51 protein-coding genes, 1 tRNA gene and 1 pseudogene (1 of these 53 running past the window's edge) are annotated in these 57671 nt (G+C 64.3%); 22 read left to right on the forward strand and 31 right to left on the reverse strand.

The genetic code is table 11. The annotated features are described in order from the left end of the window. Positions 1-151: 151 nt before the first annotated feature. Positions 152-2542: a membrane-bound PQQ-dependent dehydrogenase, glucose/quinate/shikimate family gene (locus ACIPPQ_RS18850; RefSeq protein WP_446545595.1), complete on the reverse strand. Its 2391-nt coding sequence runs from the start codon at positions 2540-2542 to the stop codon at positions 152-154. 451 nt (positions 2543-2993) lie between these two features. On the opposite strand from ACIPPQ_RS18850, the gene cyoA reads away from it, so the two are divergent. The 4 genes from cyoA to cyoD are packed head-to-tail and all read left to right on the forward strand — an operon-like array spanning position 2994 to position 7007. After that, positions 2994-3941 (forward strand): ubiquinol oxidase subunit II, encoded by a 948-nt coding sequence (gene cyoA / locus ACIPPQ_RS18855; RefSeq protein ID WP_446545596.1) that lies wholly within the window; start codon positions 2994-2996, stop codon positions 3939-3941. 2 nt (positions 3942-3943) lie between these two features. Beyond that, a complete protein-coding gene (cyoB, locus tag ACIPPQ_RS18860) occupies positions 3944-5950 on the forward strand; it encodes a cytochrome o ubiquinol oxidase subunit I (RefSeq protein ID WP_446545597.1) in 2007 nt (668 codons plus the stop codon). Continuing rightward, the gene (gene cyoC, locus ACIPPQ_RS18865; RefSeq protein ID WP_446545598.1) at positions 5947-6624 is read left to right on the forward strand and encodes a cytochrome o ubiquinol oxidase subunit III; all 678 of its coding nucleotides are present in this window, start codon (positions 5947-5949) and stop codon (positions 6622-6624) included. Before cyoB ends, cyoC begins: the two co-directional genes overlap by 4 nt. Continuing rightward, positions 6621-7007 carry a cytochrome o ubiquinol oxidase subunit IV gene (gene cyoD / locus ACIPPQ_RS18870; protein WP_446545599.1) on the forward strand — a complete coding sequence of 129 codons (387 nt, stop codon included), beginning with the start codon at positions 6621-6623 and terminating at the stop codon, positions 7005-7007. Before cyoC ends, cyoD begins: the two co-directional genes overlap by 4 nt. A gap of 138 nt (positions 7008-7145) precedes the next feature. Here the strand turns inward: cyoD and pqqE are convergent, their stop codons facing one another. From pqqE to ACIPPQ_RS18900, 6 genes are all read right to left on the reverse strand, one after another. Next, positions 7146-8219 carry a pyrroloquinoline quinone biosynthesis protein PqqE gene (gene pqqE / locus ACIPPQ_RS18875; RefSeq protein WP_446545600.1) on the reverse strand — a complete coding sequence of 358 codons (1074 nt, stop codon included), beginning with the start codon at positions 8217-8219 and terminating at the stop codon, positions 7146-7148. Positions 8220-8236: 17 nt separating this feature from the next. Then, complete coding sequence (pqqD, locus tag ACIPPQ_RS18880; protein WP_446545601.1) at positions 8237-8491, reverse strand: pyrroloquinoline quinone biosynthesis peptide chaperone PqqD; 255 nt, start codon at positions 8489-8491, stop codon at positions 8237-8239. 14 nt (positions 8492-8505) lie between these two features. Continuing rightward, complete coding sequence (gene pqqC / locus ACIPPQ_RS18885) at positions 8506-9240, reverse strand: pyrroloquinoline-quinone synthase PqqC (protein ID WP_446545702.1); 735 nt, start codon at positions 9238-9240, stop codon at positions 8506-8508. A 2-nt stretch (positions 9241-9242) separates the two neighbouring features. Then, the gene (pqqB, locus tag ACIPPQ_RS18890) at positions 9243-10145 is read right to left on the reverse strand and encodes a pyrroloquinoline quinone biosynthesis protein PqqB (protein WP_446545602.1); all 903 of its coding nucleotides are present in this window, start codon (positions 10143-10145) and stop codon (positions 9243-9245) included. Positions 10146-10151: 6 nt separating this feature from the next. After that, positions 10152-10235 carry a pyrroloquinoline quinone precursor peptide PqqA gene (gene pqqA / locus ACIPPQ_RS18895; protein ID WP_446545703.1) on the reverse strand — a complete coding sequence of 28 codons (84 nt, stop codon included), beginning with the start codon at positions 10233-10235 and terminating at the stop codon, positions 10152-10154. A gap of 244 nt (positions 10236-10479) precedes the next feature. Then, a complete protein-coding gene (locus tag ACIPPQ_RS18900) occupies positions 10480-10779 on the reverse strand; it encodes an extensin-like domain-containing protein (protein ID WP_446545603.1) in 300 nt (99 codons plus the stop codon). A gap of 345 nt (positions 10780-11124) precedes the next feature. Between ACIPPQ_RS18900 and ACIPPQ_RS18905 the strand changes: the two genes are divergently transcribed. Further along, entirely contained in the window at positions 11125-11436 is a 312-nt protein-coding gene (locus tag ACIPPQ_RS18905; protein WP_446545604.1) for a hypothetical protein, read from the forward strand. A gap of 118 nt (positions 11437-11554) precedes the next feature. On the opposite strand, the gene ACIPPQ_RS18910 is transcribed toward ACIPPQ_RS18905, so the two are convergent. The 3 genes from ACIPPQ_RS18910 to ACIPPQ_RS18920 form a co-directional block, all read right to left on the reverse strand. After that, complete coding sequence (locus tag ACIPPQ_RS18910; protein ID WP_446545605.1) at positions 11555-12559, reverse strand: MlaA family lipoprotein; 1005 nt, start codon at positions 12557-12559, stop codon at positions 11555-11557. A gap of 115 nt (positions 12560-12674) precedes the next feature. Next, the gene (locus tag ACIPPQ_RS18915; RefSeq protein ID WP_446545606.1) at positions 12675-14039 is read right to left on the reverse strand and encodes an EAL domain-containing protein; all 1365 of its coding nucleotides are present in this window, start codon (positions 14037-14039) and stop codon (positions 12675-12677) included. A 295-nt stretch (positions 14040-14334) separates the two neighbouring features. Further along, complete coding sequence (locus ACIPPQ_RS18920; RefSeq protein WP_446545607.1) at positions 14335-15474, reverse strand: EAL domain-containing protein; 1140 nt, start codon at positions 15472-15474, stop codon at positions 14335-14337. Here ACIPPQ_RS18920 and ACIPPQ_RS18925 point away from each other — a divergent pair. Further along, positions 15436-16638, forward strand: coding sequence for a hypothetical protein (locus ACIPPQ_RS18925; RefSeq protein ID WP_446545608.1), 1203 nt, complete (start codon positions 15436-15438; stop codon positions 16636-16638). The two genes, ACIPPQ_RS18920 and ACIPPQ_RS18925, sit on opposite strands and share 39 nt — an antisense overlap. 154 nt (positions 16639-16792) lie before the next feature. Here the strand turns inward: ACIPPQ_RS18925 and ACIPPQ_RS18930 are convergent, their stop codons facing one another. From ACIPPQ_RS18930 to ACIPPQ_RS18940, 3 genes are all read right to left on the reverse strand, one after another. Further along, on the reverse strand, positions 16793-17464 hold the full coding sequence (locus tag ACIPPQ_RS18930; RefSeq protein WP_446545609.1) for a hypothetical protein: 672 nt from the start codon (positions 17462-17464) through the stop codon (positions 16793-16795). A 229-nt stretch (positions 17465-17693) separates the two neighbouring features. Next, positions 17694-18254, reverse strand: a complete 561-nt coding sequence (locus tag ACIPPQ_RS18935; protein ID WP_446545610.1) for a recombinase family protein — start codon at positions 18252-18254, stop codon at positions 17694-17696. Positions 18255-19412: 1158 nt separating this feature from the next. Beyond that, entirely contained in the window at positions 19413-19835 is a 423-nt protein-coding gene (locus ACIPPQ_RS18940) for a DUF2147 domain-containing protein (protein ID WP_446545611.1), read from the reverse strand. A gap of 332 nt (positions 19836-20167) precedes the next feature. Here ACIPPQ_RS18940 and ACIPPQ_RS18945 point away from each other — a divergent pair, with 332 nt between their 5' ends. From ACIPPQ_RS18945 to ACIPPQ_RS18955, 3 genes are all read left to right on the forward strand, one after another. Beyond that, on the forward strand, positions 20168-20443 hold the full coding sequence (locus tag ACIPPQ_RS18945; RefSeq protein WP_446545704.1) for an HU family DNA-binding protein: 276 nt from the start codon (positions 20168-20170) through the stop codon (positions 20441-20443). A gap of 80 nt (positions 20444-20523) precedes the next feature. Then, the gene (locus ACIPPQ_RS18950) at positions 20524-21522 is read left to right on the forward strand and encodes an MBL fold metallo-hydrolase (RefSeq protein WP_446545612.1); all 999 of its coding nucleotides are present in this window, start codon (positions 20524-20526) and stop codon (positions 21520-21522) included. Between the two features lie 319 nt (positions 21523-21841). Beyond that, a complete protein-coding gene (locus tag ACIPPQ_RS18955; RefSeq protein WP_446545613.1) occupies positions 21842-22183 on the forward strand; it encodes a DUF1153 domain-containing protein in 342 nt (113 codons plus the stop codon). A 1402-nt stretch (positions 22184-23585) separates the two neighbouring features. On the opposite strand, the gene ACIPPQ_RS18960 is transcribed toward ACIPPQ_RS18955, so the two are convergent. The 3 genes from ACIPPQ_RS18960 to ACIPPQ_RS18970 form a co-directional block, all read right to left on the reverse strand. Next, positions 23586-24140: a hypothetical protein gene (locus tag ACIPPQ_RS18960; protein WP_446545614.1), complete on the reverse strand. Its 555-nt coding sequence runs from the start codon at positions 24138-24140 to the stop codon at positions 23586-23588. Between the two features lie 32 nt (positions 24141-24172). Next, positions 24173-24463: a hypothetical protein gene (locus ACIPPQ_RS18965; protein ID WP_446545615.1), complete on the reverse strand. Its 291-nt coding sequence runs from the start codon at positions 24461-24463 to the stop codon at positions 24173-24175. Positions 24464-24637: 174 nt separating this feature from the next. Then, positions 24638-27988 (reverse strand): autotransporter outer membrane beta-barrel domain-containing protein, encoded by a 3351-nt coding sequence (locus ACIPPQ_RS18970; protein ID WP_446545616.1) that lies wholly within the window; start codon positions 27986-27988, stop codon positions 24638-24640. Between the two features lie 442 nt (positions 27989-28430). Between ACIPPQ_RS18970 and ACIPPQ_RS18975 the strand changes: the two genes are divergently transcribed. The 4 genes from ACIPPQ_RS18975 to ACIPPQ_RS18990 all read left to right on the forward strand — a co-directional run bounded on the left by ACIPPQ_RS18975 (position 28431) and on the right by ACIPPQ_RS18990 (position 30845). Then, positions 28431-29906, forward strand: coding sequence for a PAS domain S-box protein (locus tag ACIPPQ_RS18975; RefSeq protein ID WP_446545617.1), 1476 nt, complete (start codon positions 28431-28433; stop codon positions 29904-29906). Positions 29907-30034: 128 nt separating this feature from the next. Next, a complete protein-coding gene (locus ACIPPQ_RS18980; protein ID WP_446545618.1) occupies positions 30035-30217 on the forward strand; it encodes a CsbD family protein in 183 nt (60 codons plus the stop codon). A gap of 78 nt (positions 30218-30295) precedes the next feature. Beyond that, complete coding sequence (locus ACIPPQ_RS18985) at positions 30296-30478, forward strand: hypothetical protein (protein ID WP_446545619.1); 183 nt, start codon at positions 30296-30298, stop codon at positions 30476-30478. Between the two features lie 16 nt (positions 30479-30494). Beyond that, a complete protein-coding gene (locus tag ACIPPQ_RS18990) occupies positions 30495-30845 on the forward strand; it encodes a hypothetical protein (protein ID WP_446545620.1) in 351 nt (116 codons plus the stop codon). Positions 30846-30981: 136 nt separating this feature from the next. On the opposite strand, the gene ACIPPQ_RS18995 is transcribed toward ACIPPQ_RS18990, so the two are convergent. Further along, positions 30982-32895 carry a TonB-dependent receptor domain-containing protein gene (locus tag ACIPPQ_RS18995; protein ID WP_446545621.1) on the reverse strand — a complete coding sequence of 638 codons (1914 nt, stop codon included), beginning with the start codon at positions 32893-32895 and terminating at the stop codon, positions 30982-30984. Then, the gene (locus tag ACIPPQ_RS19000; RefSeq protein ID WP_446545622.1) at positions 32892-34982 is read right to left on the reverse strand and encodes a TonB-dependent siderophore receptor; all 2091 of its coding nucleotides are present in this window, start codon (positions 34980-34982) and stop codon (positions 32892-32894) included. The genes ACIPPQ_RS18995 and ACIPPQ_RS19000 overlap by 4 nt, the downstream gene beginning before the upstream one ends. A 180-nt stretch (positions 34983-35162) precedes the next feature. Between ACIPPQ_RS19000 and ACIPPQ_RS19005 the strand changes: the two genes are divergently transcribed. From ACIPPQ_RS19005 to ACIPPQ_RS19035, 7 genes and pseudogenes are all read left to right on the forward strand, one after another. Next, a complete protein-coding gene (locus ACIPPQ_RS19005; protein WP_446545623.1) occupies positions 35163-35903 on the forward strand; it encodes an ABC transporter ATP-binding protein in 741 nt (246 codons plus the stop codon). Further along, on the forward strand, positions 35900-37342 hold the full coding sequence (locus ACIPPQ_RS19010; RefSeq protein WP_446545624.1) for an ABC transporter permease: 1443 nt from the start codon (positions 35900-35902) through the stop codon (positions 37340-37342). Before ACIPPQ_RS19005 ends, ACIPPQ_RS19010 begins: the two co-directional genes overlap by 4 nt. After that, entirely contained in the window at positions 37339-38601 is a 1263-nt protein-coding gene (locus ACIPPQ_RS19015; RefSeq protein ID WP_446545625.1) for a DUF3526 domain-containing protein, read from the forward strand. The genes ACIPPQ_RS19010 and ACIPPQ_RS19015 overlap by 4 nt, the downstream gene beginning before the upstream one ends. Before the next feature lie 315 nt (positions 38602-38916). Beyond that, a complete protein-coding gene (locus tag ACIPPQ_RS19020; RefSeq protein ID WP_446545626.1) occupies positions 38917-39321 on the forward strand; it encodes a MerC domain-containing protein in 405 nt (134 codons plus the stop codon). Positions 39322-40006: 685 nt separating this feature from the next. After that, positions 40007-40573, forward strand: a pseudogene (locus tag ACIPPQ_RS19025) (GTP-binding protein); the annotation flags it as partial. A gap of 113 nt (positions 40574-40686) precedes the next feature. Next, the gene (locus ACIPPQ_RS19030) at positions 40687-41244 is read left to right on the forward strand and encodes a GTP-binding protein (RefSeq protein WP_446545627.1); all 558 of its coding nucleotides are present in this window, start codon (positions 40687-40689) and stop codon (positions 41242-41244) included. Next, a complete protein-coding gene (locus ACIPPQ_RS19035; RefSeq protein WP_446545628.1) occupies positions 41241-41861 on the forward strand; it encodes a DUF1826 domain-containing protein in 621 nt (206 codons plus the stop codon). Before ACIPPQ_RS19030 ends, ACIPPQ_RS19035 begins: the two co-directional genes overlap by 4 nt. Before the next feature lie 4 nt (positions 41862-41865). Here the strand turns inward: ACIPPQ_RS19035 and ACIPPQ_RS19040 are convergent, their stop codons facing one another. From ACIPPQ_RS19040 to ACIPPQ_RS19095, 12 genes are all read right to left on the reverse strand, one after another. Beyond that, positions 41866-43290: a tyrosine-type recombinase/integrase gene (locus ACIPPQ_RS19040; protein WP_446545629.1), complete on the reverse strand. Its 1425-nt coding sequence runs from the start codon at positions 43288-43290 to the stop codon at positions 41866-41868. Positions 43291-43438: 148 nt separating this feature from the next. Beyond that, positions 43439-43515, reverse strand: a tRNA-Met gene (locus ACIPPQ_RS19045). A 62-nt stretch (positions 43516-43577) separates the two neighbouring features. Further along, entirely contained in the window at positions 43578-44063 is a 486-nt protein-coding gene (locus ACIPPQ_RS19050) for a 2'-5' RNA ligase family protein (protein WP_446545705.1), read from the reverse strand. Positions 44064-44294: 231 nt separating this feature from the next. Then, a complete protein-coding gene (locus ACIPPQ_RS19055; RefSeq protein WP_446545630.1) occupies positions 44295-45047 on the reverse strand; it encodes an alpha/beta fold hydrolase in 753 nt (250 codons plus the stop codon). A gap of 5 nt (positions 45048-45052) precedes the next feature. Next, positions 45053-46189 (reverse strand): Kelch repeat-containing protein, encoded by a 1137-nt coding sequence (locus ACIPPQ_RS19060; RefSeq protein ID WP_446545631.1) that lies wholly within the window; start codon positions 46187-46189, stop codon positions 45053-45055. Between the two features lie 32 nt (positions 46190-46221). Further along, positions 46222-47154: an endolytic transglycosylase MltG gene (gene mltG, locus ACIPPQ_RS19065; protein ID WP_446545632.1), complete on the reverse strand. Its 933-nt coding sequence runs from the start codon at positions 47152-47154 to the stop codon at positions 46222-46224. Positions 47155-47158: 4 nt separating this feature from the next. Beyond that, positions 47159-48418 (reverse strand): beta-ketoacyl-ACP synthase II, encoded by a 1260-nt coding sequence (gene fabF / locus ACIPPQ_RS19070; protein ID WP_327452458.1) that lies wholly within the window; start codon positions 48416-48418, stop codon positions 47159-47161. Positions 48419-48588: 170 nt separating this feature from the next. Beyond that, positions 48589-48825 (reverse strand): acyl carrier protein, encoded by a 237-nt coding sequence (locus ACIPPQ_RS19075; RefSeq protein WP_003039428.1) that lies wholly within the window; start codon positions 48823-48825, stop codon positions 48589-48591. A 46-nt stretch (positions 48826-48871) separates the two neighbouring features. Further along, on the reverse strand, positions 48872-50074 hold the full coding sequence (locus ACIPPQ_RS19080; RefSeq protein ID WP_446545633.1) for a serine hydrolase domain-containing protein: 1203 nt from the start codon (positions 50072-50074) through the stop codon (positions 48872-48874). A gap of 64 nt (positions 50075-50138) precedes the next feature. Continuing rightward, positions 50139-51902 carry a tetratricopeptide repeat protein gene (locus tag ACIPPQ_RS19085; RefSeq protein WP_446545634.1) on the reverse strand — a complete coding sequence of 588 codons (1764 nt, stop codon included), beginning with the start codon at positions 51900-51902 and terminating at the stop codon, positions 50139-50141. A gap of 323 nt (positions 51903-52225) precedes the next feature. After that, positions 52226-52903: a hypothetical protein gene (locus ACIPPQ_RS19090; protein WP_446545635.1), complete on the reverse strand. Its 678-nt coding sequence runs from the start codon at positions 52901-52903 to the stop codon at positions 52226-52228. Between the two features lie 168 nt (positions 52904-53071). Further along, positions 53072-53587: a DUF3617 domain-containing protein gene (locus ACIPPQ_RS19095; protein ID WP_446545636.1), complete on the reverse strand. Its 516-nt coding sequence runs from the start codon at positions 53585-53587 to the stop codon at positions 53072-53074. Between the two features lie 87 nt (positions 53588-53674). Between ACIPPQ_RS19095 and uvrB the strand changes: the two genes are divergently transcribed. Beyond that, complete coding sequence (uvrB, locus tag ACIPPQ_RS19100) at positions 53675-55861, forward strand: excinuclease ABC subunit UvrB (protein ID WP_446545637.1); 2187 nt, start codon at positions 53675-53677, stop codon at positions 55859-55861. Between the two features lie 98 nt (positions 55862-55959). After that, positions 55960-57477 (forward strand): S10 family peptidase, encoded by a 1518-nt coding sequence (locus tag ACIPPQ_RS19105; protein ID WP_446545638.1) that lies wholly within the window; start codon positions 55960-55962, stop codon positions 57475-57477. 134 nt (positions 57478-57611) lie between these two features. On the opposite strand, the gene ACIPPQ_RS19110 is transcribed toward ACIPPQ_RS19105, so the two are convergent. Next, on the reverse strand, positions 57612-57671 hold the 3' portion of the coding sequence (locus tag ACIPPQ_RS19110) for a hypothetical protein (RefSeq protein ID WP_446545639.1). Its footprint extends 384 nt past the window's final position; only the last 60 of its 444 coding nucleotides appear in the window; the start codon falls outside the window, past its right edge; it ends in the stop codon at positions 57612-57614.

Raw genomic sequence — 57671 nt, forward strand, 5'->3', positions numbered from 1 at the left:
CGGAAAATAGGGCTGAAGCCGAGCCATCTGCTCGTCCGTCAGCCAATACAAATCACTCATCCTTCAGGCTCCTCACAGCGAGCCTGAATCACAGCCGTCACCGCAAATCAATGGGTCCTGACCCTAAAGGTGCGCGACCCATGGAGGATGCCTATGGAAGCGCATAAGCGACGAGCGCGTCGCTCGCAGGCGTCTTCATGAAGTGATGCCCGCCGGCCATGATCAGCAGATATTCCTTGCCGCCCTGCTCATAGATCATCGGCGTCGCCTGGCCGCCGCCCGGCAGGACATCGCTCCAAACGGTTTGTCCCGTCCGAAGATCAATCGCCCGGATCAGGTCGTCGGTCGCCGCCGCGACGAATATCAGGCCCGATGCCGTCACTACCGACCCGCCATTGTTCGGCGTTCCGATCTCAAAGGGAAGATAGGACGGAATGCCGAACGGACCGTTGCGGCGCGCGGTACCGAGCGGCCGGTCCCAAAGCGTTTTGCCGGTGGCCAGGTCGATGGCCCGGATGCCGCCGTAGGGGGGCTTGGTGCACAGGACGCCTGTCGGCATCTGCCAGCCCGCATTGACCTCGATGCCATAAGGGGTTCCGGCCATGGCGCCATTTCCCTCGGCACCCGACGCGCTGTGAGCAGCGCGCGGGTCCCCGACGGGGAAGAGCCCCTGCTTGTCGGCGGTCGCGCGATCAACGAGATGATTGCTGTTCGAGGTCAGATTATAGTTGGCGATGATGACTCCGCGCCGCGGATCGATCGCGACACTCCCCCAGTCCGAGCCGCCGTTATAGCCAGGCCACTGGATATTCGACCGGCCGAGCTGCGGCGGCGTATAAGGCCCCTCGTAGCGCGCCCGCCGAAACTGGATGCGACAGAGCATCTGATCGATCGGCGACAGGCCCCACATGTCCTTTTCGGTCAGATTCGCCGTACGCAGCGTATGGTAGGTCGAGAAGGGCTGGGTCGGCGAGCGCTGGCCCGGCTCGGCGCCGCCGCCCGGAACCCGGCGTTCATCGACAGCCCGGAGCGGACGCCCGGTGGCCCGGTCGAGCACATAGATGTCGCCCTGCTTGGTCGGCAGGATGAGCGCGGGGACGCGGCCTGCCGGGGTCGGGAAGTCGACGAGACTCGGTTGCGAGCTCAGGTCATAATCCCACACGTCATTGTGAACCGTCTGGAAGGTCCAGCGCGGGCGCCCGGTCTGGACGTCGAGCGCGACGAGCGCCGAACTATGCTTCTTTTCCTCGGCGCCGCGAAGGCTCGAATAATAATCGCCCGCCGAATTCCCCATCGGAACATAGACAAGGCCGAGCGCCTCGTCGCCCGCGGCGGCAGTCCAGCTGTTCGGCGTCCCGAAGGAATAATAATCGCCGGCCTTTGGTTCTCCGGTCAGGTCGGGACGATTCATGTCCCAGGCGAAACGAAGCTTGCCGGTCACCGCATCATAACCGCGAATGACTCCCGAAGCCGCCCAGCGCCGCTGCCCGTCGAGCACCTGATGCCCGGTGACCACGACGCCCTGGACGATCACGGGGGGCGAAGTGATCGCAGCGGTGCCTGGAATGAGCGGCTTCGGCGTCGCGTCGGCGCTTTCTTTCTGGCCGAGCCCGACCCGCAGATCGGCTTCACCGCCGGTCCCGAAGTCGGCACAGGACTTGCCCGTCTTCGCGTCGACCGCGATCAAACGCATGTCGAGCGTTCCCGCGATGATCCGCGCGGCGCATGCGCTGCCCGGCGCCGCGCCCGGAACCGTGTAATAAGCGACGCCGCGGCAGGCGGCGGTATAAGGCACCCACTGCTTGGGCACCTTGGGATCGTGAAGCCAGAGCTGGCGCCCGGTGGCGGCATCGAGCGCGAACAGCTTGTTCATCGGCGTGCAACCGAAGACGCGGTCGCCGATCTTGAGCGGGGTCAGCTCGGCGCCATATTTGTCAGGGATGTCGCCGGTGTTGAAAATCCAGGCGCGCTTGAGCGTGCCGACATTGGCCGGCGTGATCTGGTTGGTATCCGAGTAGCGCTGTGCGCTCGGTCCGCCGCCATAGGCCGTCCAGTCACCGCCGCGGCCGATATTCACCGGATTGTCATAGGGCAAGGCTGCGAGCTGCGGCATGGGCTGGGGAACCGAACCGCCGCTAAGCGCGGCGGCCGCGACAGTAGCGGCGGTGAAGACCCCAACGATCGCCAGGCCGAGATTGCGGAGCAGTGCGGCGCGTTCGACACGCAGCGTCGGCAGCAACAGCAGCGCGCACAGCATCAGGATGAGGGGGCCGGTCAGTCGCGGCGTCAGCGCCCAAGCGTCGAGCCCGGCCTCCCAGAAGGACCAGAATATGGTGAGCAGGAAAGCACCGGCATAAAGATAAAAGCCTTGGACCCTGGCAAGCAGGAAATAGGCGCCGGAGACGAGGATCAGGACACCCACCACCAGATAATACAGGCTGCCACCCAGCGTCGCGAGCCAGATGCCGCCGCCGGCGAGGATCAGGCCGATCAGAAGAAGAACTATGCCGAAGGCGCCCCGCGCCAGATTTGCAAACCGCATGAATCTCCCCTGCTACAGTGGCCGACCGCCGACTCGCGACGCGAAAGTATCGCCTGGGCTGCCTGTCCGAAGCCGCTGCCTTCTCACGAAGGCGGCGCGGGTTCCAGTAAACGGCCGTGAGCGGCGGGCGCTAACCGGTCGCCGCGCGCATGAGGCGGCAAGGCGTATGAGGACAGTCCGGCGCATCCTGCTGCAACGCCAGCGACGTCATCGGCTTTCGAAAATCCGGCTCCAAAGCGTCGGTTCCGCCCCATCCAGCCCCGCGTCACGCAGAAAGCGGCGCCGCCGCTGCAGTGCCTCGCGCATGCGTCCTAACCGTTAGCCACAGCCACTCACTGCCCAAAAGGAGCAGCGCGCCATAGAAAGCTCCGGGAGGCGGGCGCGGCGAGTCCGGCATTCGATTTCCAGACAACCGCCGCAATCGACCATGGCTTATTTGGGGAGAAAGACGATGCCCGTGCTCCAGCCGCCCGGCACCGCCGCGGCGCGCGCTTCTTGGCGGCGTCTTTCGGTTTCCCGAGCGATCAGCGGCGCATGGCTGAGCAAGTCGACGCTATCCCTCTTGCTCGCGTTCTCGCTTGGTGGCTGCGCCGGCGGCGTGCTCGACCCTAAGGGACCCATTGGCAGCGCTCAAAAATCCATCCTTCTGAATTCGCTAGGAATCATGCTCGCGATCGTGATCCCGACGATTATCGCGACGCTCGCGACCGCCTGGTGGTTCCGCGAATCCAACACGCGGGCCGTCTATCGTCCCGATTTCACCTATTCGGGACGGATCGAACTCATTGTCTGGTCGATTCCGATGATAATCATCCTGCTTCTCGGCGGGATCGCCTGGGTCGGCGCCCATGACCTCGATCCCGCGAAGCCGATCGCCTCGCCGGTCGCGCCGGTCCGGGTCGAGGTCGTTTCGCTCGACTGGAAATGGCTCTTTATCTATCCCGACCAGGGCGTCGCCAGCGTCAACCGGCTCGTCGTCCCCGCGGGCACGCCGATCAGCTTCTCGCTCACTTCGTCCGGCGTCATGAACAGCTTCTTCGTGCCCCAGCTCGGCACACAGATCTACACCATGGCGGGGATGGTCACGCGCCTCAATCTGCAGGCGGACGAGCCCGGGACCTATCGCGGCATGTCCTCGCAGTTCAGCGGCGACGGCTTCGCCGACATGCATTTCGAGGTGGTTGCGCTTCCTGAAGGGGAGTTCGGGGCCTGGGCCGCCGCGACGCGGGCGAAGGGCGGCGTTCTCACGCCGGCATCCTACGCCGCGCTTCGCCGTCCGAGCAAGGACGTACCACCTTCTAGCTACGGCTCGGTTTCTCCCAATCTTTTCGATGCTGTCGTCGAGGGGCGCGATGAAGCGCTCGCCGGCGCGCGCAACTGCTCTCCAGACAAGGGTTGATCATGCTTGGCAAGCTTAGCTGGGGCGCCATTCCCCTTCACGAACCCATCCCGCTCATCACCTCGGGGGTCATCCTGCTCGGTGTCATCGGGCTCCTGAGCTGGCTCCTTCTCACGGGGAATTGGCGCTATCTCTGGTCCGAATGGGTCACCTCGGTCGATCACAAGCGCATCGGGGTCATGTATTGCATCCTCGGCCTCATCATGCTGCTGCGCGGCTTCGCCGATGCCGCGATGATGCGCTCGCAGCAGGCTCTGGCGGCGGGCGGGGCGCAAGGCTATCTGCCGCCCGACCATTATGACCAGATTTTCACCGCGCATGGCGCGATCATGATCTTCTTCGTCGCGATGCCGCTGATCGCCGGGCTCATGAACTTCGTGGTGCCGCTGCAGCTCGGCGTGCGCGACGTCGCCTTTCCAACGCTCAATTCGGTGAGCTTCTGGTTGACCGCCTCGGGCGCGCTCCTCATCAACCTCAGCCTGTTCATCGGCGAGTTCGCCCGCACCGGGTGGCTCGCCTATCCCCCGCTGAGCGAACTCAAATATTCGCCTGGGGTCGGGGTCGACTATTATCTTTGGTCGCTCCAGATCGCCGGCATCGGCACGCTCTTGTCCGCAATCAATCTCGTGACGACGATCCTCAAGGTTCGCGCGCCGGGCATGTCCTATTCGCGCATGCCCGTCTTCTGCTGGACCGCTCTTGCCTCCAACCTGCTGATCGTGGCCGCCTTCCCGGTGCTGACCGCGGTCCTCGCGATGCTGACGCTCGACCGTTATCTCGACTTCCATTTCTTCACCGATGGCGGCGGCGGCAATCCGATGATGTACGTCAACCTGATCTGGATCTGGGGCCATCCCGAAGTCTATATTCTCATTCTGCCGGCCTTCGGCGTCTATTCGGAAGTCATCTCGACCTTCTCGGGCAAGCCGCTGTTCGGCTATCGCTCGATGATTCTCGCGACGATGTGCATCTGCGTCCTCTCCTTTACGGTCTGGCTTCATCATTTCTTCACGATGGGCGCGAGCGCGAATGTGAACGGCTTCTTCGGCGTGATGACGATGATCATCGCGGTGCCGACGGGGGTCAAGGTCTTCAACTGGCTCTTCACTATTTACGGCGGGCGCCTTCGTTTCACCGTGCCCGTCCTGTGGACGCTCGGCTTCATGGTGACATTCGTCATCGGCGGCATGACCGGCGTGCTGCTCGCAATCCCGCCGGTGGACTTCGTGCTCCACAACAGCCTGTTCCTGATCGCGCATTTCCACAACACGATCATCGGCGGCGTCATCTTCGGCCTCTTCGCAGGTTATAACTACTGGTTCCCCAAGGCCTTCGGTTTCACGCTCCACGAGGGCTGGGGCAAGACCGCCTTCTGGCTGTGGCTCGTCGGCTTCTACGTCGCCTTCATGCCGCTCTACGCGCTCGGCTTCATGGGCATGACGCGCCGGATGCAGCATTATGACGAACTGGCCTGGCAGCCCTATCTTGTCGCCGCGGCTTTCGGCGCCGCGCTGATCTTCGCGGGTATCCTGTGCCAGATCATTCAGCTCGTGGTCTCGATCCGCGACCGCGCCCAGCGGCGCGATCTGACCGGCGATCCTTGGAACGGACGTTCGCTTGAATGGGTGACGTCGTCGCCGCCGCCCGAGTTCAACTTCGCGGTCACGCCCGACGTGACCGGCGAGGAAGCCTATTGGGGCATCAAGCAGCGCGTGTTGCAGCAAGGCCGGCTCGATCAGGAACCCGATTATCGCCCGATAGAAATGCCGCAGAATAACGCGATGGGCATCAGCATCGCCTTCTGCATGAGCTTCGCGGGCTTCGCGCTGATCTGGCACATATGGTGGCTCGCCGCAGCGATGCTGATCGGCGCCGCCGCGCTTGTGGTCCGATATGGATGGGCCGAGCCGCCCGAGCGGCGCATTCCGGCGGACGATGTCGCCCGGATTGACCGCGAACGCCGCCGCGCGCGTGCGACGCAAGTTTCGGCCGCAAGGATGCCCGTATGACCCAGGACAGCATCAACGCCCCTTCCCTTGCCATGCCGCACGACCCCCACCGCCTCGGCCGGGGCGCAGGCGAGGCCAACCCCGCGCAGGGCCATGGCGAGGGCGGCCCGGCGTCGCGGCGTCTCGTATCGGGTTTCGGCTTCTGGATATTCCTGCTGTCGGACATGGTGATGTTCGCGGTCCTCTTCGCGACCTTCGCCGTCCTGCGCGACGCGACCGCGGGAGGTCCTGGCGGCCGGGAATTGTTCGACATCCCGAATGTCGCCGTCGAAACCGTTCTGCTGCTGCTGTCGAGCTTCACCTGCGGCTATGCGATGCTCGCCGCTGGATCCGGCGATCATCGGCGGACCCGTATCTGGCTCGCGGTGACGATCCTGTTGGGTTTCTGCTTCCTCGTGCTCGAACTGCGCGAATTCGCCAATCTGATTGCGGACGGCGCGGGACCGCAGCGAAGCGCCTTTCTGTCGGCCTTTTTCGCGCTGGTGGGCTGTCACGGATTGCATGTGACGGCGGGATTGCTCTGGGCCGTCATGCTGATCGCGCAGATCGCGACGCAAGGGCTTCATCCCGCGCTTGAACGCCGCCTCCTGTGCTTCAGCCTGTTCTGGCACGCACTCGACATCATCTGGGTCGCGGTTCTGACCCTCGTCTATCTGGTTGGAGTCTCGCAATGACCGAATCCGAAGCGTCCGCGATGAAAAACAGCCTGCCCGGCGAAGACAAGGTCCATCAGGGGAGCGCGCGCCATTATGTCGTCGGGTTGCTGCTCGCGCTCGCGCTGACCGCGACGTCCTTCTGGGTCGCCTCGACCGACACGCTCTGGGCGCCCGGCGTTCCGATCGGACTGGCGGTGCTCGCCGTCGCGCAGATGGGCGTGCATCTTGTCTTCTTTCTGCACATGACGACAAGCCCTGACAATACGAACAATATTCTCGCCCTCGCCTTCGGGCTTGTCATCATGTTCCTGGTCGTGGTGGGATCGCTCTGGATCATGGCCAATCTCGACGCCAACATGGTGCACGACCCCAATGCGATGAACATCCACACCCAGCGCTAAAGCGGCATCATTGGCCGCCCTGCGGCGTCCGGTCGGACGGCTAGGCGGTGCGAGCAACAAGCGAAGATTTTCCGTTGGGAGCTGGAGCGCCCGGTTCGCCCGCGACGGTCGCACCGTCCGTGGACGAAGCTGCGCCTGTCAGCGGCGACGGGACAACCGGCGCGGCACCAGCGCTCCCGCCTCCTGCGTCATCGCCGCCCCCAGCGCCGCCTCGATCAGCGGGCGGTTGGGCGAAAGATGGCAGGCCGGATCGGCCAGGACGGCGTCGCCGGCGATCGCGAACGCCTGACAGCGGCAACCGCCCCAGTCGATCTCGCGCCGGTCGCAGCTCCGGCAGGGCTCGGGCATCCAGCCGGTGCCGCGGAACCGGGAAAAAGCATCGGACTGCGACCATATTTCGACAAGCGACTCGCGAAGCACCGATGGAAATTCAAAACCGGGCAGCGTCTCGGCGGCATGGCATGGCAGCGCTTTGCCCGACGGCGAGATGTTGATGAAGCGGTTGCCCCAGCCTCCCATGCATGCCTTCGGCCGCGCCGCATGATAGTCCGGCACGACATAGTCGATCACAATGCGTCCGGCGAGGCGCGCGCGCGCCGCATCGACCACCGACGTCGCCTGGTCGAGTTGCGCGCGGCCGGGCAGGAGCGCATCGCGATTGAGCAGTGCCCAGCCATAATATTGGGTATGCGCGATTTCGATCCGCTCGGCGCCCAGCCGTTCGCCGAGCGTGATCATTTCGCCCACCCTGTCCATATTCCGCCGGTGAAGCACGAAGTTGACCGTGAGCGGCAAGCCCGCCTCCCGAATTCTCCGCGCGGCGGCCATCTTCTTCGCATGACCTCCGCGATACCCGCCGAGACGGTCGGCAGGGCCAGGCAGCACGTCCTGGAAGCTGAGCTGGATGTGATCGATACCGCCGGCGAGCAGACCGGCCATCGCCCGGTCGGACAGCAGGACGCCCGACGTAATCAGATTGGTATAGAGTCCCGCCGCCCGTGCGTGCGCGACAAGCTCCGGCAAGTCGCCTCGCGCCATGGGTTCGCCTCCCGAGAAATGGACCTGAAGGATGCCGATCGCCGCCGCCTGATCAAGCACATGCTGCCATTCCCGCGTCGAGAGTTCGGCTTCGGGCGAATCCATCTGCAACGGATTCGAACAATAGGCGCATTGCAGGGGGCAGCGATGCGTGAGTTCGGCAATCAAGCCCATTGGCGGCGGCGGCGCCTTCATAATTGAACCGCGCCCCGCGCCGAAAGATCGCCGAGCGTCGCGATGACGTCGGCGGCGATTTCGCCGGCGGGGGCCTCGAAACGGTTCGCAAGGTCGGCCGTGATCGCATCAATCGATCGCGAGCCATCGATCAGTTTCAGAATCTCGACCGCAATCTCGTCGGGCATGAACAATTTTTCGGGGGCAAGGAGCAACCACATCCCGCGGACCGTATCGAAACGCAGCGTAACGCCGCGGCGAAACGTCGGCACGGCCCGCCCCTCGATCATGCGCCCACCTGCGGAACGAAAGCCCCGGGCGGGATCATCCCGGGCGCGATATAGGCGTGATAGAGACCGTCGAGCTGGCACCACAGCACGTCGCATTTGAAACGGAGCGCGGCCAGGACCGCCTGCTGTTTTTCGGGCGTGTCCGCATGCGTCTTGACATAGGCGAGCGCCCAACCGCTGTCCTGCGGCGCCTGCGCCAGGCGGGGCGTGAAATAGGCCAGCGTGTCGGGGCCGATCCAATCATAATTGGCGAGCATTCCGGACACGCGTTCGGCGATGATCGCCGGCGAGAATATTTCGGTCAACGAGGAGGCGACCGCCTCGAGCAGGGGGCGCTCGCGGACGTAAGCGACATAGGCGTCGACAGCGAAGCGCGTGGCCGGCAGTATATGGGCCGTGCTCTCCACCATCGCGCGCTCAAGCCCCACGCCTTCGGCCAGCTTCAGCCAGCGCTCGATGCCGCCGGCTCCGGTCCCGTCGCCGTCATGATCCTCGATGCGGCGACGCCATTCGCGGCGCTCGCCGGCGGTAGGCAGGCGCGCCATCAGCGTCGCGTCCTTGGCAGGGATCGACGCCTGGTAATAATAGCGGTTGAGCGCCCACGCCTGAATCTGCCCGCGCGACAGCCCGCCGCCATGAAGGAGATGGTGAAAGGGATGGCGTATGTGATAGCGTTCGGCGCCGACGCCGCGTATCGCCGCCTCCAGATCGCCGGGCGACAGAAATGCCATGCTCACAGGCAGAACTCCATTCCATCCTCCGCCACGATCCAGCCCGCCGCCTCGGTCCGCGCGCGCTCGGGACTATCGGAAAGCAATATCGGGTTGCTGTTGTTCATATGGATCACGATCTTTCGCGCGACGGAGAGCCCTTCCAGAAGAGCGAGCGTCCCGTCGGCGCCCGACAGGCTCATATGCCCCATGCGGCGCCCGGTTTTCGTGCCGAGCCCCGCCGCGATCATTTCGTCGTCGCGCCATAATGTGCCGTCGAAGAACAGCATGTCGGCACCAGCGAAACGCGCGACGAGATCGGGCGTCAGCGCGGCACAGCCGGGAACATAGAGGAGGCGGCGAGTGCCTTGAACAACCTCGAGGCCGACCGTCCGGTCGTCGGTTACGATCGGCGGCGGCTCGCTTTCGCCTTCGAGATAAAGCGGGATTTTGCCGGGCACCGCGAAAAAACGCGCGGCGAGCCCGGCATCGAGATCGAAACATGTATCGGGCGATTGAACTTGGCGTTTGACGATATCGCGGGCCAAAACCTCGAAGATCGGATTGGTGTCGAGGACGGCGTGGATGCGCGCCGTGGCGTAGATCGTCAGTGGCTGCCGCTCGCGCAGCGTCAACAGGCCTGCTACCGCATCGACGTCGCCGCCGGTGAGCACAACGCCGGCGATCGGGGAATGACGTCGCCCCTCGCGCGGGTGAAGCGCCCGCCGGTCGTTGATCTGCTGCCGCAGATCCGGAGAGGCATTGACGAGAAACCATCGATCGCCGTCGCTGCTGACCGCGATACTCGCCTGGGTGCTCGGACGCGCGGCAGGTTCGCCTTCGCGCGCGCGCCGGCAACCCTGTCCGTTCGAGTTCCATTGGGGGAAGCCACCGCCGGCGGCCGCCCCCAGGACGAGAATACGCACGGCGGCCTAGACGGACATCTCCGCACTGGCGTAGCAGTTGATTTCCGCTCCGAGCTGGATTTCGACGATCTTCGGGGTCTTCCATTTCATATGCTGTCTCCTCGGCTTTGGTTGGCCGCCGATGCTTCAGGAGCACAATGCTATCAGGATCTCAGGCGCTTACAAAAGGTCTCACATGTTAGACGGACCAGCACGAGCGGGTCCGGGCGAGCGAGACCGAAGCGAAACGCCAGCGCGCGGCTCGCGGCTCGCCCCAGGCGCGGCAATCGATGACGGCAACAGAGCATGACGGGCATCGTCGCACAGGCGCCGTGCGTGGCCCGGTCGAGCGAAGCTAACGGCAGAAGCCGCCACCGCTCACATCCATGTGAAAATGATACCTATGAGCTGCATTATAGGCGGGACCCAGGACCGTGCCGAAGCGGCGGCATGCCGATCGATGCAGGACGCGGAGGAAATGTTGCGATGCCCGTTCGCCATCCCATCCCGCTTCGACGCTGATCCGCCGCCCGTCGGCAAGAAAAAACGCCGAAACCTCGACCGCATTGGCATAGGCATGCTGCGACAGGCGTCCGCGCCGGCTGCCTGCGATCTCCCGGCAGCTATAGGTCTCGAATGTTTCGACCCGCACCACGTCGTGCCGAGGAATTTTCGCGCCGCGGGACTCACGGCGTGGCGGACCCACGTCGCAAAATTGCGGGCGAGCGGGCAGGTCATCAGCCCGAGACCGGTCACGGAGTGCCGATCTCGAGAAGCGCCACGGCGTTGGCCATGGCGCAGCCGCCGCCAAATTCGGGGTCGGGTTAGGGGGAAAACCGAATTCCGCGAGCCTGGAGATCGGCGGTGCACAAGCGCGCTTCCTCGCGGGCGGGCATTTCATATGCGGCACCGGCTGGGCGCTCCCGGCCGCGCGGAGCCGCATCCTGAGGGTTCGCGACGCAGGATGTGAGGATCGAGGCAGCCAGACCAAGGAACAGCGATGCGTTCGGGCTCTTCCCGCGGAACGGACGCGCCCTTTTGCTCCGCCCGGTCCGACCGGCCGGGCCGCGGCGAAGCAGCGGCGCGCGTGGCTATTATCACCGGCCCGGGCCTCGGGCCCGAACCAGCTCCAATCCCCGACCGCCTGCTCATCGAGAACATCGGCTTTGCGGCGTCCACCGCGCGCCGCGCCGATGATCCTGCTGCCGCGTTCGCGCAGGCGGTCGCGGCAAATCCGGTTTGCGGTTCCGGCGCGCGCGCCGGAGCGGAGCCTTTGGCAAGCAGCCATCTTTCGGCAATGCGGCAGCGATGACATCTCGCCGCGGCTTGTCCCCGTCCGCCCGCCGCCGCGCCTCGCGCGCGGCCCGCCCAACTCTCCGGGCGGGACCGCGCCTCCGCGCGGCAAGCATTGTGCGGGCGCTTCCCGACGGTCAAAGCGGGGCAGGATCGACCTCCTCCGCAACGGGCGCGTCTTGCCCCGGCTGCACCGCGGCGGTAGGCGCTTCGATGCCGGGCGCGCCTGCCGCGGGGACGTCCCCCCCATGACCCACGCCCTTCAGGCTATCGATTTCACGCTGCCGCATATCGAGATAGAGCGTTCGGGTTTCCGCGTAGGGATCGATGCTTTCCTCGCGCAGGCGGCGAATCTCGGAATCGCGCGCGACCCGTTCGTTGAGCTTGTTGATGGCGGTGGCCGGGAGGGCGAATGTCGCACGGTCGAAAGGCTTGCCGACCGAGGTGGGGAGTATGAGGATGTCGACGGTGTCGCCAAACAGATCGCGGAGCGTCGTCGAACCGACGAGCGGCAAATAGAGATAGGGTCCGGATTCAACGCCATAATAACCCAGCGTGTTGGCAAAACCATTGGGCCGATGGGGAAGATTGAAGGGCTTTTTCTTGGCGACATCGAAGAGCCCTCCGAGACCCAATGTCGAGTTCACCGCGAAACGGCCTAGCGTTTCGGCAGCCTTGCCCAACTTGAATTGCAACAGAAAATTGAGGAAATTAACGGGCTCGCCGAGATTCCTGAGAGCATTGCCTAGCCCGTCGCGGACCGGCTCGGGAAGGATGGTTCGATAACCGTGGGCGATCGGCCCCACGACGGCCTCGTCGATCGATTGGACGATCTCGAATGACTGGATATTGACGCCTTGGAGCGGGTCTCCCGGCGGGGCGTCGCCGCGCGCGGTGACGACGATATCCCCTTCGGGCACCGGCACATCGGCGAGCGGCAGGGACATGTCGGCCGGAGGCGCCTGATCGTCCTGCGGCGAGGCTTCCACCGGTGCAAGAGGGGCCGGCGTGTCCGGCGCCGACGGTCCAGCGGCCGGGTGCACGGCTTCTATCCCGGCCGGGGCAGGTTTCGCCGTCGCCTCCGTGTCGGCGGGAACGCCGGCCATCAGGAGAACGGCACCTGCGGAGGGAAGGATAATCACGCGGCCGACTCCATTATAGGCTGCTGTTTCAAAGGAAAATCAAAGGGCGAAAGGCTGCGGAGATTCCGCGTCGGGAGTCTCCGCCCGATGATGCGCCACGCCATCATCCTCCCGTTCAAGCCGAGCCTCCCGACGCGCCGCGCGCCGAAAAATCCGGCCGCAGGCGGTCCGAAAGCGCCTCGCTCACACCGGCGCCGGTTGATCCGCCATCAAGCACCCATGGGCGGAGAAGAGACGGCGGCGCCGGAAGATCGCCTTGGCACCAGCCGGCACCGTTCAAGGCCGCAAAATCCATCTGCTCGCGATTCTCGACATTCTGGGCGATCACCTCGGCGCCCATGGCAGCGGCGAACTGCGCCAGCGGAGCAAAGCAGCGCCCGTCCCGGATCGCACGCGCCGCGCCGCCCAAAAAGATGTGCGGGATCTTGATTGCATCGGGCGCAAGAGCGACAGCCTCACGGATTGAGGCATGACTGGCACCGAACCGGTCGAGCACCAGATGCCCGCCGTGGCGGCGGAGCCGGGAAACGAAATCCGCTGCCAGTGACGGGCTCCGGTTCGGCTCGCTGCCGGTCAGCTCCACGAAAAGCCGGCTCGCGACCGAAGGGCTGCGTTTCAGCTCGGCCCAGAGCGGTGCCCACCACAGATCGTCGATCGCACTCAGGCTTGAAATATTGAATCCCAGCGCCACGCCGGATATTGAAGTTTTCAATTCGGCGATCGCATCCGCCGCGACCATGCGGTCCAGCGCCCGCACGAAGCCGGTTCGCTCAAGCGCGCCGAGATAATTGCCGTTCTCGACAAAACCCCGGGACTCCGACAGGAAACGGGAAAGCCCTTCGAAATAGAGAATACGCGCGGACACGTCAGTCGACGGCGACCTGACAACCGGTTGCCAGGCGAGGCAGTGCCCGCCCTCGAAAACAGCCCGCATAGCATCGTCGGCGGCAGCCAGATCGAGCCGGTACGCCAGCCTTGCCCGCTCGGAATTCGGTACCGGAGCGAGACTGCGAAGCGGCCCCTCGGCCGCCTTTTCCTCCAGCCCCTTCAGTTCAGCCCGCCCACGTCCATAATCGAAGGAGGGTGCGGTCCACCATTGCAGTGCTGCCAGCAGCCGCAGGCGCGCCGGCTGGCCGCCCCCTTCATGGATGACGATCGCCCGCGCGGCGATCTGGGCCAGCAATTCACTCGCGAACAGCTCGAACGACGGTCCCGCCATCGCCGCGGGAACGAAAATAAACATCGCGTCGCGCGCGTCTGCCATCTCGACGGCGACCGGAAGCGATTCCAGCCGCCGCTCGCTGCTCATCGCCCCCGCAGCGGCGTTGCAAACACCGCGCATGACTCCCTGCAACAGGACGAGCGCCTGATCGGCTATCGCTTCGCCATAGGCGGCGGCGATATGCCCGTGGTTAACGACGTGGAGAGTGATGCAGCAGCCGAGCCCCTCATCCACAAAAGCAGCTGGACGTTCGTTCACAAGACCCTGCACGGGCGCGCCAGAACGCTTTTCTCTCGCAGCCGGTCTGCCGGCAAGATGCGGACTTTTCTCTCTTCGGGCGGCCGTCGGTGGCAGTGAGAAGATCTGACTAACGATCGCTCGCCGTGCGACGGCCCGGACGCGCTGAATGTGGTCGGCTGCGCGAGGAGGCGGAGAATTGCGGAGCTCCCTGCCCTTCGCCCCAACGGTTCTCTTCCGCCCTCCCGATGCGACCAAGTCTTCCAGAGGCGAGGACAAGCCCCGCTCGCCGCGCCCCGATTTCCGCGGCCTCGCATCAGCAGAACTCGGGGCGGCCGAAGGCCATCGGCCGTCCATGGCAATAGCCCTGCTGCCAGACGGCGCCGGCTTCAATCATCATCGTGCTTTGCGCGGGGGTCTCGACACCCTCGACGATCACGATCGGCGCGAGACTCTCGAGCAGGCCGACCAGATGAGCGATACCCGAAAGCCCGTTGGGCGCCTCTTCGGCCCAGCGAACATAAAAGGCATCGACCTTGATCATGTCGGGGGCGAGCGCGATGACCCGCTGCAACGATGCATTGCCCATGCCGAAGTCATCGAGCGCGATCCGACAGCCGAGCATTCGCATCGCGGACGCAAACGCGACCGCGGACGCGACCGAGGTCAATTCGGCGGTCTCGGTGATCTCGATAACGAGGCGCGACGCGACCTCGGGTGCCTGCTGCAACCTCCGCTTGAGACTGTACCACCACAGATCATCGACCGCGCTTTGGGCGGAGATATTGGCGGCGAGCACGAGGTCGGGCGATGCTTCGAGTTCGGCAAGGACGCGCGCGACGATATAGGAATCGAAGGCGCGGACCAACTGAAGCCGCTCGAGCGCAGGAATGAAATCCGCGGGAGAATGCAGTCCGGCGGTGGGCTCGGCGACGCGCACAAGGCACTCGTGATACAGGATACGGTCCGTCGTCGACGCGTGGCGCACTGCTTGCCGGCCCAGCGCCACCCGTCCGTCCCGCAACGCTTCATAAAGCTCTGCCGCCCGGCGCATATCGTCGCGATAGCCGCCGGCGGCAGGCGCCAACCGCAGCGCCTTGTCCCGAGAATCCCCGGCGACCGCGCGGGCCTCTCCGACACTCGGCTCGACGAGCGAGGGCTGGGCGCACAACAGCGTGCCGCTGACCGCAAAGGGCTGCAGCGCGATCGCGAGCAACAGATATTCGCCGAACGCTTCCTTGGACCCAGGAAGCTCGAGCATCGCGCAGACGGCAGGCAGGTCGAGGAAAGCGATTTCGACGTAGCGCCCGTCGCTGGAGACATTGCAGCCCGTCTCGGCGAGCGCCTGAAGCCGCCGCCGGATCGCCTCGCCGAGTTCGACGATTGCCGACTCGCCGTAGGCCGCGGCGATCTGGTCATGATTGTCGATCCGGACGACGAGGCTCGCCTTTTTCATGATTTGCGCAACTCCAGTGCTTTTTGCACAGAAGGGGACGCAGGCCGCGCCGGGTCGTGCACCGTGCGTGACGATTTTTCTTCCATCGGCCGGGCGTTGGCGCGGCCAGACCCGGATGCTGCACGTTCGATCACCGATATTTTCTGCGGCCGATGCACGGGGCAGAGCGAACTGCGTCTTATCGAATCGAAAAAGGGAAGTGAAGCGAGCGTCCGAAGCGCGGGATATGCCGCAAGCCAAGGGATCGATGGCTATCCCGCAAAAGATCGCGGGGGGCCGGCCGCATGGGGGGCAGGAGAATGGAAATGCTCCGATTTGGGTCGCTCCTCCAACCTCGAAGGACATATCATGAAAGCCGGAATCATCCCCTCGGCCGTGGCGGCGAGCGCCTTCGCCTCTCTCGGCCTCGGCCTCGTCGCTCCCGCCGCCGCGCAGGATAGCGATCTCGCGAAGAAAATGAGCAATCCCGTTGCCGCGCTGATCAGCGTGCCGATCCAATATGATTATAATGGAAGGATCGGCGAAAAAGAGGGTGCGCAAATCACGGTCAATATCGAGCCGGTGATTCCTATCTCGATCGGCCGCGATCTCAACCTCGTGTCGCGTACCATCCTCCCTGTAAAATGGCAGAATGACGTCGCGGGCAATTCAGGGCGTCAAGCCGGGCTGGGTGACACGGTCCAGAGCTTCTTTATCTCGCCCAAGGCGCCTACCTCGGGCGGTCTCATCTGGGGGGCCGGACCCGCCTTTTTGCTGCCGACCGGCACCGACCATCTGCTCGGGGACAAGAAATGGGGAATCGGGCCCACCGCGGTGGCGTTGAAGCAGTCCGGCCCCTGGACCTATGGCATGTTGGCCAATCATCTGTGGTCGTTCGCCGGCGCGGGGCAACGCGATGGCGTCAGCGCCACATTTGCAGAGCCGTTCCTCAGCTATACGACCGGCGACGCATGGACCCTGGGCATCAACACCGAAACGAGCTACGACTGGAAGAGCTCATCTTGGTCGGTTCCCGTCAATGTCCAGCTCAGCAAATTGACGGCGATCGGCGGACAGCCGGTCAGCCTCCAAACGGGCGTGCGTTACTGGGCCGCGAGCGCGCCGGGCGGCCCTGACGGGCTCGGCTTTCGCGCTACGATAACCCTTCTTTTTCCGAGGAAATAAACGGCTCCTTGCGCCGCCCTTTCCCGTGCCGCGCTATGGGGCGAGAGCTCGCAAGACGCTCGCCGCGGTCGTCGGGCTTCATGAGCTGTCGCCCGCTCGAAGCGCACCGAATGCCGACCGGAGCGGCGGCGGCAGAGCGGCGACTCGTCTTTCCTCACATAGAATCGAGCCGTCTGGTATAAGCCGCGATGGTGCGGATTGCGAACCTTCTCCACCGCATTGGCTTGACCCGTGCCCACCCGCCCCCGGTCCAGATGAGTTGCAGCCCGATATCGGTCAATCCCCGATCGAGTTCGTGAATGTAGATGCTCTCGGCCGCGGCGAGTTCGCGCGCGAGCGACCATCCGTCGATCGTGCCCCACGTACCGCCAGGACCGACCGCCCAGCCGAGAATCAGCATATCAAGAAAGAAGCTGTTGCTCGCGGTACAGAGCGCCGCGACGAAACCGGACGGCCGAACCGGCGAGCCATGCGCATCATGAACCGGCGTCCAGACTTCGAGATGCGACATGGCATAGCGTGCCGCATCGACATGCACCGCGCGCACGTCGGCCGCCATGCCGCTGGCGCGAAGCGGTTCGATGTCGAAGGGCGGCGCAAAGTGCAACGAGAGGCCGGCGATATTGGCCGGGTCGCAGCGCGCCGATTTCGCCAACCGCTGCGCCGGTTCGAAGGCGGCGGCGATCCCCTCGTCGCGGTCGAGACCCGCGAGCGCGAGCGCTCGCGCGCCGCCGCCGAGCCAATGCAGCTCACGGCCCGCATCCGCGTGATCGGCGAGGAGCGTTTCGATCGCATCGAGATTGCGTAGAGGAAGCAGATCGATCACCGGCCTTTCCTCTGCGACCCTCCCGGCGCCGGCCGCCGACCGCACCGCCGTGCCGCAACCGGGCGGGTTCGGCCGGGACGAGAGGAACAACCCCGGGGCCGGTCAGTCGGCTTCCGCCAGCACCATGGGACGCGTCGCGCTTCCACGACGCCCGCGCCGGCCGGGCGGACAGAGGGGCGGCGCGGCTGCCGGATCCACGGTGTCATTCCAGGGTGCCGATTCACTTGCGTTAGCCGGCACGGGCACGGGGCTGACCGGCGGTCAGCGCGCGATAGACGCTCATTCTCGATATATTGAGATCGCGTGCGATGCTGGCTTTGCTGGCACCCGCCGCTACCCGCCGCCGAATTTCGCGCTCGTCCACTTTCTTTTGCCGGCCTCCCACAGGAATCTGGCGTTTTCTCGCGGCTTCAAGATCGGCACGTTGCTCGCGGCGGAGGTCGTTTTCCAGATTCCGAACCATTTCAAGAGCGGCAAGGAGCGTAAAGCTGTTGCTCGCGGTGGTGATATCCGGATCCAGAACGCGTAGCACGATGCCGCGCAGCATCAACCGGCGGATACGGTCGAGTATCTCTCCGGTGGATCGTCCCAGAACCGGCAAGCGCCAAATCACAAGCTCGTCTCCGCAGGCGAGAGCGCGAATAATCGCCTCGAACCGGTCGCACTCACCCCGCGATGCGCGGGTTTGCGAGATTGCGATGCAGATATCGGGATCCAGTGCCCGGAGGCGCCTTGCCTGCTCTGCGAGGTCGGCATCGAGCCAGGCGCGTGCGTAACCGAGACGTGTCATCGGCTTCGGCGCCCGGCGGGGATGACAGCGCAGCCAGCCCGATCGCCGCGGGATACAGCCCCCATTTCTCCCAAGCGCTGGACGGCCCTCGCATCGGGTTCCCGTTTGTCCATCATTTCCTTCCTGCCAGATCGCGCAAGCTTGTGTTTGATGTGGAGGACGCACGCCGCTCAAGCTCGTGCACTGCCGGGCGAAAATAAACGGTCCGGAGAGCGGGGGTGTGACGCACGCGATCTGCCTTGCGCAATCGAAGCCCGGGCCGCGGCCTACGGAGCGCAGCTAACCTGTTACCTTCGTGACGCGCTTGTTCGCGATCTAGCCCTAGGAAGAATGACCATAGTCACGAGAGAGGTTGCCGATACATCTGCTCAGCGTAATCCGCGCGCGGGTCTCGCTGGCGCGGAGGCCGGGCATCGGGGCGCATGCACAGGATCGTCCGAAAGCCGCCTCTTCATCGCCGTTATGAAAGAAGCTTACAGGCAGCTGACTTATTTGCCGCCGGTCGCATCGATATGCCAGCCACTGCCTGACCGGGAAGCCATGCTCTCTCGGGCCCGACACCTCCTTGGGCTTGCATGGCCGGGGCGGCTGACACGAGAAGCATCGGCCGCCCCGTCTTTTTTTCCGGCTGCACATCCGAGCGGGACGCGAGTTAACGGATCGCTTTATGATATTCCGGATCAGGCTGGCCCACGCGGGCCAGCGCAACTCACATGTTGCTACCTTCTGGAGCTTCATAAAAACGCTATGATCATATCGCCCGAACAGGTGGCCTGTCCCCCAGGTTCTCCCTCTTGCCTCCGGGTGATCGGGGCGGCGGATTCCTACGTCTCGTCCGCCGCCCCGTTCGACCGTAGTGCGCGGCGCGCAGACGCCTCGTATCGGCCGGCAAAAGCTCCGGCGCCGACGCCCCGGCGGATTCCGCCCCGGTGTGCGGAAATCGATTTTCGTTCGAGCTCATCGCGCGCCAGAACTTCTCCGCGCAGCGGGTTCGCGGCAGCGCAGACCTCAAGCTCTGCCCTATCCCGCGGGAGCGGCGAACCGCGATGCGTCGACAGCATATGGCCTCCGTTCAAGCGCTCGAAGCGAACGGGTGAACGCGTGGTGCTTCTGTGGCTAAGGGGGTGGCCTCGTTCGCGCGCCGCGAAACCTCACGGTCTAGGGGGTTTCGCTGATGCGGGTCAGAATCTGCTCCTTGCAAATAAGGCCGCCCAGCAAGCACCCCTCACCGCGGAGCTGATCATGATCAAGAAGCTTGGCGGTTCCGGAAAAAGTCTTGTTCACGTCGGGCACAAAGAGTTTTCCGCGCCAGTTTCCGTCCTTGTCTCGCTCGAAGTCGCGGAAAATATCGAGGCCGATGAGATTGGGCGTCCCGCCCCGCCTTGCATCGGCAATCGCTTGCTCATTCGCCCAAACGACCTTGCCGCACATCGATGCTCCGCAATGATGGGCGAGAATATGGACGCTGTTCGTGGCGTTGCGCCACAAGCCGACGGCAGCATCGCCATCGGCAGCGGCAACCGGGACGGATGCCGGAAGAGCCAAACATGCGATCAAAAATCCGGGAAGTCGCATGTCCATTGGTTCCTTTCGTAGTTTGCCGGATCGCCGCCGGGCGGTTCGAATCGCTAAGGGATATCTTGGAACCAGGACAGGCTCCTACCGTTAGCTCACGGTAAGGAACGCGCGAACGATCTTCGGTCCTTCCCATCCCGGAAGGAGAGCCGTTCGTCGATGCCGAAGGGAAGCGTCGGCCCGCACACCGCACTCGGCACAGCCTGCGCTGGCTTGTCCCGATCCTAGAAGGTTCAGGCGGCATGCCGCTAACGGGGTCAACGATGACGACGTTCTTCCGAGGCGTTATGAAGCAGAAGATGTCCACGCCGGACATGGAAGGAACGAAAGTGGGGAAATTGAACGCCAGCGATCTCGTCGAGCAACTCGTTTCCGAACATGGGGTGACGAAGGCCGAAGCGCGCGAGCTGATCGGCACCCTCTTCTCCGCTATCATCGTTGCGGCGGCCAACGGCGACGACGTGTCGCTGAACGGCTTCGGCAAGTTCAAAATAAAGGACAGCGCGGCGCGTGAAGCGCGTCATCCCGCGACGGGCGAAACCATTATGATCGCCGCCGCGCGCAGATTAACCTTCATCCCGGCCAAAGCGGTGCGGGACAGGCTCAACGATTGATTAACGAGGGCAAGGCGGCCGCGCGCCGCATGCCATCGACGAAGCATAGCCTTTTCGTCCCACACACTCCTGGAGGCCCGATGCCCGCAACCCCCTTATTCCGCTCCGCCACGCTCGGTTTGTTCGCCGCTGTCGCCATCTGCGCGTCCACGACGACCGGGTTCGCGAAAGCCCCTTTTGCGCGAACCCAGGCTCCGGGCTTTTACCGGATCGCCGTGGGCGACTTCGAAGTGACGGCGCTGCTGGACGGTACGTTGCCAATGCCGGCGGACGAGGTGCTGCACGAACCACCGCAGCAGACGCGCGAAGCGCTTGCGCGATCCTATTTGTCCGTTCCGGTCGAAACGTCGGTCAACGGATATCTGGTCAATACAGGCGAAAAGCTGGTCCTGATCGATGTCGGGGCCGGGAGTTTTCGCGACTTTGGTCCCAAGCTCGGTCGGCTCGTCGAAAACATGCGGGCATCCGGCTATGCGCCCGAGCAGGTCGACGAGATCTATATCACCCATCTGCATCCGGATCATTTGGGCGGCCTCACCTCCCCGGACGGCAAGATGATATTCCCCAATGCAGTCGTGCGGGCCGACCGGGAGGACGCCAGTTATTGGCCGGACATCGCCAACGCGGTGCACGAATCGACGGACAAGAAGAGCTATTTCGAAACGGCCGCTTCGGCACTGGCACCCTATATTGCGGCCGGCCGGTTCAAGCCCTTCGTTGGGGGAGCCTCGCCGGTGCCGCTCACGCCGGGCGTGCAGGCGCAGGCGCGTCATGGGCACACGCCGGGTCACACGGTATATATGATCGACAGCAAGGGCCAGAAGATGCTGTTCTGGGGCGATGTGCTGCACGTTGCGGCCGTACAATTCGCCAATCCGGGCATCACCATCGCCTTCGACTCCGACACCGCGGCGGCGGCAGTGCAACGCCAGGTTGCCTTTGAAGAAGCCGCACGCGAGGGCTATCTAATAGCGGGCGGACACCTGTCTTTTCCGGGTATCGGGCGCCTGCGCGCGGACCGCACGGGCTATGCCTGGCTACCGATCGGCTATAGCCTGCCGACCAATCCGCCGCGTTGAGATCGTCCCGCAAGTCCGTGTCTTGCGGGCAGGACAGCGAAAGCCGGGCGGGGACAAATAGGGCGTGGGTGCTCTCGCGACCCGCTGCGTGCCCTGACGAGCTTTTGGGACCGCGCCACCTGTTGGACGGACAGCGTGGGCGAAGCCCGAACATATCCCTTCCAACGCCGCCGCTAGAAGAGCCTGGAAAGCCCGACGGCGGCGCGTCACTTGGTTCCGCGCAGAGGCACCGGTCAGGGCTGCAGGAGATGCCCGCCAACATTGCGCTAACGGTCACACCCTTACGCGATTTCGCTCCCCGGCTACGACGTGCCAGGGTGTGCCATGTCCGTCTCTACATGGCCCGGCAGCGGACTTGGGTCCGCTGCCTCCTTCTTCAGGGGAATACCGCTTGGCGCGACGGTCACAACGAACAGCCGCAGCGCATGCGACGCCGCATGCTGCCGCGGCACTTCCGCCGCAGGACGTCAAACGCTGGACGACCTCGCGAAAGGCACTGCTCGTGTCCGCCATCGACAGTGGATCGCTCAATTTTATCGAAGCCTGCAAATGCTATGCGATAACGCCGGAAGAACTTGCGCACTGGTGCCAACGATATCATCGCGCAGGGAAGGCCGCGTTGCGCGTAACACAGACGCAGCATTATCGCGGCGGCGTGTGATCAATCACATCGCCCGCGTCCGCCCTCTGGCAAGTTAGAAAAACTGCACTGGACTGCCGCCCCCTCGATTTGAGAGGGGCGCGAACTCCGGCGAAGACAAGAGCCGCATGGTTGCGAACAATCGAGCTCATGAACCGATGCCAGGTCGTGGGGCACCTTCCGTCCAGCGGAAAGACCGGCGCCCGAGCCGAACCGCCGAGGTCTTGAGCAGCTTCCGGCGCAATTCAGCATCATGGTGTTGCGAAGTGGAGAAAATGGCTGGCGCCTCCGAGTGCCGGTCATAGTGGGTGCGTCCTTCGCGGGAGAGGGGCGAAGGACGCGGGCCGTGGGTCAGAAGCGAAGCGGACCTCGCCTTGACCGCATGGGCAGTGTAGAGGTGGCGCACTGGCCGCCGTAGGCGACGCCGGTATCGAGGTTTTTTGATATCGGCAGGTCGAGCGCGAGGTCGACGAGGGCGACATCTTGCCGGGTTCGGCGCCCTCGACCATGAAGGGGATGAGCTCCGGATCGGCCCGCCACGACGTTTCGGCAGCAGCACGGTCGTCAGTATGCGTTCTATCGACCATGAGATATCGCGGCGGCGCGCTCGCTGCGCTGGACTGCGCCTGCCCTGTAAACGCCGACCGTCACTGCCGCCGCAAACAACGTCAACCTGATAAGCGTCATAGCGTGCACCTCCCCCAAATCCCTTGCTATCGAGCGAAGAACCGCGCGAGCGCTGGTCATTCACATCCTCACCATTTATCAATGAGTCCCCCCGGCGTGAGCAGCTTGTGAAAGGCCCATTCAAGGATATCCCCCCGCCGCCGCACGGCCGCCGAAAACTGGCGTATCGAATTTCAGTCACTTGATACAATTCTGCCCCGCGGCCAACCGGCGGCTTGGCGAGAGTCGCCGCATACACCTCCTCTAAGGCCTGGCCGCCGGATGCATCGGCCTAATCATGAAGACGTGCTTGCCCGTTTCGAACAGACCGAAGCAGGCTGGCGGCGGCCGATGCCTGTACTTTGCACGGCGGGTCCGGACGCAGGAAGTGAATGATGCCAACTGCGCTGCGTCATTAGCTGACTTGCCATGGGAAGCCCTAAAGCGAGCAGGACCTCTTCCTGGTTCGGTGCCACCCCCGCGTATCTGGGGTTGCCGGCCCTTTTTCGGGCTTTCGATGTACCGGCGCAAATTGCACGGGCAAAACGCTGCAAGAGCATTTTCTCAGATTTTCAACCTGCAACATGGCCGCTATGTTCAAAACGCGGGCTCGCCGACCAGCGCTTATTTCGGCGTTCAGCGGAACGAACGACGGGCAAATGCCGAAGGACTTTTCATCCGCAACCGGCAGGGGTAGCGCCGCCTTACCGGGAAGGGCCGATCGGCAGCCGCCCCCGCGTTCTGGGGAGCGACCGGTTCATCTGGGGCTCAGCAGCAGCCGGAGCGCAAGGGCACGATCGGCCCTCAGCGCATAGCTCTGCTTGCCGGTCACAATGGCGTCCGCGAGCCCGTGCTCAGCGAGGGATTTACGTAGCTGGCAGACATAGACGTTGAGGATCCGACGAAAATTGAGGCTTTTTACCCGCGCGGCTCCCGCCAAAGCTTCGGCGGAAATATAGAGACCCGGCTCTGCCAGGAGTCGATAAAGGACAAGGATTGCAGCATGTTTGACAGCCGGAAACATTGCGCGAGCAAAGCAAATTTGATCGACTTCGGGAGGCATCCAGTCGTTGGCTGGGTCCGGCAGCCCAGGCCAGAGCTCCACTGCCCGCTCGCCTCCCAGTATCTGTGCGAGGCTGGCGATTTCGAGCAGTTGCAGCTTGCTCAAACCAATTCTAACCGCCAGCCGCTCATTGCCTCGCGCCACGGCGACGTCGCGCGCCGTCTGCAAAAGATCGACCGAGCTGACCAGCAGTCTGGGAAGGATATCCAGATCCCGCTGTACCGGTCGTCGCTCATCAGAACGCGCCATTTAATATCCTTCCGGCATTAGATGAGACCGCCTCATCGAGTGCGTCCGTGGAGGGCCGGCGAAGGTCGCCCTGCCCGGCTCCTGCTGCATATCCTTTCCCTTCGCGTCCTCTCTCTTTCCTCTATTGACGCAGGCAGGATAGAATCATGCACCTCGGCCGGAAAGTTTGACGCCTCGACGAGTGACCGGAGCCTGCGCAGACGGGATGATGTTATTGTCGCGAAATGGCCGACGCGCGAACGCCGGCGATAAAAACGAAGGCCGACGGCGCGCCTTGCCCGAAGAAGGCCCCAGAGCGCCGCCTCTTTCTCCGTCACAGCCATCCGAACGCGCGCGAACAGCGCTGATAAAACAGCGCTGATAAAAGGCCAACCGCTGACTTATTGCAGGGAAGCAGATTGGCAAAGTGGCCGAGCCCGCAGTTTCCTTTCCGGGAAATCTGCGATCTCGGCCACTTCCAGGGAGGCCCCCCGGGTCCCCTTGGAGTAACTTGGGGATCAGAACCGGATGCTGAGGCGTCCTACGACATTGTGATCGGTTGCGTCTGAACCGAACTGTCCCTGATAGCCGACCCCGACGGTGATCGCCGAGGAGACGTTGACGTTGACGCCCAGTTCTACCGCGGCCGCATCCCGCGCCACAGGCACACCCTCGATCGAGAAGGCAGTGGAGCCTGCCAAACTATGGAGCGAGACCGGAGTGACATCCCCAAAGGCGTGGCGCCAACCCACCGAACCGCGCACCGTCGCCGGCAAGCTGCCCAGTTTGAAGTCGGCGGCTCCACGCATACCGAGGGTGCTAAAGGTAACGTCGGCCGAGTCACCCTTCAAGGTGAGCGCCGCAGCCCCGCCTTTTTCCGAGAGACGCTTGTTGTCGACATTGACGTAAGCGAGGCCGGCAAAGGGCTCGAGCGCGAAGCTTCCCGTTCGCATCGCGTAGCTGACTTCGCCCGAGACTTGTGCGGTACGAGCGTGATAGTCACCCGTCAGACGGTCCAGAAATCCGGGGAATACAACATCACGATCGGCACTGACGTCGCTCCATGTGTAGGTGCCGCCCGCGCGTATTGCGAGATTGCCCAGCTGAGTCGCACCGTAGAGACCGACATGATAGTTGTCGCTTGACGCCGAGGAGGCGCGACGGGAAACCTTGAAGGAGGAGTTGCTATACCCTCCAACCAGGCCAACAAGCGAATTCTCGCCAATATGTCCATCCACGCCCATGACAAAGCCCCCCGTGGAGCGGGAGAATCTCGACGCGCCCTCATCACTATCGGCATGGCCCCAGGACCCGAAACCGGTTCCCCACACAGCCAGCCCGCCTCCTGAGGGCGCCAAGCTGGAAGCATCGGGGGTCTGGTTGGCAGCCCGCACCGGAGCGGCCGCGAGTGCCAGACCATCGCGCGACAGTGCGCTGCGCATGTGGTCGTTGATCTGGGTCGCGACGAGTTGGCTGTTCTCGATCAAGCCAGTGGTCACCGATGGATATAATTCGCCCGACAGATTGTCGAACGCCTCACGCGCATCGTCAGCGGACAGCGAGACAATGGCGTTGCCAAGAGGGTTGGGCAGCGCCAGATTGTCGAGCGCACTGCCCACTTCACGCTGGTTGCTCGTCTGGCCGATACCGCCGAACTTAATGTCGTTTCGCGTCATCGTCAGCAGGACATTGTTCGCATCATAGGCGAGCGACGGTGTGAGGAAGGCAAGGTTCGAGTTCACGCTCGAAAAAGTTCCATCGAGCCCACCATCGGCGGACAGGATGGTATAGGTCGTGCTCGGTTTGTAATTTCCTTCCGCGGCAATCACGTCCACTTTGGCGGAATTGAGGGCCGCCTTGCCATCAACGTCGAGCCTGTCCGACTGCCCGGCCGCATCGACATGGACCGTATAGGTCGCGTCCTTGTCGAAAGCCAGACCGCCCAGCCTGCCGGAACCGCCAATCGACGCACCCGACTTGACCGTGACCGAGCTTGCCAGACTTGCTCCCGGCGCCAAAATCAGGGCCCCCGCGTTCACGAGCGTATCTCCGGTGTAGCTGTTCACGCCCGAGAAAGTTGCCGTGCCCAGCCCGTCCTTGGAGATTCCACCCGTGCCGCTGATTCCGCCCGCGAACGTCGCATCGCCGTCGTCGTTGCCGATCGACAGATTGTTCCCACCGAGCTCCACCTTACTGCCCTCGGCTCCGGTCAGCGAGCCGATCGCCCGGTCGCCGTTCGCCGCGCTGATGTCGAGCGTCGCGGGACCTGCGACCGACACGCCGCTGGCGGGGTCGAGCGCACCGTTGTCGGCGAGGACGAGCTTGCCGTCGTTGACCGCCGTCGGACCCGTATAGGTCTGCGCCTCGGTCAGCGTCTGGGTGCCGGTGCCGTCCTTGCTCAGGCCGCCTTCACCGTCGATCACGCCGGCAAAGGTGCCATCCTTGTTGTCGCCGCCGACCGACAGGTCGTTGGCGCCCAGCTCGATCGCGCCGCCCGTGCCGTCAGCACCGTTGGAGAGCGAGCCGATCGCCCGGTCGCCGTTCGCCGCGCTGATGTCGAGCGTCGCGGGACCTGCGACCGACACGCCGCTGGCGGGGTCGAGCGCACCGTTGTCGGCGAGGACGAGCTTGCCGTCGTTGACCGCCGTCGGACCCGTATAGGTCTGCGCCTCGGTCAGCGTCTGGGTGCCGGTGCCTTGCTTGGTGATACCGCCGGTACCATTGATTACCCCACCATAGGTTGCATCGGTGGAGCCACCCAAGGTCAGGCTCTTCCCACCAAGCTCGACTTTGGTTCCCGTCGCACCGGCAAGCCCGCCAATCGTCTGATCGTTGTTGGCGGCGCTGATGTCGAAAGTACCGTTATTGATGGTGACATTACCAGTTCCAATATCTCCGTTTCCGGCGACCGCGACCACGCCGCCATTGATGGTGGTACCGCCGCTATATTTGCTGTCCCCGGTAACAGTCAGTACGCCCGTGCCAACTTTGATAACCCGGCCCGGGCTACCGCCGCTTGCTGTGCCGTTCTCAATGACCCCGGAATAGGTCGTGGATGTATTCAAGGCTCCGACGCTGATCGCCCCGTTGATATACATATGGCCGGAGCCTGCAAGCGAACCGATATTGGCCGGGATATTCGCGCCAGCCGCGTCCTTTATCGGAAAGACGTCGAGATTGCCATTGTTGACAACGGTAGATTGGGCCAGGCTGTTTGGCGAAAAAATCTGTATTGTGCCGCCAGAGCGAATATCGAAATTCAGGCTGCCTGTTGTGTCGTTTCTTATCCCGAGGTAACCTCTATTGGCGATTACAAAATTCTGGGTCACGCTGGATGAATTGACGATGCTCGGCGTGGCGGTGGGCGTGCCACTAACAGACGGTATCCCCAGCTTGGAGTTATTGGCGGTGCCCCCAATCGTCACCGTGTATGCCGGGGCGCCGGATTGGAAGTTGATCTGATTCACGTTCAGAACGCCATTACCCGTGTTCTGGGTAAAGGTCAGGTTGGTCGTTGAACTAGCGCCGAGGTTAAGAGTCTTGTTGGTTATAGGGCCAGCCGGCGTCCAATTTGTAGAAGTGCTAACTTCACCGGTGCCGGGATTATTCGACCAGGTCATCGTCTGTGCTTGGCCGTCGGAGGAAAAAGCGAACATCCCCGCACCGACCAATAACGCCAAAGACGAAAGATTGCCGCCACTATACAGGGTAGCCGCCGCTCCTCGAGCACCGGGGCCAAGCTGACCGAGGCCAAGCCGCGCCCTGTTCATGCCCAGCACACGATGCGCCCTGCGCAAGATCGCCAGGATCCGCCTGCGGACCGACTTGTGTACCTGGACATGCTGCGCTTTCGAACGGTTCATCAACATTGGATATGTTCCTTTACAATCGACAAATAGGTGCCTTGGACGCGACTCGATGAGGCCGCCTCAGGGAAATCTCGCCGGACAGCAGACGAGAAGCCTGTATGCGGCCCCACGGGCTCGCTTCTGATCAGGAAAGACGCAAGCACTTCGGCGTCATTCACCTCGGTGCGAATTTTTTATTTCCGATGCCGTCACCGGTGCAATACCGAATTTGAGGCTTCGCGCTCGGCGGATCGCCTCCAATTCCCGCGACGGCAAGCCAGTGCGCTCGGTGCATAATCCTTGGCGGAGCGTGCCGGCGGCCTTTCGAGGAACCGGAAAAAATTGCATGACCCCCGAGACAGTCATCGCAACCGGCCGAACGCATGGCATGAAGCGCGAAGGAACCTTCCCTTCAGCAAAGAATGTTGCCGACAATCGCCCTACATAAGCTGCTGGAGTTACGGTGACCCTTCGCAATCATTTCGTCGACCTCGGCCGCCTCCGGCAGACCGTATCTAGCCTCTCCGAGGGCATCATCATCGTTGATGAAGCGGGACAAATTCTTTGGGCCAATGATACGGCTCTGCGGATTCACGGCGCCGCCGGCATCGCGGATCTGGGAAACGATGGCGACGATTATGCCAGCCGCTACGAGCTGCGGTACCGCAACAATCATCTCCTCTCGAAAGAGGACCATCCCTTGACGCGCGCACGAGCTGGAGAAGAATTTTCCGAACTCGTCGTCGAGGTGACGCGGGCAGGAGATGACGAACAGGGCTGGATTCACCAGATTCGAAGCCTCGTGCTGGGAGACGAGAAGGGAAAGCCCGACCTCTTCGTGCTCGTCATCCAGGACGTGTCGCTGCGCTACGAGGCCGAGCAGCGTTTCGAGCAAACATTTAACGTTAATCCCGCTCCTGCGGTTATTTGCCGGCTCGCAGACCATCGCTATGTCAAGGTCAACCAAGGGTTTCTCGATCTCACCGGGTATACGCGCGACGAAGTGCTGGGCCGCTCACTGTATGATATCGATGTGCTGCAGGATGCGGTCAATCTCGATACGGCGAAAGAGCGGCTGCGTGGAGGAAAGACCATCCCGCAGATGCAGGCCGACCTCTCGCTTCCCGACGGCGGACGCAAACTGGTCATCGTGGCGGGCCAGCCGATCGACCTCGACGAGCAGCCCTGCATGCTTTTCTCCTTCGCCGATCTCGAGCCGCGGCGGCAGGTCGAAAACGAACTTCGTCATAGCGAGGAGCGCTTCGTCAAAACCTTCCGTCTGGCACCTGTGGGCATGGCGATCACCACACAGGACGGCCAGCGCCTTTGCGACGTCAACGACGCATTCCACCAGCTGACCGGTTATTCGCCGGACGAGGCGTTAGGCAAAATGATGGCCGAGCTGAAATTGTGGGACCCGGCGTCATTTTTGAAGGAAGCCGAGGATATGCTCGCCGAACGAAGCGGGTTCCGCGGCCGCGACGCCCGGGTCAGGACGCAAGATGGCAGTTTTGTCGACTGTCTCGTCTCGGCGGAAGCGATGCCCTTGCGACGCGACAAATGCGTATTGTGGGTCATCCAGGACATCCACGAACGCCGGCATAGCGAACTGGAGCTCATAACGGCGATCGAGGCGGTGATGAAGGATACCAACTGGTTCAGTCGGACCGTCGTCGAAAAGCTTGCGAACCTGCGCGCACCGCATACGCATGCCGCGCCCGTCGAGGTCAGCGAGCTCACGCGTCGCGAGAAGGAAGTGTTGAGCCTGCTCTGCGAAGGCGGCGACGACGCCGCGATCGCCCGCGAGATGGGCGTGTCGCGCAACACGCTGCGCAACCATATCGCTCGCGTCTATCAGAAGACCGGCGTCAATCGCCGCGCCGCTGCGATTTTGTGGGCGCGTGAACGCGGTTTTCCGCTTGCCAGACCGATCCGCTGACTGCCCGGCTAGTCCTTCGCTACCCCATGATTTGGTAGTTCCGTATCTTTGCCGGCTGTCCGGCCACCTCCAAATGACGGTCGTGGCCCGGCGCGCTCAGCGCCGGGCCCTCAGCAAAGGAGACGATCATGGACGACAATCGCATCAAAGGTGAAGCAACGAAGATCAAAGGCTCGATCAAGGAAGCGGCTGGCAAGATTACCGGCGACCGTTCGTTGCAGGCCGAAGGCGCCGCTGAAAAAGCCGCCGGAACCGTTCAGGCCGCGGCCGGCAAGGCGGCCGACAAGGTGCGCGATGCCCTCCCCAAATAAACATGGCGCGGGCGCGCGCAGATCAGCGCGACCGCCCGCGCTCGCTTGCTCTCTATCCGCCCTTTCGAAGGATCCAGCATGACGGCCAAAGACGACGATATCGCCTATTTCCGTCGGCGGCTCGAAGCCTGCGAAGCCCAGGCCGCGCGGGCGACGACTGATGGCGCGCGCAACGCGCATCGTACGCTTGCGGGTCTCTACCGCGAGAAGCTCGTCTGGCTGGGCCGTGCAGAATTCAGGACCAAGACTGACCCCTTCTGACATTCAGGATTTTCATATGAAGACGATCAGCATCAACGTCATGGCGCTGCTGCTTCTCTCGGCCTGCCAAGGCCCTCAGGCCAAGGCGGGCGCGGAGAAGGACAAGGCCGCGGCAGAAGCCGCGGGGAGGGTTTATGAAGGCAACGGGCCCAACGAGGCCATCGGCGCTGCGAGGGATCGCGCCGAAGACGCTGCGCGCGAGGCGCGCGAGGCGGAAGCAGCTGGCCTCAAGCGGCAGGGCGACGCCATTCGCCGCCAGGCGGACGTGGAAGCCGAAAAGCTCGAACAACAGGCCGAGGCGATCCGCAAAGAGGCCGATGCCCAGGCCGACGCTTTCGATGCGCAAGCAGCTGCAAAGCGCAAATAGGCACGGCTGTCGTCGGCGTGAACCATCGGTTCGATCGGCCTTTTGGTATCGAGGGTCATGCCAAGGAGCGACATCAGCCGAGGACAGGGAACCGAGACCGTCTCACGGGTCGAATTGAAGACATGCTCGCAGTTCGTTAGAAATCGGCGGTGAGCGAGGCGAGCACGCGGCGTCCCTGCATAGGCGCGAAGCCGCCGCCGCCGAAGACGCGCCAGCCATAAATATTGGCGATGTTGCGAATCTGGAGCCGGAACGTTGCGGGAATCCTGCCGAGGGCCGTGCGGTAACGCGCACCGATATCGATCGTCGTGCGCGCCGGGATGTCGAGACTGTTGTCGGCGCGCGCGATACGCTTCCCCTCGTGAAGGAACCGCAGATCGACGGACGCTCCGGCAAGGCCGGGAAGCCGATAGTCGGCGTTGAGGTCGACGAGCAGCCCGGTGCGGCCGATCGGCTTGGAGCCAAGCCGCTCCTCATCGACTGCCTGACCCGTCACCCGCGGACGCAGCAGCACCGCGCCGGCAACCAGATCAAGGCCAGGCAAGGGTTCGCCCGAAAGCGAGAATTCGGCGCCGCGATGGATGACCGTGCCGAGGATACGATAGACGCCGTCGCGGCTGTCGATCTCGAAATAGGGTTTGCGAATGTCGAACAGCGCGGAGACCAGCCGGATGCCGCCCGGAAAGGCATAGCGCAGCCCGATCTCCTTCTGCTTCGTGCGCAGCGCCGGCAGTGCCTCGTTGCGGTTGGCGGCGTTGCCCGGCGCGGTTCCGCTTTCCTCGAGCCCGCGCGTCACCGCGCCATAGAACGTCAAGCGATCGGTCGGGGTGATCGCCAGCGCCACGTTCCACAGCCAGGGCTTGTCGCGGCGCCGCTCAGCCGCTCGCCCAGGCTGTGCGATCGTCTTGCGATAGTCGGTGCGCGTCAGCCCGAGGTTGAGTTCGCCGACGCCGGGCCAGCGCATCTCATAGCCGATCGCGAGGCTTGTCTGGCGCACGCGATCTTTGGTGAGCGCGCCATAGAGGCGATCGGGCTCGGGCCGCGGAACGGGAACGCCGATCGTCGCGGGGCCGAGATCGGCGACATGATAGCCGCCATAGTCGCTCTGCTTGCGGCGCCCGCGTGCCGAAACAAGCAGGCGGTGGCGTGTCGCGCCCGCAGCGAAGACCCGGCTGACGCGAACCTCGCCCGAGGTCGAGGCGGCGCGCTGATCCTCGCCGCTGACGACGACCAGCCGCCCAAGCCCTTCGCGGTCGATCCCGTCGAAATAGAGCGAGGCATAATCGTCGCGCGTGAAACGGCTGTTGAACAGCCCTGCCGCGAGGTTCCATCCGCCGAGGCTCGCCTTTGCGATACCCCCATAATTCTGGCTGTGCCCGCTCCATTCGGCCCAGTCTTGGCCATAGAATAGCCGGCGTTCGACCTTGGCTGGCAGGAAGCTGCCGTCCGTATAGAGCGTCGGTGACTGCTCCTCGTCGCCGAAATCATAGCGTCCGAAGAAGCCGGTGAGTTCGACGCCATCAGCGGGGCGCCAACGCGCAACGCTGCCGTAGCTGACGAACCAGGCGCTCGCGCCGCTGACATATTCGTCGTCATAGAGGCCCAGATCGAGATTGATACCGAAGCTGTCGCTGATCGGGATAGCGGCGTCGGCAACGAAATCGGCGCCCAGATATTCACCGCTGCTGAGCCGCAGGCTCAATACAGGATCAACGCCAGCGCGGCGCAGGTCGGTATCGACAATCCCGGTCGGTGCGGGAAACGGATAACCGAATGCCGTAAGCCCAAGCCGGACGGTTGTGCCGCGCACGACAACGTCGGTGATGACGCCCGCCCGGTCGAAATAGAGTCCCTCGATCCGCGCATTGCCCGCATCATTGGCCGAAAAACCGCGCACCTCGCCGCTGGCATAGATGCCGACCGATTCGCTTCCGACGCTCTTGCCGAAGCCGTCCTCGGCCTCGCGCACCGCGTTTTCATCGACGCGCTGCGCTATCGCCGGGTCGGCAAGCACCAGCGCGAGCAGCGCCGAACCCCCGCGCCGGATCACAGGCCGATGACCAGCCGCGCGCGAACCGTGCCCGGCGCGCCGGGCGTGATCCAGGTGTCGCTGTACGAGCTTTCGAGATAATAAGTGTCGAACAGATTTTCGGCATCGAGATGGAGCCGAACCCCGGCGGCGAGTTGATAAGCGAGGTTGAACCGGGCGGTCACATAGCCGGGCAGACGGAAGCCGCTCGCGATATCGTCGCCCGGCCGCGCCCCAACATAGGTGATCCCGGCGCCGATACCGATCGAGCCCGGGGCATCGCCGTTCGACCGCCAATAGCCGTAAAGCGCGCCCGAATGTTTGGGAATGTTGTTGAGGCCGCTGCCGACAAGTGCCGGCCGCGTATCCTCGATCAGCTTCGCATCGGTATAGGCGTAGACGGCGGTGAGCGAGAGGCGATCATCGAGCCTCAGATTGGCGTCGAATTCGGCGCCCTTGCTACGCGCGCGGCCGGCGGCGATCTGGAAGCCGCCGTCCGCCGGATCGGTAACGAGGATATTGTCCTTCGTGATGCGGAACAGCGACAGCGTGCCCGTCAGGCGCTTGTCCAGCAGCGCATATTTGACGCCGCCTTCCCACGCCTCGCCGCGCTCGGGCGCAAAGGGCTCGGACGCCCTATCGACGCCCTGGTTGAACCGGAAGGACTTGCCCCAGCTGATATAGGCCGACACCTTGTCGTTCGGCGAAAAGGTGAGCGCCGCGCGGGGCGACGTTGCCGACGGACTTTGCCGATCGGTACGGTTGCTGCGATAATTGATATTCGCCTGGCGGATCCAGTCATGACGGATGCCGAGCAACAGGCTGAAACTCTCGCCAAGGCTAATCAGATCCTGCGCATAGAGGCTTTCGCCGCGCAGATGTTCGAGCAGGTCCTGATTGAGCGCCGCGACGGGTTTCGGCTGGACATAGATGGGCGCGAAGATGTCGATGTCGTAGGGGTTGGCGGCGGTCGGGCTGAACCGGAAAAAACGGCGGCGCTGGTCGTAGCTGAAGATATCGGCGCCAATACGGAGCTGATGCTCGAGCCCGAGCAGCGTACGGTTGACGCTGAGCTCGGCGCGGCCCGACCAGTCGTCCCAGCGATAATCGTGGATGCGAAGCTGGCGGCGCAGCCGGGTGCCGACGAGCAGGCCGTTGTGCGTCGACTGCCCGGTCATCTCGCCTTCGCGATACTGCACGCCCGCTTCGATCGCGATACCCTCGGCCAGGTCGACGGTCAGGCTGGCCTGATGCTGGCTGGTGCGCTGTTCGATCTGGCCATCATTCGGTTCGCCGAGGAAACGATTGCGCGGCAGTGCCTTGCCGTCGCCGTCCACCGCCACCAGTCCGCGATCGTGGGTGAAATGGACCAGATTATATTCGAGCTGATAGAGGAAGCGCACAGCGTCCGAGGGCGCCCAGGCGAGCGACGGGGCCAGCAGCAGTCGGTCGGACCGGTTGAAATCGCGGAAGCTGTCGCCAGCCTGATAGGCGCCGATCACGCGCACGGCGAGCCCGCCTGCCGCCGGCCCGCCGATGTCGAAGCTGCCGCGCGCCATGTCGAAACTGCCATAGGAAAGTTCGCCGCCAGCGTGGAAATGGTCCTGCGGCGCCTTGGTGACGATGTTGATCGACCCGCCGGGCTCGCCCTTGCCCGACAGCGCCGAGGCCGGCCCCTTCAGGACCTGGAAGCTTTCAACCGTCGCAATGTCGCGCCGCGCGTTGAAGCCGCGATTGGCGGTAAAGCGATTGACGAGCAGGTCGGGGCCCTGGTTAATATCGCCTGAAAAGCCGCGGATCGCGTAGGCATCCCACGCGCCGCCGAAGCTGTTCTGGCGCGCCATGCCGCCCGCAAGGTCGAAAAGCTGCGACAGGTCGGTGAAGCCCGTTTCCGCGATCAGCCTCTCGTCGAGGATGCGCACATTCTGCGGCAGCAGCAGCGGCTCGACATTCAGCCCGTTGATGCTGGCGTTGGCGGCGCGCGATCCGGTGATGACGATTTCGCTTTCCGCATCGGCCACTTCGGTCGTTTCGGCCAGCGCGACGCCGGGTACGCAGGCGCTCGCCACCGACAGCAGGCCGGCCGGCAGGTACAGGCTTCGACTCATTCTTTCCCCCTCGCGGCGCGCCGCGGTGTTCCGTTGCTTCGCGATGATATGATGTATCATCGGCGGCTCGCCTAAGCGCTGCCTGCTGGATGCGTCAAGTAAAATGAGATGGTATAACGTGATATTGACTTGCAGCGTCGCGGTCGGCAAGAGGCGCTCTCGCTTGACAGGAGACGATCGATGGACCCCGCCCGCCCGCTTCTCGAAATGCGCGACGTCACCGTCGCCTATGGTTCGCACCCTGTGCTGGACGGCATCTCGCTCAGCGTCGGCGCCGGTGAGATTTATGCGCTGCTCGGCGGCAACGGCGCGGGCAAGTCGACGACCCTCTCGACGCTGCTCGGTTTCATCCGGCCGACCGCGGGACGTGTCAGCGTCGCTGGCTTCGATCCGGCGGCCGAGCCCGACGCCGCGCGGCGGCAGGTCGCCTATCTGCCGGAAAATGTCGCGCTTTACGAACATTTGAGCGCGCGCGAAAATGTCGCCTATCTGCTCTCGCTTTCGGGCCAGCGCCATGCCGACGCCGAGATCGACCAGGCCTTTGCCGCCACTGGCCTGCAATCCGATGCGTGGGACAAAAGGCTCGGCGGCTTTTCGAAGGGCATGCGGCAAAAGGTCGCGATCGCGGTCGCGCTGCTCCGCCATGTGCCCGTGCTGCTGCTCGACGAGCCGACGTCGGGGCTCGACCCGCGCGCGACAGGGGATTTCAACCGGCTCGTCGCCAATGTGCGCGATCGCGGCGCCGCCGTGTTGATGGTCACCCATGACCTGCTGAGCGCCGCCGACATCGCCGACCGCATCGGCTTTCTGGAGGCGGGCCATATCGTCGACGAGGTGGCGGCGAGCGGGCCAGACCGTTTCGATGTTCGCGCTCTCCACCACAAGTTCGCCGCCGCACCGGCGGGAGCCATGGCGGCATGAGCGCGGCCTGGCTGGTCGCGCGCGACGAATTGCGGCTGATGCGGCGCAACCGCGTCGCGGTTATCGCCTTCGCGCTGCTGCTGCTGCTGACGCTCGTCGCCGCGGTCACCTCCTGGACGCACCAGCAGGACATCGCCGACCTCCGCGCGCGGTTCCAGAGCGAGGCCGACCAGGCGTTCGATGCACAGCCCGATCGCCATCCCCACCGCGTCGTTCATTACGGCCATTTCATCTTTCGCCCGCTCGGACCGCTCGCCGCCTTCGATCCCGGCGTCGACGCCTTTACCGGCAGCAGCATGTTCCTCGAGGGGCACCGGCAGAACACCGCCAATTTCGGCGATGTCCGCCAATCCTCGCTGCTGATCCGCTTCGGCCAGCTCACGCCCGCTTTCGTCCTGCAGATATTGGCGCCGCTGCTGCTCATCTTTCTCGGTTATGGCGCCGTCGCGCGCGAGCGCGAACGCGGGACGCTGCGGCAATTGCTCGTGCAGGGCATTTCGGCGCGCCAGCTCTTCGCGGGCAAGACGCTCGCACTGGGGCTCGTCGCGATCCTCGTCGGCCTGCCCGCGATGATCGGCTTTGCGCTCATCGCGGGGCAGCCGGGCGCGCTCGCCGGCCCGATGGCGGCGATCGCGCTGGGCTATGCCGCCTGGCTCTTCTTCTGGGCGCTGGTCGTGATCCTCGTGTCCGCGCTCGTCCGGCGCAGCCGCGACGCGCTGCTCGCGCTGCTCGCGATCTGGGCGGTCGGCGTCATCCTGCTGCCGCGGATCGCGCCCGACCTTGCCGGCCAGGCGCGCCCGCTCGCGACGCGGCTCGAAACCGACATCGCGATCCAGCGCGACCTGCGCCGGCTCGGCGACAGCCACAATCCCGACGATCCCTTCTTCGCGGCCTTCAAACAGAAAATACTCGATCAATATGGCGTGACGCGGGTCGAGGACCTGCCCGTCAACTATAAGGGATTACTCGCGATCGAGGGTGAGAAGCTGACCTCGGGCCTGTTCGACCGTTATGCGGCCGCGAACTTCGCGACGCAGGCCGAACAGAGCGCGATCATGCACGGCTTTGGCCTGCTCAGCCCGGCGATCGCGCTGCGCCGCCTGTCGATGGCGGCGGCGGGCACCGACCTTGCGGGGCACCGCCGCTTTCTGGGCCAGGCGGAGGCGTATCGGTTCGACATCGTCCAGCGCCTGAACGGGCTGCAGGCCGAAGCGGTCAGCTATGCCGACGACACCGCCAAAGACCCCGGCGCCGACCAGCGCAAGCGCGTTTCGGACAGCCATTGGAACGCCATTCCCGATTTCATCTTCCGCCCCGCGACCGGCACCGAACTGGTCCGCGCCGCCTTGCCCGGGCTCGCAATGATACTCGCTTGGCTGCTCGCGGCGATCGCCGCTGCCTGGTTCGTGGCGGGCCGACTGCAAAGGAACCCCCAATGAGCCCGATCCGCCACGAACTGCGCCTGCTCCTGCGCGCGCGGCTCGCCGCCGGTGCCCTGTTGCTGCTCGCGCTGCTCGCCGCGGCGAGCGTCGCCGCCGGGCTGACCGAGGTGCGCCATCAGCAGCAGGTGATCGAACGCATCGCGCCGCAGCAAGCCGCCGATGTCGCCGCGATCTCCCAATGGGTCAGCCAGATCGAGGATCCCGGCAGCGCCGCCTATTATACCTTCCATCCGACGTGGAATTCGCCCTCGTCGCTCGCGTTCGCGGCGCTCGGGATGCGCGATGTCGCGCCTTATATTTTGCGCGTCCGCGCCCTCGGGCTCGAGGCGCAGCTTTATGATGGCGAGAATTTCAATCCCGAGCTCGCGCTGCCCGGGCGCTTCGACTTTGCGTTCGTGCTCGTCTATCTGGCGCCGCTGTTCGCGATCGCGCTCTTCCACGACCTTCGCTCGTCGGAGCGCGAGGCGGGACGGCTCGTCATGCTGCAGGCGCTGCCGCGCGGCCGCCGGCTCTGGTGGCGCCGCGGCGTGCTGCGCTTCGCCTTCCTTTATGTCGCGCTCGCGCTGCCCTTTGCGATCGGCGCCATCGCCGCGGGCACCGGCGCCCTGTCCATCTTCGCGGTCCTCGCGCTGATCGCCGCCTATCTGGCCTTCTGGGTCGCGCTCGCGCTGCTCGTCGAGCGGCTGAACTGGAGTTCGGTGACCAACGCCTCCGCGCTCGCCGCCTGCTGGCTCGTGGTCACGCTCGTCCTCCCGACCCTCGCGCATGTCGCGATCAACCGCGCCATCCCGGTCGGACAGGGCGTCGAACTGACGCTGGCGCAGCGCGAGGCGGTCAACAAGGCTTGGGACATCCCGCGCGAGGCGACGATGGCGCGCTTCTTTGCCAGCCATCCCGAATGGCGCGACACGCCGCCGCTGCCTCCCGAATTCCACTGGAAATGGTATTTCGCTTTCCATCAGGTCGGCGACGAGAGCGTCGCGGATCGCGTTCGCGCTTATCGCGAAGGCCTCGAAGCGCGCGATCGCGCGGCGCGTGCGCTCGGCTGGGCGCTGCCGCCGGTCGGCATGCAGGCTGCGCTTACGCGCCTTGCCGAAACCGACCTGGCCGGGCAACTCGCCTATCAGGACCGCGTCCGCGCTTATCACGAGCAGCTGCGGCAATTCTATTATCGCTACCTGTTCAAAGACATCCCCTTCCGTGTCACCGATTTCGGCAAGGCTCCCACGTTCGAGAGCGACGCTCCCTCAAGATGACGCCGCGTTGCAAGATGGCCGACTATAACAGCCGGAAATGGTCGGCTTTCAGGCACCAACGCCATCCCTCCATTCAGCGAATAGCAGGCTCATGGCCATGCTTGGCCGATGTCCGGGACTAATATTTAAGATCGAGTATTGAGGTCGCTGCGCACGGGGGGCGTGTCAACCCAATGTGCACGGAAGGGCGACCACGAAGTAAAGCCCAACCGAAACAAATCCAAGCGGTTGTAGAAACTCTTTCAAATGGAGTCAGATGCAGCTATGGTATGTTATATCATTATCTCACGAAACCCATCGTAAGCCTGTTCACCAATGTCCGTCAGCCCAGTCTCTTCTCCAAAACCGCAGCGCTTCGCCGACAGCGTCGAAGGCGTGGCGATTTCCGCGTCGGCGCTTTGCCTCGTGCATTGCCTCGCGCTGCCGTTTCTTCTCCTGCTACTTCCAAGCGCCGCCGAAGCGTTCGTCCGTTCCGAGATATTCCACTATTTCGCCGTTGGACTTGTCGATCCCTTCGCGCTCGTTGCTCTCACGCTCGGTTATCGGCGGCACCATATGCTCGCGCCCGCGTTCGTTGGTTCAGCGGGAGCCGGCTTTCTTCTGCTCGCCCTACTGCCCGGCATCGACGGCAGTGCCGCACTCTGGATTACCGTCAGCGGCAGCTTCCTCCTTATCTTGGCCCATCTCATGAACTGGAGGCTTCGCTTCCATGGACCCTGACAGGCCCGATGTCGGAGGTGCTCACGGCGGCACGCTCCGACCCTCTACACGTGTCCGCCGCCGGTCCGGTGACCTCGAGCGACGGGTGATGGGGCATCTGCACGCGAGCAACCGGCCGCTTGGGGCCTATGAAATCGCACGCCAAAGCCCCCGCTCCGGATCGCCTCTCGCGCCCAACCAGATTTACCGCATCCTCGCCCGACTGGCAGCGTGCGGCGATGTGCAGCGGGTCGAATTGCTGTCAGCTCATCTTCCCACGCGGCGCGCATGCGCCGGTTTCATGGTGTTCCGCCATTGCCGTTCGGCCGAGACGTTCGATAGCAGCGAGGTCGCGGAGCGGGTCGATATAATGTGCCGAACCGAAGGATTCGCGGCATCAACCCTTATCGTCGAACTCGTTGGCATATGCCCTGACTGCGCCGCACGAACATCGACCAGGCCGCCCCGGAGCGATCGAGCGGCATGAGGACATTATTTGCCTTCCGCTCGCCCGCAGGGTGTGTGGTCCTGTTCGTGTCCACGGGCGCGGTGACGGCTTTCCGGTCGAACGCGTTCGATGATCCAGATGTCGCCCGGGCGGCAGCAGACGAACCCGGATCTTCACCGGCACCGGGAAACGAGCGGGGCCATGTATGTTTGCGTACCGCCGAACCCACTTACCCCAACCAATCAGAAAGAGGCTGACATGACATCTGCCGCCCCCCTCGCCCGGCTTCCCGTTACTGTCCTTTCAGGCTTTCTCGGCGCCGGCAAGACAAGCCTTCTCAACCATATTCTCTCGAACCGCGAAGGGCGGCGCGTCGCGGTAATCGTCAACGACATGTCGGAGGTCAATATCGACGCCGATCTCGTGCGCGGCGGCGAAGCCGCGCTGTCGCGCTCGCAAGAAAGCCTCGTCGAGATGACCAACGGCTGCATCTGCTGTACGTTACGTGACGACCTGCTGATGGAAGTGCGCACGCTCGCCGAGGAGGGCCGGTTCGACTATCTGGTGATCGAGAGCACCGGCATCTCCGAACCGCTACCGGTCGCCGCGACTTTCTCCTTCCGCGACGAGCGTGGCATATGCCTCGGCGACGTCGCGCGGCTCGACACGATGGTCACGGTCGTCGATGCCATGAACCTGCTCGCTGACTATTCGAGCGAAGATTTGCTGGCCGACCGCGGCGAGACAGCCGGGGAAGGAGATGCGCGCAGCCTCGTCAACCTGCTCGTCGAGCAGATCGAATTTGCCGACGTCGTGATCGTCAACAAGGCAAGCGCAGTCGACGCCGAGCAGCTGCGCGTGGTGAACAGGTCGTCGCGTCGCTCAATGCCGACGCGCATATCGTCGAGGCCGATTATGGGAAGGTCGAACTCGATGATGTGCTCGCCACCGGCCGGTTTGACGAGGAGCGCGCCGAGCAGCACCCGCTCTGGGCCAAGGAATTGTTCGACTATGCGAGCCACCGGCCCGAGAGCGAGGAATATGGCGTCGAAAGCTTCGTCTATCGCGCGCGTGCGCCCTTCGACCCCGCCAAATTCCACCGCTTTCTTACAGGCGATGCTCTCGACGAAATCATCCGCGCGAAAGGACATTTCTGGCTCGCGACCCGCACCGACTATCTGGGCGAACTGGCGATCGCGGGCAGGCAGAAAAGCGTTTCGCGGCTCGGCCGCTGGTGGGCCGCGGTGCCGAAGAACCGCTGGCCCGACGACAGCAGCTTCGAAGAGTTGGTGTTTCGCCACTGGAATCCCGTCTGGGGGGACCGGCGCCAGGAACTGGTGTTCATCGGCATTGGCATGGACGCCGCCACGATCCGCGCCGCGCTCGATGCCTGCCTGCTCGACGCCGAGGATTTCAACCCGGAACTCTGGACGACCTTGCCCGACCCCTTTCCTGCCTGGGGCGAAGCACAGCCGGTAGCAGAGCCGGCCGAATGACCGCCCTTGACCGCTCGCATGCTTTGGTCGCGGGGAATGCGGGGGTGCTCGAAGCGATCCGCGATCCCGATATATCGATCGCTATCTGGGAGCGCGGCACGCCGTACGCACTCGGCGACATACTCTCGCCCGATCTCCGGTCCGTGCACGTTTCAGCCAGCGCGGCCAACTTGCCCTTGGCCCTCACGCGCGCACTCGAAGCTGCCCGATATCCGCTCGGCGATGCCCGGGCGACGCTCGAGATGGACATTCTCGATCTCGCCCGGCGCTTTGCCGCGATCATGCGGGTCGCCGAAGTCGATATTCGGCTCGACCGGATCGCTGGCAACGCTTGTCGCAAGTTCCACGCCGACTATGTCACCGCGCGCCTGATCACGACTTATATAGGCCGCGGCACCCAATGGCTCGACGCGCACCCAAGCAAATCATGTGATTGCGACGAGCCGCACAATCTACGCGAAATGCGGGCCGGAGACGTCGCCATTTTCAAGGGCAGACACTGGGATGAGGACCATGCCGCCATCCATCGCTCGCCGCCTATTGCGGGCAGCGGCGAACAGCGCCTGCTGCTCGTCATTAATCCGCTCGAACAGCCCGGCCAGGGGACGCGAGCCTGATGCATTAGCGGGGCAAAGGCTCCCGCCCTTGCGAACCGAGCCTCGGCTTCGGAAGATCCCGCCTCCGGTCGGAGCGCTGCCAGAATGGCAGGTCCTCGGCGGGAAGAGGCGCCGCCGAAGGATTGCCTCGGGGAGGCGGAGACGCCGGCGCAAGGCGTGACGATACTCTCGTTTTCGTTGCCGGCGCGGCGCGCTGCCGGAGCCCGAATATCTCGTCCGCCCATTGCTGCAACATACGCCGGCGCGGCGTCAGATAGAGTGCGCTGTTATAAGCGCCTCGCACCTCATTTTCGTCGGCGTGCGCGAGCGCCATTTCAACCCAGTCGGGTTTGTAACATTCGGCCTCATTGGCCCATGTCGACCCCAGTCCCCTGAAACCATGCACGGTCTGACGGCCGCGATAGCCCATGCGATAACAGGCGAAGATCATGGTATTTTCCGAGATGGGATGGCCCGGCTTTTCGCCCCCGAACACAAAGTGTCCGGCCGATGAATGCCGCCGACGCAGCAACAGCTCCACGACCTGTGAGGAAAGCGGCACCAGATGCTCGCGGTCCATCTTCATCCGCTCTGCCGACAGGCGCCACAGCGGCATTTCGCTTTCGAGGTCCTCGAATTCATCCCACGTCGCAAAACGCGTTTCACTCGTGCGGGCCCATGTCAGCAAGGTGAACATCATCGCGTCGCGCGTGGTCTCACGGCGGCGCGCATCGGGCTCGCCGTCATAGGAGCGGATCGCCGCGACCAGTTCGGGGATCTCGGCGAGAGGCACCTTCGGCATATGCTTGACGCGCGGCTTCGGCCGCAGCGCATCGTTGATACTGGTCGTGGGATCGTTCGCGGCCCAGCCGCTCGCGATTGCGAAACGGAAGACCTGACCGATGCTCTGCTTCACCCGCCGGCTGACGTCGAGAGCGCCGCGCGCCTCGACTGCCCGGACGATCTCAAGCACTTCCGGGGCCGTGATGGTCTTGATGTCGCGCTTGCCCAGCACCGGGAAGACGTCGCGCTCCATCCGGCTCATCACGCGGGCCGCGTGGGCGGCATCGAGCGCCTCGCACCGATTCGCGTGCCAGGCCCGCGCTATCGGCTCGAAAAGCACCAGCGCAGGCGCCAGGCCCTTGTTGGCCCTCTTCTGCGCGCCAGGGTCTTTTCCCTCCGCGAGCAGCTTCTTGGCATCGCGCCGCATCTGCCGGGCAACGGCGGCCGAAACGGCCGGATATTTGCCGATGCTCAGTGTCTTTTCCTTGCCGTCGAAGAAATATTTGAGGCGCCAGAATTTCGAGCCGCGCGGGGTAACGAGCACATAAAGCCCTTCTCCGTCGAAGAGCTTGTAGTCGCGCGACCGCCGCGCGGCATATTTGATTTCGAGGTCCTTGAGAGCCATTGGGGTATATTCCTGCTGGGGTATTTGCAGAAAAATGCCCAAAATATACCCCGGGATCAAATTCCCGCAGCGGGACCTTGCAGGATGAAACCGGACGCAGAGGGGATAAGGAAGGCCCCAAAAATATTTGATTTCATTGCCAAAAGCGGACGCAATGGAACGAAATGGGACTTTGGGGGAAAAATGGTCCTGGTAGCGGAGGAGGGACTCGAACCCCCGACACGCGGATTATGATTCCGCTGCTCTAACCGGCTGAGCTACTCCGCCCCAAAAGGGTCGCCGCGTCGGGCGAGCCGCGCCTATAAGCAGAGCGTTGCCGCGGGTCAATATCATGTACGCACTCCGCGAAAATTGCGTGCGAAGGCCGGCTGCCACGGCCCGCCGAGATAATGATGCGCGGCGAGTCCGGCGATCATCAAAGGCCGTGGATGAAAGTCGGCGGCGAGCGCGCCCTGCAATCTTCGCGCTTCGGCGGCCGGGACCTTGTTCTGGACGGTGATATGCAGGCGCGGAACGCCCCGATCCTGCGCGGCGAGCGCGCTGGCGAAATGATCGGCGATGCGGTCGCGGACGGCCAGCAGGCCGGGACTTTCAATGCGAAAGGCAACACCGCCGCCGAGCGAATAGATTTCGCGCAGGTGCGCGGGAGGCGGCGGGGTATCCGCCGCGATCCGGCGAATCAGCCGGTCAAGCTCGTCGTGGCACGAGGGCGGCAACTGGTGGAACAGCGTGATATGCGCCGCCAGATGGTTGCGGTCGGGCGGAAAATGCGCGGCGCGGAGGCGATCGAAGACGCGCTGGTCCGCCGCACCCATCGTCGCGGTCACGATGATGGGCACGGCGCCAGCGGCCCGGAAGGGAGGGGGGATGACCGGGCCTCCTGTTTCGCGAAGGGATGGGCGCGACAATTTCGGGGGAATCTTGTCACCGTCCATGGGACGCCCTTCGTCGATGGACGCGCCCATGATCGAAAAGCGCCGCACGATCCAATCGATTAACCGGCTTAGAATGATCGACTATGACGATCACAAGGAAAAGCGCCTTGTTTACAGCCTGCTCCAGAAATCGCGGAGCGCTGCAGCGACCTCGGCGGGCCGCTCGGCGATCGCCCAATGCCCCGCCCCTTCGATCACGGCGAGCGGCGTACCGGTGTTCGCCGCAAAGCGCTGCGCCACCGAAAGCTCGACATAGGGATCACCCGCACCCCACACCAATGTGCCGTTCGCGGGCAGTTTGGCGATGTCGCGCGCCCAGTCGTGCTCGAAGCTGAGTCCCTTCGCCGAGCGATAGAGCTTCAGGATCGCGCGGCGCTTGTCCCTGTTCGCCCACTGCGCAGCTTCCTCGGCGGCGATGTCGGCTGGCATCCCTTGCGCCGCCAGCCCTCCGGCGAGCCTCGCGGGTTTGCTGAGCGCCATGAAGACTTCGCCGAGGACGGGCGTGTTCCAGATTCGCGCGAGCCGGTGACCGCGATAGTCGGGATCGATCACCGCGTTCGAAATCGCCCAGCTGCGGACGAGTTCGGGACGCAGCATCGCGACGCGCTGCGCGATCAGCGCCCCCCAGTCATGCCCGACGATATCGATCGGCCCGTGCGCCGCGAACAGCGCCTCGACCTCGCCCACCGCCCAATCGGCATAGGCTTCCTTGGTCGCGGGAAACCCCGCGGGCAGCGGACCGGTGAACCCCGGAAGCGCGGGCACCGCGACGGGCGTGTCGCCAAGGTCGAGCGCGCCGAGCAGCGGACGCCAGATCGCAGGGCTGTCGGGGACACCGTGGAGGAACAGCTTGGCGGTGGTCATGATAATCAGCCCCTTGGCAAATGGATGATCCAGCTTCGGTCGGTCGGCTCGATCCGCCCTTCGCGATAGCCGCCGGCGAGCAAGGCGGTCCGGGCGTCGGCGCGGACGAGCGTCATATAATTCCACTGCCCGCCGAGATCATAATCGAGCCGCCGGCCGGTGCCGCTGGCGACATTGAAGATTTCGGGGGCGGTGTCGCCCGCGGCGACGAGGACGCGGTTTCCGGGCAGCAACAGCAGGCCGTCACCGATCTTGAAGCGCGGGTCGGCGAGGTTGCCCGCGGGAATGAATCGCCCCGCCGCGACGTCGAACCGCTCGACCGAACGCAGCTTGCCGCCATAGTCGCGGACGTCCGATCCGCCGACAACCAATATGTCGCCATTGTCGAGGCGCAGCGCGCCATGCTTGTATCGTCCCCGCGCCATCGTCCCGGCGGCGCCGAACCGGCCGGTCGCGGGATCGAACAGCTCGGTGCTCGCCAACGCCTTCCGCGGTTCGCGATCGGGCCGCCCGCCCCCGGCCACCAGCACCCGTCCGTCGCCGAGCAGGGTCGCCGTCGCGCCGCTTCGCGCGGCGCCGAGCGACCCTGTCGCACTCAGGCGGCCCGAAGCGGGGTCGAAGATTTCCGCGTCGGAACGGACGTCCGCCCCGTCATAACCGCCGGCGATCAGGATGCGGCCGTCGGCGAGACGCGCGACCGCCGGGGCGTTTCGCGGCGCCGCCATCGCGGGTCCCGCGACCGACTTGCCCGTCGCGGGATCGAATATTTCGGTGGTCGCCGACACGCGCCCGTCGATCCACCCGCCAAGGACCAGCACCCGCCCGCCGGGCAGCGCGGCCACCGATGGCTGGATACGTTCGGCGAGAAGCTGACCACTACCCGCAAGCTCCATGCTGCGGGCGTCGATGATATCGACGGTAGCGCTGGCCGGACCAGCCTCGCAGCCCACGCGCACGCATCCTCCGATGGCGAGCAGGCGTCCTTCTCCGACGGCTATAAGCTGGTGGGTCGCGCGCGGCGCGCCCAGGCGCGGGCCGGACTCGATGCGGATCTCGCTCGCCTGTTCGGCCGCGCTGCCGCCGTTCGCCATGCAGGCGGTCATCGCCAGCGAAAGAAGCGCATAGATCGAAACATTCCGCATCGCACCTCTCCCCGCTGTCCGGCGATGGCCGCCTATTCCATCTCCCCGCGGTCGCGGCGGAGCTGATACCATTTCTGCACATTGGCATTATGTTCGGCGAGCGTGCGCGCGAAGATATGCCCGCCGTCGCCCTTGGCGACGAAGAAGAGATAGTCGTTCGCCTCGGGATCGAGCACCGCGGCGATCGACGCCTTGCCCGGGTTGGCGATCGGGCCCTTGGGAAGGCCGATCATGCTATAGGTGTTATAGCCGTTCACCGCCTGCATTTCGGAGCGCAGGATACGCCGTCCGAGCGGCTTGCCCTTGGTGACCGGGTAGATGATCGTGGGGTCGGCCTGGAGCCGCATGCCGACGCCGAGCCGGTTGGTATAGACCCCCGCGACGGTACGCCGTTCGGCGGCAACGCCGGTTTCCTTCTCGACGATCGACGCGAGCGTCATCGCCTCGTTGCGGTCCTTCACGGCCGAACGCGGCGTGCGCTTCGCCCACAGTTCGTTGAACGCCTTGTCCATTGCCGACTGCATCCGCTTCACCACCGCGGCGCGGCTTTCGCCCGTCGTGAAGGCATAGCTGTCGGGCAAGATACTGCCTTCGGCGGGCACCGGGATTTCGCCCTTCAGGCGCTTTTCGGCCATCAGCCGTTCCCAAACCATGATCGAGGGCATGCCTTCGGGGATCATGACGAGACGCTGGATCGTCTTGCCCGACTGGAACAGTTCGAGGATGTCGCCCGCGTCCATCCCCTTCTCGATCTTGTATTCGCCCGGCTTGATCGGATCGTCCGAGCCGAAGAAGCGCGCTTCGTTACGGAAGCTCGACGCAGAGACGAGCCCCGCGTCCTCGAGAATCTGCCCCGCTTTCGCAATGCTTGCGCCCTGCGGAATGACGACCTCGGCCTCCTTCGGCGCGCCGCCCGAACAGGCGGCGAGCGTCAGGGCCAGCAGGGCTGCAAGCAGCCAGCGCACGCGATCAGTCGACCGCCTTGACGATCAGGCTGGCGTTGGTGCCGCCGAAACCGAAGCTGTTGTTGAGCGCCGCGCGCACCTTGCGCTTCTTAGCGACCTTCGGGACGAGGTCGGCGCCCTCGGTGCCTTCGTCGGGATTGTCGAGATTGAGCGTCGGCGGCACGACCTGATCGCGGATCGCGAGGATGCAGAAGATCGTCTCGACCGCGCCCGCGCCGCCGAGCAGGTGGCCGATCGCCGACTTTGTCGAGCTCATCGAGACGTTGCCCATCGCGTCGCCGAACAGGCGCTTGACCGCGCCGAGTTCGATCGTGTCGGCCATCGTCGAGGTGCCGTGCGCGTTGATATAGTCGATGTCGGCGGGGGTCATGCCCGCCTTTTTCAGCGCCGCGCTCATCGAGCGGAAGGCGCCGTCCATTTCGGGATCGGGCGCGGTGACATGATAGGCATCGCCCGACAGGCCGTAGCCGACGACTTCGGCGTAGATTTTCGCGCCGCGTGCCTTGGCATGTTCATATTCCTCGAGCACGACGACGCCCGCGCCCTCGCCCATCACGAAGCCGTCGCGATCCTTGTCATAGGGGCGGCTCGCCTGTTCGGGGCGGTCGTTATAGGTCATGTTTAGCGCACGCGCCTGCGCGAAGCCCGCGATGCCGATCGGGCAGATCGTCGCCTCGGCGCCGCCCGCGAGCATGATGTCGGCATCGTCGTCGCGGATCATGCGCGCGGCATCGCCGATCGAATGCGCGCCGGTCGAACAGGCGGTGACGACGGCATGGTTCGGGCCCTTCAGGCCATATTTGATGCTGACCTGGCCCGAGATCAGGTTGATCAGGCGGCCGTGGACGAAGTGCGGCGAAACGCGGCCCGGCCCCTTTTCCGCGAGCAGCAGGCTTTCGCTTTCGATGCCCGGCAGGCCGCCGATGCCCGAGCCGATCGAGCAGCCGGCGCGCACCTGCTGTTCCGGGGTCAGTTCGGTGAGGCCGGCGTCCTCGAGCGCCTGTCCCGCGGCGTCGATGCCGAAGATGATGAAAGGATCGACCTGGCGCTGCACCTTGTGGTCGACGCGCTTGCCGGGGTCGAAGCCATATTCATGGTCGGGTCCCTTGACCTCGCACGCGATCGTGCATTTCTGGTCCGACGCATCGAAATGGGTGATCGTGCCCGCGCCCGATTTGCCGGCGATCAGATTTTTCCAGGTGGTTTCGACATCGGCGCCCAGCGGCGTCACCAAACCCAAACCTGTCACCACAACCCGGCGCATAATCATTCCTTTCATCGGCCCCTGCCCCCGCAGCGAGCCGCGTCAATTCCTAAAGACGCATATCCATAAAAAAAGCTTCCCGGCCACTGCGCACGAGCGCTCGGGACCGGGAAGCCGGAAATGCGTGGGCGGCGTTGCCGCCGCATCCGGCCACGCCGGATCGCAGGGCTTTAGCCCTTGTTCGCTTCGATATAGTCGATCGCATCCTTGACGGTGGCGATCTTTTCCGCCGCATCGTCGGGGATTTCGACACCGAATTCTTCTTCGAACGCCATCACCAGCTCGACGATATCGAGGCTGTCGGCGCCCAGATCGTCGATGAAGCTCGCTTCTTCGGTGACCTTGTCGGCTTCGACGCCCAGATGTTCGACAACGATCTTTTTAACCTTTTCGGCCGAATCGCTCATGCACAGTTCCTTTTTTCTGACTATGTCGTGAATGTTGAAAATTGCCCTAGTGCGCGTGGGCGGGGCTGGCAAGAGGGCTGGCTTCGGTGGTGCGGCGAAGCGCCGCATCGACCAAGACTTCCTCCGCAGCGCTATATGCCGACCGTGTCCCTTTCTGCCCCTCCGGCACCTGCGTGACGAAATAGGCAATGCCCTCGCCACCTTCAAGGTCGAACCACAGCCCGGACCGCAATCCATAGGCATCGCCAGAATGGCCGAGGCGCAAACGCCCGTCGCCGAACAGGTCGTCGCGGCACGCCGGATCGGATAGCGCCGGGCCGCCCGTGCTGTGCATGGCTATGCCATATTCGCAGAAAAACCCGCCGGTCCCCTCGCCGCTGGTCGGATGCACGCGCGCCATCGCCTCCAGCCGTGCGAGGCTTTCGGGTTTGAGGAAATTCTCGCCGCGGCGCAGCAGCATGACGCCGACGCGCGCGAGGCCGTTCGCCGAGATACGCAGTCCCCCTTGTGGGCTGAACCCCGCCCCGTGGCGCGCGAGGCGATAGCGCGCGAGGTCGCAGCTGCCATCGGCGGCCGGAACGACCGGGCACGATGGCCGCGCGCCTTGCAAATCGTCGCGCACGACCGCACCGTCGGCGCCGCGAAGCGTGACCGCCCGCGCGACCGCCGCGTCGCTGCACGTCGGCCAGTTGAAGCAGGCGTCGAGGCCGAGCGGCTGCATGACCAGCCGCGCCATTGCCGCATCGAAACGCTCGCCCGTCACCCCCTCGATCGCCGCCGCGACGACGGGATAGTTGAGGTTCGCATAAGCGAAATCGCCGGCGGGCGGACGCGCGGCGTCCCAGGCGGCCGGATTGCGGAGCGCTGCTTCGAGATCGGCGTCGAGCGGCAGCGCATAGTCGACATTGTCGGCGAGCCCCGAGCGGTGGCCGAGGAGCTGCGCGAGCGTTATCGGGCGATCGGGATAGCCCGGATGGCGCAGCCGCCAGCCCAGATAGTCCGACACATCGCGGTCGAGATCGAGCTTTCCCGCCTCGACGAGGCGCAACACCCCGAGCGCGACGACGAGCTTCGAGATCGACGCGATGCGAACCGGATCGTCGGGGGTCAGCGGCCGGCTATTCGCGGCATCGGCGAACCCTTCGGCGACGCGCGTCTCGATCCGCCCTTCGCGGTCGAAACGCACCGCGACCGCCGCGGGCGGCGGCGGCGCGGCGGCGAGCGTCAGCAGGGCCAGTGCGGTGAACATCGCGCCATCCTGCGCAGCGCCGCCCGCGCCGTCAAGGGCACGGCCGTAGCCGGACGGCGCGCCGTCAGGGCGCGGCTTTTGCCGGAACGACACCCGATTCGCGGAGCGCCGCCGAGGCGCGCTGGATGACAACCGGCGTGATCATGAACCGGCCCAGCACCCGTTCGGGCGCCGCGTCGGCGGGTTGGCGCGTGTAGGTGAGCAGGCGCTGCCATTGCGCGCGCCCCGCGGCCACATCGCCCTGTTGCGCCAGCACGATCGCCCGCACCATCATATATTGCGGTTCCATGTTGCTCGGCGACGGCATCTGGTCGAGAATCTTCCGCGCCTCTACCAGTTCGCCGCGCTGCGACAGCAAAAAGGCCAGCGTGACCGCGGGAACGCCGGGATAGGCGGAATCGAGTTGCAACGAGCGCCGGAGCAGCGCCTCGCCCTCGGTCGCCTGTCCGCAGGTCAGCTTGAACAGCCCGAGGAAACCCGACATGTCGGCGTCATAGGGGTTCAGCGCGATCGCCGCATCGCCCATCGCATTGCCGCGAGCACAATTTCCCGAATAGAAATTCGCGCGCGCCATCGCGAACAGCCCCGCCGTGGAATTCGGGCTGCTTTCATAGGAGCGTAGCGCCAGCGCGCGCGCCTCGGCCAGCGCCTCGCGGCCCGCAGGCGTCATCCGCTGCGGCTGCCAGTCGCCATAGCGGACGAGCGACAGCGCGGTCAGCGCAACGGGATCACGCGGATTGCCCTTCAGCGTCGCGCGCAAGCACGCGTCGACCTGCTTCACCGCCATGACATTCCGCATCTGGCGCATCCGGTTGAACTGCGCCAGGCAGGGGAAGCCCGGCGAAAAATTGTCGGGCTGGCGCTGGACCTGGTCGCGCACGATCACGCCATAATCGCCCGCAAGCTGGGCAATCAGTGGTTCGATCGCGAAGAATTCCGGGGTTTCCTGCTGGGTCAGGCGAAGCTGCTGCGACCAGATCGCGCGCTGGTCGGCGACGCGATTGAGAACGAGCGTGACATCGGTGTTTCCTTCGGTCGTGCGGACGAGCGACGTATCGAGCCGATAATCGCCGCTCCGGGGCGCGGTGCTGCCGGGCGCTTTCGAACTGAGCAGGTCGACCAGCTCGAAGCGGCGGAGCCCGTCGCGCAGCTTGCCGTCGAGCGCCCGTGCCAGAGCGCGCGATTCGGGCGAGTTTCCAGCTGCTGGCGCGCTGACCTCGAGCAGGGGGACGGGCACCGGATCGCTCACGAACAATTGGCCGGGGCCGCCGCGCAGCATCCACAATGTCAGGAGCGCGAGCCCGAGAAGGATCAGGACGACGATCCAGCGACCGAAGCGCGGACCACCGTCATGCCGCCGATGCGCGCCGCCCGATGCAGGCGGCCGTCCCGACGTCGCGGCAAGCGGTGCCGCTTTGACGTCATCGGCGGCCGCCGGCTCGTCGGCCGAGCGCGCCGACGGCGGCGCCGCGCGATATTGGACAACGACCTCGTAACTGCCCTGCGGCACGCGCAGCCGGTGCACCCACGGCGTGTCGGCATAATAGCGGTCGAGCAGGCTGCGCAACCGCCCCACCATGACCCGGGGATAGCTGTCGACGGCGGGATCGAAATCCTCGCTGCGGCCGAGCGCTTCGGTCGCGATCGCATAGGCCTTGGGCGAGCTGCGTCCGCCCCGCAGGCGGTGTTCGACAAGGAATTGCAGCAAACGCGACAGCACCGGCGAGCGCGTGAACATCGGGGAATCGAGCAAGCGCTCGAGTTCGTCCGCGATGATCCGGTCGGTCTCGCCGGGATCCTGTGCCTCGTTCGCTTTCGCCTGGTCCATGCTACCCTCAAATGCCCCCGCCGGGCGGTGTGGTAGATACGCCAATCAGCCAGCACGGCCACCCATTGTTACTTTGACGTAACGGTAACACGGCAACCTTGGTTCATATCAGAAGAAGAGCGTCTCGCCAATCCGCAAGGAAATGCGCGAAAACAGGTTAACGATTGGTTATCAAACGGCAACATGCCGCCGTGTGACCCCTTGTAACTGCCGCGCTTTCGAAATTGTGTCATTCTTGGACCGTCGCGACATTCCTACGATGGCGCGGCGTGAAGCCGAAAGGCGAAAGGTGCGAGCTGGTCCCTGGCGCCTTTCGATCCCCCTCAGGCTTCATTTTGAGACTTCGCCGGGCGGCCCAACAGCCCCACCTGTTCGCCGCCCGGCAAGTCGACCGCTCCTCGCTCCCGACGATTGTTCCGCGAACGATGCGGCCACAGCCTCAGTGCGAGCGCGGCGATCATGATCGACCCGAAGACGATCCCGACGATCCGCTTGTCCGTATCGTCGCCAAAGGCGCGACCGGCATAGCTCGCGGTGAAGATGAACCAGATATAATAGATGCCGAACCGGTGGAGGCGCCGCCACCATTTGCCGAGCCGCCGTTGCCATCCGTCGGTCGAGGTCAGCGCCATCAGGTAGAGAATGGCATAGGCAAGCCCGCCGCCGATCAGCGACTGCCATGTCCGCCCCGGCGCATAGACGATGATGTTGATACCGAGCGCGACGAGGTGGATCGTGTGCGCGAGCGCAAAGCCCAGCCCCCATTGCCGTCGCCGGCGAAGGACGGCGCGCGTCACGGGCCCGGGCCAGCGGCGCACCAGCGTCGACGCAAGGAAGGCGATGAGGAACAGCGGCAGCCCGGCGCGCGCGGTCCACCGCGCCGCCAGCCCCGCGCGCTCGGCGGCATCGTCCCCTGCCAACAATCCCGCCGCGACCGCAAGCACGCCGGCGAGCAGGCCGAGCAGGAGCGGGGTCGATCGGCGGTCGAGCCAGCGGGTCAAGCAGAAGCCCTTGCGATGCGGCGGGCGCAAAGCGAATTGCCGCGGCCGCCGCCGGTTCCCGGCACCATGTAAGCGAACATATTGCGCCCCCTTTCTTTCTTCGCTCCTGTAACGAAAAGGGGCGCCGGTTTCCACCGACGCCCCTGTCTCTCGTCGAAAAACGAAGGCTTACGTCGCCGCCGGCGCCTTGCACGGGCCGGTGTGGGTCTGCGTCATCTGCATGACCATTTCCATGTCGCCACCGGTCGGGACCTTGCCCTTGGTGGTGATGGTGACGTCGCTCTTCTTGGCTTCCATCGTACCGGTCATCGCCATGTCGACGGTCTGGCCATTGGCCTTGCAGGTGCCGGCGATATCGATCTTGCCGCCCGCGATATCCTTCTTCGACCAGGTGCATTCGCCGCCGTTGCCCGGCCCCTTGGCGAGTTCGGCTGCGATATCTTCCTTGTCGACCTGCTCCTGCGTGAAGCACTGGTCCATGCCGCTGGCGCCTTCCATCATCTTCGCCATGCCGTCCTTCATTTCGGGCGGCATGCCGGGGACTTCGAATTTCACCAGCTTGACGTCGGTTTTCCAGTTACCGGCTTCGCGCTTGACCGGGCCGCCGGCGGCGTTTTCGCTCTTGCCGCAGCCCGAGACCGCGATGAGGGCGCCGATGGCGGCGACCGTCAGAAATTTCTTCATACCCTGTCTCCTGTGACTATCCGTTTGGGGGATTGTTTTGATTCATTGCGATTGTGGACCCGCCCCATCGATACCATATTGGCAGCAATGGCAATTCAGATTCGTACATCGCTCGATGAAATCGATACGGCCGAGGGCTATGTCCCGCATCGTCCGGCGCGCCCCGACAAAGTCGAAGGCGGCAAGCGATTCGAGTTAGTTAGCGATTATGAGCCCGCGGGCGACCAGCCGACCGCGATCCGGGAACTTGTCTCGACCGCGCTCAATGGCGAGCGCGATCAGGTGCTGCTCGGCGTCACCGGATCGGGCAAGACCTTCACCATGGCGAAGGTCATCGACGAGCTGCAGCGCCCCGCGCTGATCCTCGCGCCGAACAAGATCCTCGCGGCACAGCTCTATGGCGAGTTCAAGAGCTTCTTCCCGAACAATGCCGTCGAATATTTCGTCAGCTATTACGACTATTACCAGCCCGAAGCCTATGTGCCGCGCAGCGACACCTATATCGAGAAGGAAAGCTCGGTAAACGAGGCGATCGACCGCATGCGCCATTCGGCGACGCGCGCGCTGCTCGAACGCGACGACGTCATCATCGTCGCGTCGGTGTCGTGCCTCTATGGTATCGGGTCGGTCGAAACCTATTCGGCGATGATCTTCGATTTGAAGAAGGGCCAGGCCGCCGACAATCGCGAGATCATCCGCAAGCTCGTCGCGCTGCAATATAAGCGCAACGATCAGGCCTTTGCGCGCGGCAATTTCCGCGTGCGCGGCGACAGCCTCGAAATCTTCCCCTCGCACTATGAGGATATGGCGTGGCGCGTCAGCTTCTTCGGCGACGAGATCGAGGAAATCACCGAGTTCGACCCTCTGACGGGAAAGAAGATCGCGACGCTCAACTATGTCCGCGTCTTCGCCAACTCGCACTATGTGACGCCGGGGCCGACCTTGAAGCAGGCGAGCGAGGCGATCCGGCACGAACTCGCAGAACGGCTCAAGGAACTCGAAGCCGAGGGCCGCCTGCTCGAAGCACAGCGGCTCGAACAGCGCACCAATTTCGACCTCGAGATGATCGCCGCGACCGGGAGCTGCGCGGGGATCGAGAATTACAGCCGCTTCCTGACCGGCCGCCTGCCAGGCGAGCCGCCGCCGACCCTGTTCGAATATCTGCCCGACAATGCCTTGCTCTTCGTCGACGAGAGCCACCAGACGATTCCGCAGATCGGCGCGATGTCGAAGGGCGATCACCGCCGCAAGATCACGCTCGCCGAATATGGCTTCCGCCTGCCCTCGTGCATCGACAACCGGCCGCTGCGCTTCGCCGAATGGGACATGATGCGCCCGCAGACGGTCAGCGTCTCGGCGACGCCGGGGACGTGGGAAATGGACCGCACGCAGGGCGTATTCGCCGAACAGGTGATCCGCCCCACCGGCCTCATCGACCCGCCGGTGTTCATCAAGCCGGTCGAGGAACAGGTCGACGACCTGATCATGGAGGCGAAGAAGACCGCGGCGGCGGGATACCGCACCCTCGTCACCACGCTCACCAAGCGCATGGCAGAGGATCTGACCGAATTCCTCCACGAAGCCGGCCTTAAGGTGCGCTACATGCACTCGGACGTCGAGACGCTCGAGCGCATCGAGATCATCCGCGACCTGCGGCTCGGGGTGTTCGACGTGCTTGTCGGGATCAACCTGCTGCGCGAAGGGCTCGACATTCCCGAATGCGGGCTGGTCGCGGTCCTCGACGCCGACAAGGAGGGGTTCCTTCGCAGCGAAACCTCGCTGGTGCAGACGATCGGCCGCGCCGCGCGCAACGTCGACGGCCGCGTCATCCTCTATGCCGACCGCATCACCGGCAGCATGGAACGCGCGATGCGCGAGACCGACCGCCGCCGTGAAAAGCAGGAAGCGTATAACGCCGAGCACGGCATCACCCCGACGACGATCAAGCGCAACATCGGCGACATCATCGCGCATGTTGCGTCGAAGGATCAGGTGACGATCGACATCGGCGAGGACAAGCCGCAGCACATGGTCGGCCACAACCTCCGCGCCTATATCCAGGAACTCGAAAAGAAGATGCGCGATGCCGCCGCCGACCTCGAGTTCGAGGAAGCGGGGCGCCTGCGCGACGAGATCCGCAAGCTCGAGGCCGACGAGCTCGGTCTTCCCGCCGACCAGCAGGTCGCACCGCGCGTCGGGCGCTCGAACGAGGGCAAACCGGGGACACGCAAAGGACGATTCGGGAAGCAGAGCAAGACGAAGTGGGGGCGGTAGGCGCCGCCTTCGACGAAACCCCGCCTGTAACCGACAAGCAGCCTTGCCGCTCCGGCGCGCGCTGCATAGGGTCGCCCCCAAACCGGGGAGATATATCTATGAAATCGGGTCTGTCGTTTATCGCCTTGGCGCTTGCCTTTACCGCGCCCGCCGCGCTTCATGCGCAGGACAAGGCCGACGACGCCAGCGCAGCGAAGGCAAAGGCCGAAAAGCCCGCCGACTATGAGCCGCAGGTTCGTACCACCAAGCTCAGCGGCACCTTCGGCGGCCAGCGCATCAACTATGCCGCGACGATCGGCGAGACGATCATCAAGAACAAGGACGGCGTACCCGAAGTAGCGGTCGTCACCACCTCCTATGTCAAGGAACCGCGCGACCCCGGCCGGCCGGTGACCTTCCTGTTCAACGGCGGCCCGGGGTCGGGCACGGTGTGGCTGATGATGGGAGCCTTCGGGCCGAAGCGCGTCGCGATCCCCGGCACCGGCGTCGACGACGGCGCTCCGCCGTATCCGATCGTCGACAACCCCGATGCGCTGCTCGACGTCACCGATGTCGTGTTCATCGACCCGCCGGGGACCGGCTTCTCGCACCTGATCGGCAAGGCGAAGCCCGAGGATTATTACGGGGTGACGCAGGATGCGAAACTCGTCGCCGAAGTGATCCGCCGCTGGCTCAACGACAATGGCCGCTGGAACAGCCCCAAATATCTCGGCGGCGAAAGCTATGGCACGACGCGTTCGGCCGCGGTCGCCAACCAGCTGATGAACGAGACGTACAACGACGTCGCGCTCAACGGCATCATCCTCATTTCGACCGTGCTCGATTTCGCCGCGGGCGCCGATACGCCGGGCAACGAGTTGTCGCCGATCACCAACCTGCCCTCGATGGCGGTGACCGCACTCTATCACGGCAAGGCGACGGCTTCGTCGCCCGAAGCCTTTGCCGAGGAAGCGCGGCAGTGGGCGATCGGCCCCTATGCGACCGCGCTGCTCAAGGGCCAGAAGCTGCAGGGTGAGGAGCGCGCCGCGATCCGCCGCGAGCTGGCGCGCTTCACGGGCCTCTCCGAAACCTATCTCGAAAGCGCCGACCTGCGCGTCACGCCGAACCGTTTCTACAAGGAGTTGCTGCGCGACCGCGGGCTGACCGTCGGCCGCCTCGACAGCCGCTACACCGGCAAGGATTATGACAGCGCGGGCGAAGGCCCCGACAACGACCCGAGCTTCTATGGCATCGACGCAAGCTATACCGCGGCGATCAACAGCTGGAGCCGCGACGGGCTGGGGTTCAAGACCGACCGCGAATATCAGTCGATCGGCCGGATCGGCGGGCAATGGGACTGGCGCCTTGGCGGGCGCGACACCAACGCGTACCTCAACGTCGCGCCCTATCTCGGCCAGGCGCTGCGCGAAAATTCAGGGCTGAAGATACTCGTCGCACAGGGCTGGTATGATTTCGCGACGCCCTTTTTCGCCGCCGAATATGCGCTGTCGCGCACCGGCATCCCGCAGGACCGCATCCACTACACTTATTATGGCGCGGGCCACATGATGTATATCCGCGACGAGGACCGGCATAAATTGTCGGCCGATGTGCGGGCCTTCATTCGCGCGCGCTAGGAGCGTCCGTTAGCGACCGCTACCCCGGCGAAGGCCGGGATCTCGCCGGTGCGTAAATCCGATAGGGTGAGAACCGACCTTCGCCGGGATGACGGATAAGGAAACGTCCGCTCCCCACCCCAATACGGACGCGCTTATCGCAGCACACCCTTCGCCTTCATCGCGCGCGCGTAGAAATAGAGCGCGATGGCAAT

It is taken from the genome of Sphingopyxis sp. LARHCG72 (genome assembly GCF_052871675.1).

Coding starts and splice junctions, on each gene's coding strand:
- ACIPPQ_RS18850 (WP_446545595.1), bottom strand. CDS start 2,542: ATGCGGTTTGCAAATCTGGCGCGGGGCGCCTTCGGCATAGTTCTTCTT.
- cyoA (WP_446545596.1), top strand. CDS start 2,994: ATGCCCGTGCTCCAGCCGCCCGGCACCGCCGCGGCGCGCGCTTCTTGG.
- cyoB (WP_446545597.1), top strand. CDS start 3,944: ATGCTTGGCAAGCTTAGCTGGGGCGCCATTCCCCTTCACGAACCCATC.
- cyoC (WP_446545598.1), top strand. CDS start 5,947: ATGACCCAGGACAGCATCAACGCCCCTTCCCTTGCCATGCCGCACGAC.
- cyoD (WP_446545599.1), top strand. CDS start 6,621: ATGACCGAATCCGAAGCGTCCGCGATGAAAAACAGCCTGCCCGGCGAA.
- pqqE (WP_446545600.1), bottom strand. CDS start 8,219: ATGGGCTTGATTGCCGAACTCACGCATCGCTGCCCCCTGCAATGCGCC.
- pqqC (WP_446545702.1), bottom strand. CDS start 9,240: ATGGCATTTCTGTCGCCCGGCGATCTGGAGGCGGCGATACGCGGCGTC.
- pqqA (WP_446545703.1), bottom strand. CDS start 10,235: ATGAAATGGAAGACCCCGAAGATCGTCGAAATCCAGCTCGGAGCGGAA.
- ACIPPQ_RS18905 (WP_446545604.1), top strand. CDS start 11,125: ATGCGTTCGGGCTCTTCCCGCGGAACGGACGCGCCCTTTTGCTCCGCC.
- ACIPPQ_RS18925 (WP_446545608.1), top strand. CDS start 15,436: ATGATTGTCGATCCGGACGACGAGGCTCGCCTTTTTCATGATTTGCGC.
- ACIPPQ_RS18920 (WP_446545607.1), bottom strand. CDS start 15,474: ATGAAAAAGGCGAGCCTCGTCGTCCGGATCGACAATCATGACCAGATC.
- ACIPPQ_RS18935 (WP_446545610.1), bottom strand. CDS start 18,254: ATGACACGTCTCGGTTACGCACGCGCCTGGCTCGATGCCGACCTCGCA.
- ACIPPQ_RS18940 (WP_446545611.1), bottom strand. CDS start 19,835: ATGGACATGCGACTTCCCGGATTTTTGATCGCATGTTTGGCTCTTCCG.
- ACIPPQ_RS18950 (WP_446545612.1), top strand. CDS start 20,524: ATGCCCGCAACCCCCTTATTCCGCTCCGCCACGCTCGGTTTGTTCGCC.
- ACIPPQ_RS18960 (WP_446545614.1), bottom strand. CDS start 24,140: ATGGCGCGTTCTGATGAGCGACGACCGGTACAGCGGGATCTGGATATC.
- ACIPPQ_RS18965 (WP_446545615.1), bottom strand. CDS start 24,463: ATGGCTGTGACGGAGAAAGAGGCGGCGCTCTGGGGCCTTCTTCGGGCA.
- ACIPPQ_RS18970 (WP_446545616.1), bottom strand. CDS start 27,988: ATGTTGATGAACCGTTCGAAAGCGCAGCATGTCCAGGTACACAAGTCG.
- ACIPPQ_RS18980 (WP_446545618.1), top strand. CDS start 30,035: ATGGACGACAATCGCATCAAAGGTGAAGCAACGAAGATCAAAGGCTCG.
- ACIPPQ_RS18985 (WP_446545619.1), top strand. CDS start 30,296: ATGACGGCCAAAGACGACGATATCGCCTATTTCCGTCGGCGGCTCGAA.
- ACIPPQ_RS18990 (WP_446545620.1), top strand. CDS start 30,495: ATGAAGACGATCAGCATCAACGTCATGGCGCTGCTGCTTCTCTCGGCC.
- ACIPPQ_RS19000 (WP_446545622.1), bottom strand. CDS start 34,982: ATGAGTCGAAGCCTGTACCTGCCGGCCGGCCTGCTGTCGGTGGCGAGC.
- ACIPPQ_RS19005 (WP_446545623.1), top strand. CDS start 35,163: ATGGACCCCGCCCGCCCGCTTCTCGAAATGCGCGACGTCACCGTCGCC.
- ACIPPQ_RS19010 (WP_446545624.1), top strand. CDS start 35,900: ATGAGCGCGGCCTGGCTGGTCGCGCGCGACGAATTGCGGCTGATGCGG.
- ACIPPQ_RS19015 (WP_446545625.1), top strand. CDS start 37,339: ATGAGCCCGATCCGCCACGAACTGCGCCTGCTCCTGCGCGCGCGGCTC.
- ACIPPQ_RS19020 (WP_446545626.1), top strand. CDS start 38,917: ATGTCCGTCAGCCCAGTCTCTTCTCCAAAACCGCAGCGCTTCGCCGAC.
- ACIPPQ_RS19035 (WP_446545628.1), top strand. CDS start 41,241: ATGACCGCCCTTGACCGCTCGCATGCTTTGGTCGCGGGGAATGCGGGG.
- ACIPPQ_RS19050 (WP_446545705.1), bottom strand. CDS start 44,063: ATGGGTGCGGCGGACCAGCGCGTCTTCGATCGCCTCCGCGCCGCGCAT.
- ACIPPQ_RS19055 (WP_446545630.1), bottom strand. CDS start 45,047: ATGACCACCGCCAAGCTGTTCCTCCACGGTGTCCCCGACAGCCCTGCG.
- ACIPPQ_RS19060 (WP_446545631.1), bottom strand. CDS start 46,189: ATGCGGAATGTTTCGATCTATGCGCTTCTTTCGCTGGCGATGACCGCC.
- fabF (WP_327452458.1), bottom strand. CDS start 48,418: ATGCGCCGGGTTGTGGTGACAGGTTTGGGTTTGGTGACGCCGCTGGGC.
- ACIPPQ_RS19075 (WP_003039428.1), bottom strand. CDS start 48,825: ATGAGCGATTCGGCCGAAAAGGTTAAAAAGATCGTTGTCGAACATCTG.
- ACIPPQ_RS19080 (WP_446545633.1), bottom strand. CDS start 50,074: ATGTTCACCGCACTGGCCCTGCTGACGCTCGCCGCCGCGCCGCCGCCG.
- ACIPPQ_RS19085 (WP_446545634.1), bottom strand. CDS start 51,902: ATGGACCAGGCGAAAGCGAACGAGGCACAGGATCCCGGCGAGACCGAC.
- ACIPPQ_RS19095 (WP_446545636.1), bottom strand. CDS start 53,587: ATGAAGAAATTTCTGACGGTCGCCGCCATCGGCGCCCTCATCGCGGTC.
- uvrB (WP_446545637.1), top strand. CDS start 53,675: ATGGCAATTCAGATTCGTACATCGCTCGATGAAATCGATACGGCCGAG.
- ACIPPQ_RS19105 (WP_446545638.1), top strand. CDS start 55,960: ATGAAATCGGGTCTGTCGTTTATCGCCTTGGCGCTTGCCTTTACCGCG.